Genomic DNA, 57,671 nt, shown 5'->3' on the forward strand with positions numbered 1-57,671 from the left:
TGGGCGATACCGCCGTGGCTGTGCATCCTGATGACGAACGTTACCAGGCCTTTATTGGCAAGGACATTCGTCTGCCACTATCTGGCCGCTTGATCAAAATCATCGCTGATGACTATGTCGACCCGGAATTTGGCACCGGCTGCGTAAAGATTACCCCAGCCCACGACTTCAATGACTATGAGATTGGCAAGCGCCATAACCTGGAGATGATTAACATCTTCACCAGCGACGCCAAGGTCAATAACAATGCACCAGAAGCCTATCAGGGACTGGACCGCTTCGCGGCCCGTGAAAAAGTGGTACAGGATTTAGATGCGTTAGGTCTGCTGGTCAAGATTGAAGATCATAAGCTTAAAGTACCTCGCGGCGATCGCACCGGCGCGGTTATCGAACCCTATCTGACCGACCAATGGTATGTAGCGGTAGAATCACTGGCAAAACCTGCCATTGATGCGGTGGAGTCGGGTGAAATTCGCTTTATCCCGGAGAACTGGAACAAAACCTACTACCAGTGGATGTACAACATTCAGGATTGGTGTATCTCCCGTCAATTGTGGTGGGGACACCGTATTCCAGCCTGGTATGACGACAAGGAGAATGTCTACGTAGGTCGCAGTGAAGCCGAAGTGCGCGCCAAGCATGGCCTGGCTGACGATGTGGTACTGCGCCAGGACGAAGACGTACTGGATACCTGGTTCTCCTCTGCCCTGTGGCCTTTCGCTACTATGGGTTGGCCAGAAAAGACCCCGGAGCTGGATACCTTTGTGCCCTCTTCCGTGTTGGTTACCGGTTTTGACATCATCTTCTTCTGGGTAGCCAGAATGATCATGATGACCAAGAAATTCACCGGTCGCATTCCGTTTAAGGAAATCTATATTACCGGCCTTATCCGCGACGAGCAGGGCAATAAAATGTCCAAGTCCAAGGGTAACGTGCTGGATCCTATCGACCTGATTGACGGTATCGATCTGGAATCTCTGGTGGCCAAACGCACAGCCGGCATGATGCAGCCACAACTGGCCGAGAAGATTGCCAAACGCACCCGTGCCCAATTCCCGGACGGTATTGCCGCTTACGGTACCGATGCACTGCGTTTCACCTTCACCGCCATGGCGTCCACCAGCCGTGATATCAACTTCGATATGGGCCGGGTAGAAGGCTATCGTAACTTCTGCAACAAGCTTTGGAACGCCTCACGTTTTGTGCTGATGAATACCGAAGAGCAGGATACCGGTGTTAAGGGTGGCGAGCTGGAACTGAGCCTGGCCGATAAGTGGATATGGGCGCGCTTCCAGCAAACCCTGACGGCTTTCGAAGCAGCACTTAAAGATTACCGCTTTGACCTGGCCTCACAGGCTATTTATGAGTTTACCTGGAACCAGTTCTGCGACTGGTATCTGGAGCTGTCCAAGCCTGTACTGAATGCCGACACCAGTAGCGAAGCGCAAAAACGTGGCACCCGCCATACGCTGGTAAACGTGCTGGAAAGCCTACTGCGTTTGATGCACCCCATCATGCCTTTTATTACTGAAGAAATTTGGCAGCGCGTAGCACCACTTTGCAAGGCTGATTATCAGGACAGTGACAGCATTATGCTGCAAGCCTTCCCAGTACAGGACAACAGCCTGATTGATGAGCAAGTACTGAGCGACATCGAATGGGTAAAACAAGTGATTGTTGGTGTACGTAATATCCGTGGTGAAATGGATATCAGCCCCAGTAAGCCACTGTCGGTGTTGTTACGTAACGCAGGTAGCGAAGACAAACGCCGTCTGGCCGATACCGAGCTGCTGCTGAGCAAAATGGCGCGCCTGGAAGACATCACCGTATTACCCGAGGGTGAAAAAGGCCCAGCTTCCGCCACCGCGATAGTGGGTGACATGGAAGTGATGATCCCCATGGCCGGCCTGATTGACAAAGATGCTGAGCTTGCGCGTATAGGTAAAGCGCTTGAAAAACTTCAGGCTGATATGGCCCGTACCCAAGGCAAACTAAGCAATGAGAGCTTTGTCAGTAAGGCACCACCAGCGGTGATTGAAAAAGAGCAGGCCAAATTGGCCGAGTTCCAGACCCAGGTAGATAAACTGCTGGAACAAAAGCAAACCATCGAAAGCCTGTAAACAGCCTAAACAAAACCCTGCCTTGTGCAGGGTTTTTTGTCTTAAGACAAAAAAGAGCATCGCATAGTCGTGCCGATTTCTATCCCATCGTAGTTTCCACCCATCGAAATTCCTCGTCCTGAAAGAATAGAATTGCGCTACTATCGAAGCGGAGAAATACCAATTATAAAAAGGATCAACAGTGAGACTATTACTTTGTATTCTGCTGGCTATCCCTTATAGCCTGCAGGCCTTTGCCGAACAAGATGAGGGCTACCGCAGCCCACCATCCATTATCGCTGACCTGGTGGATGCACCGCGTTCTCCTGGCGTAGCCATTTCCGATGACAGAAAATGGATAGCCTTCCTGAAAAGACCAAGCACACAAACCCTGGCTGAATTAGCCCAGCCGGAAGAAAAACTGGCCGGTTTGAAAATCAACCCAACTATCTTTGCACCAAGCCGGGCCTTGGGCTACCAGGGCATCCAGCTTAAAAGCCTGGATGGCAGTGTAGCTTTAACCCTCAATAACTTACCTCAGGGTAAGATCATGGATGTCAGTTTTGCACCGGACTCGCAAAAACTGGCTTTTGTGCTGGAAGGCGAACAAGGTCTGAACCTGTGGATTTATCACTTAGCCAGCCAACGTCTGCACAAGGCCAGCGAGCGCTTTATCAGTGCCTCACTGCGCGGAGAAAAGTACTTGTGGTTGGATGACTCGTCTGGCGTATATACCAGACTGACGGTTGCCAGTGCCGACCAGCGGCCAAAACAAAGCTTGTCAGCCACCAAGCCAGTAATCCAGACCACCGATGGCAAGAAAGCCGCGGTGCGTACCTATTCTGACTTGCTAAAGTCTCCCTATGACGAAGCCTTATTTGAGTTCTTAACTCGCTCTCAGCTGGCCAGGATTGATCTGGCTGGCAAGGTAACCCTGCTGGGTAAACCGGGCATGATCAGTGAGTTTTCCCCCTCGCCAGATGGCCAGTACCTCTTGGTATCGCAGTTACAAAAACCCTTCTCTTACATGGTGCCCTACAGCCGTTTCCCTAAGCTGATTGAGGTCTGGAATACCAGCGGAGAGATAGTCAAGTCACTGGCCAAGCTGCCATCCGGTGAAACCATCCCCAAAGGTTTTGACTCTGTTCGTGAAGGCCCCCGTGATGTGCACTGGCGTGCCGATGTTGCTGCCACTCTGGTATGGGCAGAAGCCCAGGATGGCGGCAATATGAGTGTCGATGTTCCCCACCATGACGCGCTTTTTAGTCTGGCCGCCCCCTTTAAGGCAGCACCAAGCGAAATGCTGCGCCTGGAACGTCGCTATAGCGGTATTCAATGGGGTAATCAGGGACTAGCCGTGGTTAGCGAATGGCGTTTTGCCGATCGCACCTTGCGCAGTTGGAAATTCCAGCCTGCCAATCCACAAGCCGACTGGGTCTTGTTCCAGGAGCGCTCCTATAACGACAGATACAAAGATCCCGGTAACTTTGTTCGCCAGCGCAACCAGTATGGCGAGTCAGTGATCAAAATAGACAATGGCAGTCAGGTCTATTTAACCGGTCGGGGCGCCTCCCCCAAGGGCAATATCCCCTTCCTGGAACGCTATGACTTCAGCAACAACAGTAAAGAGCGCCTCTGGCAATCAGAAGCTCCCTACTACGAGCAAGTGATGCTGGTACTGGACGATAAGGTCACAAAATTACTGACCTTGCGTGAATCTCAAACCGAACAACCCAACTTCTTTGTTCGGGATCTCAGCGCCGATAAGTTAACTCAGTTTAGTGATTTTCCACATCCCAGCCCCGGTTTTGTTGGCATCAGCAAAGAACGCATCCAATACCAACGCGCCGATGGTGTCGCATTAAACGGTACCTTGTATTTGCCACCGGGTTACGACAAGTCACAGGGGCCTTTGCCTGTTTTGCTATGGGCTTACCCCAGGGAATTCAAAGATAAAGAGGTAGCCAGCCAAGTAAAAGACTCCCCCTATGAGTTTGTGCGGGTCAGTTACTGGGGCCCCATGCCACACCTGGCACAGGGCTTTGCGGTATTTGACGACCCGACCATGGCCATAGTCGGTGACGGCGATGCCCAGCCCAACGATAACTTCCGTACCCAGCTGGTACAAAGCGCCGAGGCCGCGGTAAAAACCCTGGTAGACAAAGGTATTGCCGACCCAGAGCGCATTGCCATAGGTGGGCACTCATACGGTGCCTTTATGGTGGCAAACCTGCTAGCGCATAGCGACTTGTTTAAGGCCGGTATTGCCAGAAGCGGTGCTTATAATCGAAGCTTGACGCCTTTTGGCTTCCAAGGTGAAGAGCGAAGCTTCTGGGAAGCACAGGATGTCTACGCCACTATGTCGCCATTCTTCCATGCAGAAAAAATCAACGAACCCATGTTAATGTTGCATGGTGAAGATGACCCTAATTCCGGCACCTACCCTATGCAATCTGAACGCATGTTCGCGGCAATGAAAGGCTTGGGCGGACAAGCGCGACTGGTTATGCTGCCCCATGAACAACATGGTTACCGGGCCCGCGAGTCATTGCTACATATGCTGTGGGAGCAATATCAGTGGCTTGAAACCCACGTCAAAGCAGCTAAGTAGTATTAAGGAGGGCAACAGCCCTCCTTTCCCATGCGTTGGATTTTTTTGAGTGCAAACTCAGGCCTGGGATACAATGTACCACGCTGATATTTATAGAATTTTGAGGTATCTGTGAAGATCAGTCACATATTCTGCGCCAACCTGGCGTTTGTCTGTTTGTTTTTGGTGTACTTTGAACTGGAAATACCTTTCCTCTTCAGCGCCATGATGTTGTTGCTTATCCCACTGCGCTATTTTCGGATGGGACGCAATGGCTTCACTAACGCTATCTGGTTTTTGTTTTACAGTGCCACACCGGCCTTTATTGACTTTACCATGCTAGCCGTCAGTCCCATGCAGGAACTGGCCGCCATTGCGTTAGTTATATTGTCCATTACCTATTTGTATTTTTTCTTTGGCCGCTTTGGTGTGCACAGAATCAGAATGGAGCCCAGTAAATGACTGTTCAACGAATTAATCCCGGCAAACGAATGTCAGATATTTGTATTCACAATCAAACCGCTTATTGGGCCGAAGTACCGGAAAACCTGCAGGCGGATATCGAAGCACAAACCCAGAACCTGCTAAGCCTGGCAGAAGGCACACTGGCCGATGCAGGCAGCAATAAGGCGGCGCTTATCAGCGCCACTATCTATTTAAAAGACCGAAGTTTGTTTGATGGTTTCAACAAAATCTGGGATGCCTGGCTACTCGAAGGTCAGGCACCGGTTCGTGCCTGTATTATTGCTGAACTGGTTAATCCGGATATGCTGGTTGAGATTGTTTTTACCGCTGCCGTAGCATGACTCTCGGCAGTGGATAGTTAACGCACCTATCCACTGCTTACTGCGGCATTTTTACAGGGCCTTTTTGGTTGGCATCACCACGTTGGCAAAGATCAATCCCGCCACCAAAGACATAAAGATTAGAAAGGTTTCTTGTCCTATGTGCTCAGCAGAGACAAAGTCTTGTCCGGATACAAAGGAGTTCAAACCTATATAGGTTTTTGAGCCAGGTACCAGTACGATCAGCCCCTGCATAACGACAATACTGGCTGGCGCATTCGCCAGTCGGGTAAAGAGATTGGAATACACCCCCACGGCAAAGGCGCCAACAAAGGTGGCCAAACCATGCTCAAGGTAAGGTGCACTAAAAATACTGGCGCCATAAGCAATAAAACCTGACAGCAAAGCCCAGGGAGCATGCTTAAGGCGAATGCGAAAAATCACAATCAAGGCAGTGCAAAGCAGTAAAATAGCAAGCCAGGCCATCCAGCGCGGTAGTTGCGGGGCAGGCACAAACTCGGCCTGACCAAACAAACTGAAGCCAAAAGCAATCCCCAGAAAAGCACCAAAATACAGTTTAAATAACAGCATAATGGCATCCATTACCCTGGCGGTGCCAGAAACCAGATGCCGGGAAGACAACTCCGCAAGCCCAAGCGCCAGCGCCAGACCAGGTATAAACACAATTATCGAGGACAGCACCACCAGGCGGATATTAATACTGGCATCCAGATAGCTACTGATGGCACAGGCCAGTAAGCCTGCAGTCATCGCCACCATAGGTTCCAGCATATGGGTGACCCGGCGTGATTGGCCAGCCCATAACACCCAGCCGTACACCACCAGGCCAACCAGGCTGGACCACAGAACATCATGCCAACCAGAGCCAAGCAACATAGCAAATGCACCACTGGAGAGGCAAAATGCTCCGCCGGTAGCCAGCAGATTATAAGGGTTGGGTAAGGCATCAATCTCATCCAGCCGCTGATCGGCTTCGGTCAGCGTCAACTTGCCTTCAAGCAGCTGCGTGACTAGCTCATCGGTGCGTGACAGCGAGCCCAAATCCAGTTCACCCGGTTGCACTCTGGCAGCATGAGTATACTCATCCTCGTGCTTATCGCTCCAGATCACAAAAGTCAGTGACGTAGGGGTGGCGATAAATGATGCATGCACCCCCAGATAAGTCGCGACCTCAGTCAGGTGAGCCTCTTGACGAAAAGCAGGTGTACCGTACTTGTGCAACATCTTGCCAAGCTTAACGATAAAGCGTCTTATCTGAATAAAATCGGCCTTGTGCACCTTACCTGTTCCTCAATAACTCACTGCCCTGCAATTTAGGGATCAGCTTAGACGGCTGATATCCAAAGAGAAGGCGACCAAATCGGGCGCGGATTGTAATGTCAGTCAGCGCGAGATACAAAGCATATTTTTTATACAATTCGCATTAGCGAAACTAATTTTACGCTTTGCTAATACCAAACGGCTGTTCGATATCAGTATTCCCCTATATTCATCTGGATTCCACTCTCTATTTTGACTATTACTCCAAAGAATAGTCCTTGTAATCAAGGTGTTGGCTATCAGCGAAATTGTTTAATATAAGTACGTCTTTACTGAATGACTCAGACGCTTGCTGCAAGCCTTAAATATTGCACTCCCTATTCATAAAATCAGCAACGACAGCACCTAGCGCCAACGTTGTGTTCTTAGCTGCGGGTAGTGCTATCGGGGCTTGCTACATAATTCCATGGCTCTTCAACCCTATACGGTTGAAAATCAGTCCTGTACCTGTGCTTAAATTGACCGGTTACATGAATACTGATTCAATCCAATCAGCTCACTACATATTCAACCGCTGCAATAATGCCTATATCAATGGAAGAAGGAGTAAGCGAATGGGAATTTCAGCACAGCCAGTTTGGACCGCTGAGCCGCAAGCGGGCTATCAGATCAATTCCACTGCCATTAGTAACAATGGGCAAGTGTGCGTACTTGGCACCTCCGAGGAATACGGTAATGGCGATTTCTCGGTATGTTGCTATGACCAGAGTGGTACGCTGCTATGGCAAGACAAAATTGGCGAAGATATTTACCAAGGTGTCTATTGGGTTACGGTAAGCGGTAACGGCCGTTATGCAGCAGCTGGCGGCACTCTTAGCCATCAGGACACCAATAGCGGCTTTTTATATGCCTACGACAGCACCACAGGTAAACGTTTGCTGGATTTGCCAACCCAAAGTCGCGTCAATCAGGTCGCCTTGTCAGATACAGGCGAGACCCTGATTGCGGTTGCTGGCAATAAATTATTGCTCTGTATACTTAAAAATGGCCAGTATCAGCTGGCAGACCAATATAGCTACACAGATCAATATTGCCAAAGCTGCCAGTTGAGTGCGGATGGCCGCACTGCTGTTGTAGCGACCACCCGCAGTTATGAGGTGACACAGGGAGCGGCAGGCACTGTCGGTCACTTCCCTATCAGGGCCGACAAACTGCAGTGCCCTGAGTTATACCAGGCCGATGCTGGCTTACAACGGGTAGCCATCACTTATGATGGCACCTGGTGGGCAGCGGCCAGCCACAATGGACAGGCGCTGGCATTTAGTCTTGAGCGTCCGGCTCAACCGGCCTGGCAATATCAACCAAAGGATTTGATGCTCTCGGTTGCTTACGCCATCGCCATTCAAAAAGGCAATGATGGCTCAGTGTACCTGGTATGTGGGGCTAACCTTGCCGAGCAAAGCCACGGCTGCCTGTTTTGTGTAAAGTCGGGGGCCCGTCTACCTTGCGTGCCAGCACCGCTATGGCAAAAAAACACCCAGTACGATCCTAACCCTGGCGTAAATATGGATAGTCAGGCAATCTATGTAACGGCAACGGACGGTCAGCCTGAAGCATCAGGACAGGAAACACCAGGAAACTTCTACCTGATCGACGTGCTAAGTGGTAAAACCTGCTGGCAGGTTCCTACGTCCCTGATGAATTGGCCCATGGCCATCGGTGCTGACGCCAGCGCCATATTTGGTGCCAGCGACAATGGCACCGCTTATTATTGGTCGGCATCCTAAGGGTAAGCTATTGCGTGAATCTCCTGCCTCGGGCAAATTCCCATTGAAAACCGTCCCCCGCAAGCACTTGCTGGACAGCAGAGAAATGCTTCGCAGCCTGGTATTAGGCGGGGCCTGGTTACTATTGTGGCGCCTTGCGGTCTTAATGGAGTATGCCCCACACGCTAGTATCTGGTTTCCTCCTGCAGGACTCAGCTTTGCCGCGTTCCTGATTATGGGACTGCGTGCGGTCCCTATCATCATGCTATGCAGTCTGATCGCGACATTTTGGGTGGATGATCTATACCGGATGCAACAATCCTGGGAACAACTCGCCTACACAGGCGTATTGTTTGGCGCCGCCCATAGCCTGTCTTACTATTGTGGTGCGGCATTACTGAAGCAGTTGATACGCAGCTCCTTTAGCGATGCCCTGCCAAAAATCATTCTTAGCTTTTTGATCCTTGGCACTCTTGCGTCTCTGCTGGGCGCCCTAGCTGGCACCCAAGTACTGGCGGGAAGCGGTTTAATTAGCTCGCAGGAAGCTTCGGCTATTTGGCTGCCTTGGTGGATTGGCGATATGGCCGGTACGCTAGTGCTCACCCCACTGTTTATTGGTTTACTTAGCTGGCGTTACCCTCTGATTGAAGGTTGGCTGGGGGGGCTGGACTTTAAGCAAAGCGATCAAAGTTGGTACGGCTTCCTAAGTAAACTGCTGCTCAGCACCTCATTGCTGACATTAACCATGCTGCTGGCAGCTAATTTTCGCTATTCGGAAGTGTCCTTTGCGATGTTCTTTCTGATTATTCCACAAATGTGGATTGTCTATACGGAGTCGCCTTTTCGGGCGGCACTGAGCCTCGCTATATTCAGTACACTGACGGCTGTGTGGGTATCGGCCCTGTCACTGATGGACTTTGCATTGGTGTATCAGTTTGCTATTTGTGTCATTGCCGCTAGCGCATACTTCGGCCTGGCGGTACCGGTACTGGTGGCACATAACAAGCAATTACGGGAGCTGGCCTTGAGTGACAGCCTGACGAAAGTCGCCAGCCGCCAGCACTTTTTTGAGCAGGCCGAGCAGGAAGTAGCCCGAGCCAAACGCTATCAACAGCCGATTTCTCTGCTGGTCTTCGACATAGACCGTTTCAAACAAATTAATGACCAATTCGGCCATACCGCGGGCGACAATGCCTTGGTTTTGGTTGCTGAAGCCATAGGGAAAGGCTTACGCCAATCAGATTTGCTCGGTCGCTTTGGCGGCGATGAGTTTTTATTGTTGTTACCAGCTACCTCACTTGAGAAAGCCTGTGAAACAGCTGAACGACTGCGCCAGGCTTTACATGCAGTGAAGGTAGAAAACACCCGCCACTTCCTTTCCGGCAGCTTTGGGGTAGTACAGCTCGAAGCTGACGAAGATTTTCAGCATGCCTTTGAGCGCGCAGATGCTTACCTACTGAAAGCGAAAAAAGCCGGTCGCGATCAGATTTACAGCAACCGGCCACAAGCTCAGAATTAATTTAACGCATCATCCTGCCAGTATTTGGTACCTTTGATGGTGGCTTGTAAGGCTAATCCCGCCTCAGTCAACTGATAGATTTCCACGTCATCGGCCACAATTTCCGCTGCCGCCGCAGCACCTTTATCGTCGGCCTTAGCCGCTGCGTCGGCATGTGCACCCACCATCCATCCACTTTCCACAAAGCGATCAAAAGCGGCGCGGGTTTTAAAGATAAACACCGCGCGAAAATCTTTCACGCCCAGCCCAAGGCCAATTCCCGCTTCGCCCATCTTCATATAGGTGTCCTTGCCATTGGCATTATTGTGCGCCACCCCGTACCCGCCGGAAAAACTGGCAAAGATGAGATTTACATTGGCATTACTAAACACCGCATAACCTGGGGCGGCCGCCATCTTCTGACGAATATTGGACTGGTGCTTTTGCACCGACGAGACGGTTTCCTGCACCATCTTCTGCACATCGGCCCGGCGCTGTTCTACGGTTTTTTGTCCACTACTTGCACAAGCTACCAACAGCAGAGCAATAACCATGACACTGATATGTTTAATCATCTTTAAAGTTCTCTTTTTGGTTGAATGAACAATAAACAGCATAAGCAGCAGAAAAAAACTTGCAAGCAGACTCCATACAAACTAAATTGATATCACTTTGATATCACACTTACTTGGTTATGATGAAAGAAAAAACCGGATTTTCCATTAATGGCTACCTGGTGTTAGCCGTTTTACTTGTGGTGGCGGCTATCACTGTGGTTCCTCTTGGTCAGTTGACCGATACTCTGCCCATTCTCAGTCTGGTATTTCTGGGCTTAGAAGCTGGCGCGTTAGCAGGCTTTATGAAGGTACAACCCAATCAGGCGAAGGTTATGACCTTATTCGGTGCTTACGTAGGTACAGTCAAAAAGAATGGTCTGCGCTGGACCATTCCATTTTTTAACCGCCGCACTGTGTCACTGCGTATCCGCAACTTCGAAAGCGGTAAGATTAAGGTGAACGATAATCAGGGTAACCCTATCGAGATTGCCACTATCGTGGTGTGGTCTGTCAGCGACAGTGCCGAAGCCGTATTTGAAGTTGATGATTACGAGAGCTTTGTCAATATTCAGAGCGAATCGGCCCTGCGTAATATGGCGAGCTCCTACCCTTACGATCCGCAGGAGGAAGATGCTATTGCCCTGCGCAGCCATCCACAAACCATTTCAGAGACCCTTAAACAAGAGATTCAGGATCGTCTGGATAGAGCCGGGGTGACGGTACACGAAGCGAGAATTAGCCACCTGGCCTATGCGCCGGAAATCGCCAGCGCCATGCTGCAACGTCAACAGGCCAGTGCCATTGTCGCAGCACGCACTCGTATTGTTGAAGGCGCGGTCGGTATGGTCGAAATGGCGCTGGATAAACTGCAGGAAAAAGACGTCGTAGAGCTGGATGAAGAGCGTAAAGCAGCGATGGTCAGCAATCTGTTGGTCGTGCTATGTGGCGATAAACATACGCAACCGGTGATCAATGCTGGCAGCCTTTACTAGCCTGAGTGTGCTGACGGTGGTAACCACACTTACCACCGTCGAATCAGTGCACATAAAGCCAGATTTAACGATATCCGACGCTATAATGACTCCTTTGGCGTTGCATCAGTTTGAAAATAACGACAGCATACAGCCCCCTGCGCCTGTATCGCTTGGTGCAGCCTCAGTAACGACTCGATGAGTAAGGTATAAGTTTGTCCAAGAAAGCCTACCCACTTCGCATTAATGCCGACGTCCTTGCCGCGATGCAGCGCTGGGCTGACGATGAACTGCGTAGCCTGAATGCCCAAATTGAGTATGTGCTTCGCGATGCGCTGGTACGTCAGGGCAGGGTAAAAATCGTGCAAAAGGTTATTACGCAGGTGGAAGCAACCTCAGCGGATGACCCACAAGATAAATAGTCACGCCCCTTACTTGGCACGGCTCTTGAATCATCAACGGCATTCAACGTCTTACAACAGAATTTTGACGGAGTCTGCCATGACCACTAAAACCCTGATCAATAACATTGAAACCTTATCTGTTACCTTGAATGAAGGTCAGCTGATTCAATTCCTGGATATTATGGATGCCATGGCCGCTTTGTTGGCGCAGGCCCAAGGACAGGACGTTGCCAAGCAGGTACAGAATTACGCAGAGTTTTCAGCGATACAAGCCGCGGGAATTCACTGAAAGTGACTTCTCAACGCGGCCCGGGGCGATTATTCTACGAAGTAGGTTCCCCAGCCGTCGTAGTGCACCTGATGCTTATCGGCAATCGCCAGCAGTGTGTCGGTGTCTTTGTTGATCACCTCTAGTGTCAAAGGACGTTCAATCACAGCGTCAAAACAAAACAAGGTGCCACCATCATCCAGCACCAGCTCTTCGGCATCACCCACTTCAAAGCCGGCCTTAAATGCATCTACAGCGGCCTTTTCCAGGCGGTCAAAGTTGTCGCTGGCAAAATGATACTCAATGGAATGCGGTAATTCTGCATTACTGCCATCATTTAGCAGCGCTTCAATGGTTTCCTGATTGAATTCATACCATTCGTTAAGTTCAGCACTCATTATTTTGTCCCATCAGTCGTAAATTGCCCGCAGTCTAGCCTGCTTTTGCATCAACGCCAATCATCATCAGGATTTAGCTTCCAGCTCTGCCACTTCTTTGTTCAGCTGGTCAATCTTGTCTTGCATTTGCTGATGAAAATACTGCGTCCATCCTTTCAAATCCCGGCTGTCATCCAATGCAACGGGGGCGGTAACATCCACCAGCACCACACCGTTGTTCCAGCGATTCCATTTGATTTTGTTGTGCAATTCACTGGCGCAGATCATACGAACCGGCTCGTTGGTTTCCCGCGCAATACGAAAAGCACCTGTCTTAAAGGGCAGTAACCCGCGCCCATTGCTTCGCGTACCTTCAGGGAATATCCATACGGAAATCCGTCGCTCTTTTATCTTACGAATAGTTTGTTTGAGGGTACTGCTGGCTTTACTGCTGTTCAGTCGGTCAATCAGAATGTTGCCGGATAGCCAATACATCTGTCCCATCAACGGTACCCATACCAGGCTTTTCTTACCCACAGTTACCGTGCCCGGTTGAGTGGCGGCACAAATGGTAATGAGATCATAGCTATTCTGGTGATTGCCAATATACACATAGGGACCGGCACTTTTTGTGTCTTCGGCCACCCGCACTACCACCTTTACCCCGAGCAATCTGGAAATACCGGCGTACAAACGGGCACCATGGTGCACATTGTCACGATGAAAGGGTCTGACCAGGCAGATCAACAACAAAAGCAGATTAACAACGACAAAATAAAGCAGAGCCAGCGGGATGCGAATCAGAGCAAGCACAGCAACATCCAAGAATCAATCAGGTCGCAGAGTATACCTTTTTTCATCCATGAGGATATCTGATCAGTCATATCTACACCTATAACGGGACTGATATACCTCGCCAGGCGGCGAAAGCCGCCTTAAAGGTGATGAAACTCTCTCACAGTCAGATTACACTCTGTCACTCAAAATAGTTTCGCCGGCGAAGCGAAGAGTAAGGCAGCAGAATGCAGACATTCCGACATGACGACCTGGACACCGATATCCTCAATGACCTGCTAGAGGAGATCAATGAACTCTACGAGGCCAGCGAACAGACCTTAATAGAGCTGGAAATTAAACCCCAGGATAATGAACTGCAACGTGCGCTGTTTCGCTCAATTCACACCATTAAAGGTGACTTGGGTCTAGTTAACTTCACACCGATGATTCCCCTTCTTCAACATGTGGAAGACCTGCTGGATTATTTACGCAAGGGACAAATTCGCTACACCAGTACCATGAGTGACTTGGTTCTGCTGACCATGGACAGGGTAAAACTGTTCGTACAAAGCTGTATCCAGTCAGGCAGCGCTCAGTATGACGAAGGGCTCTATCAATTACTGGTTAAACAAATTGCCCGTATCACCCCTGAAAACCTGGCCGAACACGAAAAACTGCTCGCCGAGTCTGTGCTGCTATTAGATCCTACTTTGGATGCCCAGCCTGCCATTGAAGCGTCCTTGCCGGCAGCAAAAGAAGAAAACAGCGGTCATGCACTGGATAATATTGGCTTACACGGTGATCATGATGACGATGAGCACCGGGATATCATCTTCTTCAGAGAATTAATGGAACCGGTGGAGCGCCGCTCCAAATACTGGCAGGGCCGTGGAGACCGCATCGCCCGCCTGGCCTTGTACCTGAATAAACTCAAAGGCAATCCGGTGGAGCCAAACCAATTGGCCGTGGCCTGTTATGTACACGATTTTGGTATGGCCTTTATGCCATTAAAAGTGTTGCATAAAACCACGCCACTGGAACAGACAGAGTTCAATCTGATGCGCTCTCATGTATATAAGAGTGCCCGTTTGCTGGAGCACTTGGACCAATGGAATGAGGCCCGTAAGATCGTTATCCAGCACCATGAACGCCTGGATGGCTCGGGCTACCCGCTGGGTTTAAAAGATGCTGACATCTGTGAAGGGGCTAAGTTGCTGGCCATTATCGACACCTTCGACGCATTAACCCATGCCCGTGCACACGACACGCACACCAAACGCCCCAAAAAACGTGCGGTGATGGAAATTAACCGAGTCGCTCCTGGTCAATTTTGTCCAGAATGGTTAAAAGTGTTTAATCAGGCAATGGCCAGTTTGTTACTCAGGCAGGAATAATCCCTTACGGGCAATATTGTCCTGAACAAGGATGTTATGGCACAAGTAATTGGCGAAACTGTGCCGCCAACGGAGATAAGGGCCGTTGCTTGAGTTGTAACAAAAACAGTGGACGATGCAGGTTCCGACTCCAGGACATATCAAGCACTTGTAAGCGCCCCAATGTCAGTAATTCCTCACATACCTTTAACGGCAATATGGATAAACCCAGTCCTGCAGCTACCGCCCGGGCGATGCCTTCATTATTGCCAATTTCGAGACTCGCTTTAGGTATGATGCCAGCGTCCTGCAAATGCCTTTCCATCCAGCTTCGGGTTCCCGAACCTGGCTCCCGCCAAAGCCAGCGGTGCTGATTCAGACTATCTTCGTTTACTTGCCAATCGGCGGGGCACACCAACTTAAGGGGCTCATCGCACCAATGACGGGTGGCAATGCGAGGGTCATTCACCTGCCCTTCAACCAGGGCCAGATCCAATCTGCAATCCAACAGGGCCTGACAAATTTCCTCGGTATTAGCCGAGGCTAAACTCAACTGTGCATCTGGGTAAGTGGCACAGAATGTTGTCATAACATCGGTTAGCCAATATCCGGCAATAGTGCTGCTGGCTCCCAGGTGCAGATGGCCGCGCTGACAATCTAGGCGGGCTTGCAAGTCATCCAGCGCCGCGCGCTCCAGGGCAAAAATTCCCCGCGCATGCTCAAGCAATGCCTGACCATGTTCAGTCAATTGCCACTGACGTCGTCCTCGCAAGGAAGATCTGGTGCGTTCCAATAACGCCAGATCGAGCTGATGCTCTAACTCGGTTACCGCTTTGGATACCGCAGGCTGGGTGATGGCTAGTCGCTCTGCGGCACGGGAGAAGCTCCCCAACTCCGCCACATGCATAAAGACCCTGAGTAAATGCAGATTCAGATGCATAACTAAAACTCATATTTTTATAAATTCAATACATTATTATTATATAAGATTAAGTTCTAAGATATACCCATATTCCCCATAGGAGATGTTGTATGTGGTTATCTCTGCCTTTTTCACGCCCGAGTCACTTTGCCGCCCTGTTATTGCTGGGGCTGGCAAGTTGGGGGTGTATCAGCCTGAATCAGCATGGCTGGGTTGCGGTCTCGCCATTGATGTTGGCTATCCTGCTGGGCATCATTATCGGGCACAGTGGTTATCAGCGCGTAGAAGATAAGTTTGCAATAACAGTGCAGTGGGCAAAAGGGCCGCTGCTACGGCTTGCCATCGCCTTATATGGGTTTCGTCTCAGCCTGGAGCAGATCCAGCAGGTCGGCATCAATGGCGTGCTGCTAGCAGCCCTGGTTCTGAGCCTCACGATAGGCACCGCGCTCTGGATGGGAAAACGATTAGGGCTGGACAGGCAAACCAGCCTATTGGTGGGTGCCGGTAGCGCCATTTGCGGTGCGGCTGCCGTGCTGGCTTGCCAGTCACAACTCAAAGCCAGTGACGAGAAAGTGTCGGTCGCTATCGGCTGCGTGGTGTTGTTTGGCAGCTTGGCGATGCTGTTTTACCCCTTAACTTATACCTTCCTGTCTCTGACCGACCACCAGTTGGGCTTGCTGATTGGTGCCACAGTACATGAAGTGGCGCAGGTAGCTGCCGCGTCAGGGGCCATCAGCGAACCCGTTCAGCAGGTGGCCGTGATCGAAAAAATGCTGCGGGTGATGCTGCTCGCTCCCTTCCTGTTGTGGTTAAGCTGGTCTCAGAAGACTGACGAAAATGCACCAGGCTCACGGCTGCATATTCCTTGGTTTGCCTTAGGGTTTCTGCTGTGTAGCCTGATTAGCTCAATGGACTGGTTATCCAATGAAAGCCTCGCGGCGATCAGATTTGTCGATGAGCTGATTCTAACTATGGCAATGTTGGCACTGGGCTTAAATACTCGTATCGCCGATGTGCTTAAAGCGGGGCGCCGCCCCTTAGTGATGGCGGCGGCGCTGTTTGTTTTGTTGATTGGTGGAGGATTAACACTAACCCTGGCGTTAACTTAATCCTGTGCTGGGGTCTCGGTGCCAGGCTCCGCGCTTTCCGCGACCTGCGCACTGGCCTTATCAGGCAGGATCACTTCAATGCCATCCACACGCTGCAAACCCCGGGGCAGCTTATGCCCCCTACGGCCTCTTTCGCCCTGGAAGTGGCTAAGATCCTCGGCACTTAATGTCATGCCCCTTTTCCCAGCCAGGATCTTAACCTGAGCACCCTCAGGCACTACGGCCAGCACCTTAACGTATTCTTCTCTGGCCTGTGCCTTAGTAGAAGGAATACTGATGATCTTATTCCCTTTTCCTTTGCCCAGTTCCGGCAAGTCCTTAAGGGGGAACATCAACATGCGTCCCTCGTTGGAAATCGCCAAGCAACAATCGCTTTGCAGATTACGAACATGCTGAGGCGGAAGCACTTTCGCCGCCATAGGTAAACTCAGATAGGCCTTACCGGCTTTGTTTTTGCTGACCATGTCAGCAAATTTACCGATAAAGCCATAGCCGGCATCGGAGGCTAACAGGTATTGCTCATCATCGTTGCCCATCACCACATGCTCGAAGCTTTCTCCACCGACAATATTAAAGCGGCCGGTTAAAGGCTCGCCCTGACTGCGGGCAGAAGGCAAGGTATGGGCATCGCAGGCAAAGGTACGTCCTGAAGAATCCAGGAATACCGCTTGTTGATTACTCCGCCCTTTAGCCGACGCCAGGTACTGGTCACCGGCTTTATAGCTAAGGCCAGGCGCATCAACATCATGCCCCTTGGCACAACGTGCCCAGCCTTTTTCAGACAAGACGATGGTCACGGCTTCCGATGGCACCAGTTCTTTCTCAGAAAGCGCCTTGGCTTCAACCCGCTCAATGATAGGTGAACGGCGGTCGTCGCCATAATGCTCAGCATCAGCGAGAATCTCTTTCTTAATCAGATTTTTGAGCTTGGTGTTGGAACCCAGAATAGCTTGCAGCTTGTCACGCTCGACAGCCAGTTCATCCTGCTCACCACGGATCTTCATCTCTTCCAGTTTGGCCAGGTGGCGCAACTTAAGCTCAAGAATGGCTTCGGCTTGCTTATCACTCAGTCCGAATCTGGCCATCAGCACGGCTTTAGGTTCATCCTCGGTACGAATGATGTGAATCACCTCGTCAATATTCAAAAAGGCAATCAGTAAACCTTCCAGAATATGTAATCTGGCCAACACTTTTTCCAGACGATACTGCAGACGGCGGGTAACAGTGCCTCGTCTAAACTCCAACCACTCACTGAGTATGCTACTGAGGTCCTTCACTTTAGGACGGTTATCCAGGCCAATCATATTGAGGTTAACCCGGTAACTTTTCTCCAGATCCGTGGTGGCAAACAAATGTTGCATCAGTTGTTCAACATCAACCCGGTTAGAACGCGGCGTAATGACCAAACGGGTGGGGTTCTCATGATCGGACTCATCACGTAAGTCGCTGACCATGGGCAATTTTTTCGCCTGCATCTGGGCAGCGATCTGCTCCAGAATCTTGCCGCCGGAGGCCTGGTGAGGCAAGGCGGTTATCACCACTTCGCCATTTTCTTCACCGAAAACGGCGCGCGCTTTAATAGAGCCGCGGCCGGTTTCATAGATCTTTTGAATCTCATCCCTGGGGGTAATAATTTCAGCTTCGGTGGGATAATCCGGCCCCTGTACAAACTGCATCAGTTCCTCAACCTGTGCTTTGCCATTATCCAGCAAATGCGCACAGGCCTGGGCCAGTTCACGCAGGTTATGAGGCGGGATATCGGTGGCCATACCCACCGCAATGCCCGTTACGCCATTCATCAGAATATGTGGCAGACGCGCGGGCAGCACCTTTGGCTCTTTGAGGGTGCCATCAAAGTTTGGCACCCAATCAACCGTGCCTTGTCCTAACTCGCTAAGCAATAATTCACTGTAGCGGGAGAGTCGCGCTTCGGTATAACGCATGGCGGCAAAAGACTTGGGATCGTCCGGTGCCCCCCAGTTCCCCTGCCCATCCACCAGCGGATAGCGATAGGAAAAAGGCTGGGCCATCAGCACCATGGCCTCATAACAAGCCGAATCACCATGGGGGTGGAACTTACCTAACACATCACCCACGGTACGAGCTGACTTCTTATACTTGGCGGTTGCACTGAGCCCCAAATCAGACATGGCATAAACAATGCGACGTTGCACGGGTTTCAGACCGTCACCAATATGCGGCAGCGCCCGATCCATAATGACGTACATTGAATAGTTCAGGTAGGCATCTTCGGTAAAACGCCTTAGAGGCAACTGCTCTATACCGTCGGCACTGATACTGATTTCTTGGCTCATAGAATTTTTTGCTTTACGAGATTAACTTCGGGAAATGGGACGTAGCGTTGCGTTGCGCTGTTGTCAGTAATTTAACCAAACGGAATTGACCGCAGTACTGCACACACCAATATAATGGCAACTTAACATTGGTATCCCCTTGTGGACAATGCTTAAATAAGCCTCTTGAACTCTTAACTCACTGTACAACTGCATAAATCATGGGATTGGCCAAATATTTGTTGCTGTGTTTTTGTCTGCTGCTCAGCTTGTCTGCTGCTGGCCAGGCCAGCTTGCAACTGATTGATGCAGAGAAAACGCACAGCCTGACCGATCAAATGCGAGTTCTGGTCGATCAGGAGGGAGGTTTAACCATTGAGCAAGTCATGGCCCAGCGAAATGATTTTCAGTGGCCGGCTCAGCACAACCCCAATTACGGTTTTGCCGATAACGCGCTGTGGTTCACCACCAGCTTCAGCAATGTCAGCCAGCAGCCAGTTTGGTTGGTCGACATCAAGTACGCACAAAATGACCATGTTGATATCTACCTGGTTGCGCAGGGCAAGATTATCGCCCAGAGCAAACAAGGCAAACACCAAGCCGGTCAGACTTTTCGTTACCCCTCTTTAGAGGCAACGCTACCCTACGCTACCCGATTGGATTTGTACATCCGCGTTCAGAGTGATGGGGAGGCTCGTGTGGTGCCTGTGACCTTGTCGGCCGAGTCGCTGCATCGAAAACTACAGGCACTGGAGAATATCCTATGGGGGGTATTCTACGGTGGCTTAATCGTCTTGCTGTTTTACAATCTGACCTTGTTTATCAGCCTGCGTGATACCAGTTTACTGGCCTATTGTGTCTACATCAGCACCGTATTGATATGGCAGTTTGTGTGGGGAGGACACATTCAGGTTTACTGGCAATCGCCAGTTGCAGAATGGCTTAACCAGCACACCGACCTGTTGTTTTTAGTTATCGCGATAACCGCAGGCATTTTCACTTACAGCTTTCTTGATGCCAGGCAAAACGCACCAAAAGCCGGGCGGATCATTATTGTCTTAATAGTAATAGAAATACTGCTAGGGCTGGCGTCGCTGGGTAATTTCCTGGATGCCGATCTTGAAAACACTGTTGTTTATCTGGTGAGCATGGTGGCGGTCAGCAGCTATCTGTACGCCGGTTATGAAAGTTACGCCAATCAATTCAAACCTGCCCGTTACTTTGTGTTTGCCTGGAGTATTCTGCTTACTACGGCGCTGGCGGGATTATTAGGGCTGATAGGTTGGCTGCCCAGTAACTTCCTTACCACCTATTGTTTTCAAATGGGCGTCTTCTTGGAAACCGTGCTGTTCTCATTGGCATTAATGGAAAAAAGTCAGACCCAACTCAGCCACTCGGTGGATTTAGTTACCAATGACCTGCGCAATAATATGGAAATTATTGAAGAGCAAAACGCCAGACTGGATATTGCCCGCAAGCAAGCCATTCAAGCCAGCAAGATAAAATCACAGTTTCTGGCCAATATGAGCCACGAGATCCGCACCCCACTCAATGCCATATTGGGTTTTAGCCAGGAATTGGCCAATACGCCACTACCCACGGAAAAACAAGAACACGTAAGAATCATCAACGCCTCGGCCAATAACCTGCTGAATATCATCAATGATGTGCTGGACTTCTCCAAGATTGAAGCGGGCAAGCTGCAAATAAACAACGAGCCTTTCTGTCCCACCGAACTGCTGGAAGAATTGGCGGGCTTAATGGCTCGCTCAGCCCATTCAAAAGGACTCGAACTCATCTGCGATCTTAGCCCTTTGCCGAAAAAACTGATTGGCGATGCCGCCCGAATCCGGCAGGTGCTCACGAATCTGGTAGGCAATGCCATCAAGTTCACCCGGCAGGGGCACGTGCGTTTGGCCGTTAAAGGCGAAGATAAGGAAAACGGCTTATACGAATTGGTCTTTACCATTGAAGACACTGGCATTGGCATCAGTCGCGAAGACCGACATAAGCTGTTCTCGGCCTTCTCCCAACTGGACGGTGCCATTAATCGCGAATACCAAGGCACCGGCCTGGGCCTGGCCATCTGTCAGGAGTTGGTGAAACTGATGCGCGGCAGCATTGAGCTGTTTAGTGAACAAGGCGCCGGAACGGAATTTACTGTTAAGCTTAGAGTCAATAAACTCAGCCAAAAAATGTCGTTGTCTCCCTACAGTCGCTGGAAAGGCAAGCAGGTACTTATTTTTGATGCTTACCCACCTGCTCGTCAGGCCATGGCTCGCATGTTTAAGGCCCTGGGGGCCGTTGTTACCAGTTGTGATAGCTTCACATTTCTGGCCGCCCAAACCGATACTTTTGATTATTTGTTTTTATCCTGCCCGGAGCCGCAATGTCACACTTATCAAGCCAAACTGGCTTCCCTGGAGTCTTTGCGCGCCAAACATAAAGTATTGCTGGACAGTGCCCCTCGTCCCAGCCAGCAAGACATGACCTTAGCGATGTTTGAGCGACGTATTGCGCGCCCCCTCACCCTGGGCAAACTGGATAATTTATTGCAGCCGCCCACGCCGATACAGAACGATAATTTTACCCGTCAGCTCAAAAGCCTGCCCAAGGCCAGCGTATTGGCGGTGGATGATATGGAGATTAACCTGCGATTGCTGGCCACCTGGCTGCGGGACTCCCCAGTTGAACTGTCACTGAGTTTTAATGGCCAGGATGCTGCTGATCGCTGTGAGAAAGAAGCCTTTGACCTTATCCTGATGGACGTTCAAATGCCGGGCATCGACGGCCTGGCCGCCAGCCGAATGATTCGCAAAACTCACTTAAACAGCGGCACGCCCATTATTGCGGTAACGGCGCACGCGTTTCGCGAGGAGAAGGAAAAACTGCTTAATTCCGGCATGGATGACTATCTGCCTAAGCCAATCAATTTTGACGACCTGATTAAGTTGATTAAACGCTGGTGCCAACCCATATCACAAGAAAGTCTGGACTGGGGTCAGGCCATGCAATTGGCCAATGACAATCCTCATCATGCCAGACAAATGCTGGATGCCTTTATCCAGCAGTTACCGGCTATGCATAGCCAGATAAAGGCGGCAGCACAGTCAGAAAACCAGCCACAGTTGCAGTATTTGGTGCATAAGCTGCATGGTGCTTGCTGTTATACCGGTGTTCCCAAACTCAAAGCCCTGTGTCAGGAACTGGAAGAGCATCTGAAAACTGATCACATTATCGAAGCTCAGACCTTAATGGACAGATTCAACCAGGAATGCCTGCAAGTAGAAGAACAGGGGTTGGCATTCCTGCAAGGTGAAAGCCAAGGCCAATCCAATACGCCGGCCCACTAAGTGTTACTGATTAACTGCTTGCTGCTGGCAGGCATTAAGCAGAGCGACAAATTCCTCTTGTGATCTGTCCAATTCGGAGGCGAACACAAACAAGTCATATCCCAAGACCTCACGGATACGGATCATACGGTTGGCAAACATCGCTACTATCCCCCGGTATTCTTTGCCACTAGCGCCTTTAAAACGGTCTTTCTCCAGCAGGGTTTCGCTGTAGCACTGACCAGTCTGACAGTCTTCGCCCTGCAACAACAGTGGCCGCTGCTGCATCAAAATATTACTGGCCAGGCGCGGCGATATCACCGCTAGCAATGGCTCATAATCCTTTAACCTAATCCCCACCAACTCCATATCCTGATGGGTTAAGCCCCGTCTGACACGCGGTATACCAACCCGTTGAATATTGCTCCATTCCAGCCGCCAACTGCCAAACCGATGCAGATACTTCAGCTCCTTACGGGTGAGTTCAAAACTAAACACGGGCTCACGTACTTTCAGCCAACCAATCAAAATAGTCACCAAAGAGGCACTGGTCAGAAAAATCCCGGCCAGCTTCAACCAATCCGGCAACCACATCAGCCATAAGGCTGACAAAAACAATCCGGCGATACCAAATAAGCACAGACTAAAACCATTACGCTTAGCCCCCGCCCGAATCTGTATTATTTCCATCACTAGTGCCACCACCACATCAACAATAAGTACATAAGCACTCCCCAAATCAACGCGGCACGTATCTGCCGACACCTTACACAATCAGTGTTCCAAAGTGACCGCCAGCCGCCGGGCTTTCTTTTTGTCATAGCACAAATTCCTGACCCAAGACCATGATTACGTTATACTCCGACAATTTTCCGGGTGGCATATTCAACGCGAGGATCCAAAGTGACGTTCTGCGCGTATTAAGGCCATCAATAGTAACGAGATAAATTGATGTCAGACCAATTGAACAGCCACTACCAGCAGATCATCACACTTCTCGGTGAAGATGTCAGCCGTGAAGGATTAGTGGACACCCCCAAGCGTGCGGCCAAGGCCATGCAGTTTCTCACTGATGGTTACCACAAAACACTGGATGAAGTCGTTAATGGCGCCATTTTCGAATCCAATACCGACGAAATGGTCGTAGTGCAAGACATCGAGTTTTACTCCTTGTGTGAACATCATATGCTGCCATTTATTGGTCGTTGCCATATCGCTTATCTGCCGGAAGGCAAGGTATTGGGGTTATCCAAGTTTGCCCGTATCGTAGATATGTTTGCCCGTCGCCTGCAAATCCAGGAAGGCCTGACCAAACAGATCGCTGAAGCGGTTCAGGAAGTAACAGGGGCCAAAGGTGTGGGCGTCATTATGGAAGGCAAACACATGTGCATGATGATGCGTGGCGTGCAAAAGCAAAACTCCTCCATGGTCACCTCGGTAATGCTGGGCAGCCTGCGTAAGTCTCAGGCCACCCGTGATGAATTCCTGCGCTTGATAGGAAAGTAACGCCAGAATACTGAGCTCTCAACAGTCGACGGTCTGAGAGCTCAAGTTGCTGATTTTGATGCATCTTTGTCTTAACGGCTCGCGCTTGAGATACCAACAGAGCGGGTTGCAAAGCATTCCCCGCTCAATACTCAAAGAAACACCTCACTTACTAAAAACCTCAGCAACTTAATTTGCTGGCAGGTTTAATGGTCAGGATTCGGCCGGCGGCGTCATAAGCAATTTCCACCTCATCGCCTTTTTTCAGCTGCTGCTCCAGCCTACGGCTGTTAAGTAACTGTTCCACCAGCTGAGCGGTTAACAGCACTAATTCCTGATCACAGGTTTGCAGCCCCCAACCGTCCTCGGTATTAACTAATCTGGCCAATCTTTTGTGATGCGCCGTCACTATTTGCTGACCTTGTAGATAGCGCGCGTAATTATCGGCATGTTCAATTCGGGCCTTCTCAGCCAACACGGCTGCCAACTCTTCAGTTTGACTTTCTTCGTGCCAACGATGCACCTGGATAACCTCATATGTAGGTTGCCATTGTTGATGAAACAAACCGACATATTGAAATAGCACCAATAACGCGGCACATAAGCTCACGCCCAACGTCCAATTCCACAAGTTGTAGCTGGGCTTAACTTGTTCAGCCCTTGCTTTAGCCAACAGAAGCTGACGCGTTGAGTGAGGGGGCTTCGTCTGGGATTTACGTTGCTGATAAAGCGCTTTTAATTGCTCATCATTGTTCACGATGCTCTCCTAATCGTTGACGAAGCTGCTGTTTGGCATAGCGAAGACGGCTTTTGATGGTTTGCTGATTTTCCCCGGTGATCTGAGCTATATCCTGTACACCGAATCCTTCTTGATACAACACAAAGGCCTCTCTTTGATAGAAAGGTAAGTTATCCAGAGCATGTGAAAAGGCTGGTAGTATGTCCCCATCGGAGCAGCTTGGAGAACCTTCATCGCAGATGTCACTCTCTTCCAACACGGGATAACGCTGAGTTCGACGATATTCATCCATTAACAGATTACGCGCCAGGGTAAATAACCAGGCTTTGAACTGACCGTTACTGTGATACAGATGACGCTTTTCCATCACCTTCAGCCAGGCTTTTTGCGCAATATCTGCGGCTAAATCTGGCTCAGACAGTGTTAACAAAAAGTGATACAAATCCCTGGCACAGTTGTCATAAAGCCTGGCCAGCAAAGCCGCCTCACCACTTAGCACGTAGCGGCTCATTAATTCTTCGTTACTGAGCTCTATATGCAATAAGGATTTGATTGCGATTGTTAGCGTCATATCTCTCCTTGCCGACAAATGTACGTCCTACACCGGACGCACATGATTTACAGCCGTTACACTAAGCTTATTGGTTCAGATTGAAACTTAACAGCACAACCTGATTGGGCTGCGTCATAGCCTGACCATTTTGAATCTGTGGCTTGTATTTCCAGCGTAACAACGCCCGCCTGGCTTCGCGGTCAAATATTCTGGCCGGGCTGGACTCCAGTACTCTCACATTCTCCACTTTACCACTGGGGTCAATATCAAAGGCCAGCTTAACCCAGCCTTCAATGCCATCACGCAGCGCATCCATGGGATAGTTAGGGTCGAACCTCACCATAGGGGTCGCTTGCCCTTCTGATGCATTAAATATAGGTATTTCCCCCAGTTCACTCCCCAAATTCACATCGGGCACAAAGTCACCAATCCCCAGCTGTGTATCGTCATTCATAGGTGCCAAGGTAGTCAGTTTAGGCATGGCTTTATGCTCTGGAGGGGGTGGCAGTGGCTTTTTCTCCTGGGTGATTTGTGGCTCAGGCTCAAAAATCGCATCTATCAAAACCCCAGGGGAAGCTTCTGTAACATCCTGATGCTCTACGCGAGTCAACAGATCCATTACTACGAACAGAGCAAGTGTGATAACACTGGCCAGTAATGTGACACTCAGCGCCCTAAGCGCAACTTGAAGGGGATGAATAAAAACAACGTGGCTTTGCATGGCGTTCCTCCAATGTGATGACATAGATAAAACGCTCTGCAAAGCCAAAAGGGGTTAAATCATCTGAAAATTATTGCAGCGCCAGACTAACCCGACCTTCAGCACTAACCACCAATAAGTAACTGCGACCAAATGAGGCATCACACAGATTGATAGCAGTCCCATTCACTTGCAGGCCGCCATTGCATTGATCCACTGAGATAAACTCCGAGGCTTTGCCTATGGTCAGGGCCATAGTTTGTCCGCTGTTGTTGGCCTGCAAAGCGGTATCCGTCGCAAATAGCCTGACCCTGATATAGCCCTCTCGGTTTGACTCATACCTGTCAAACAGACTGTGGGACAAGGCCTCGCCTGACATCCAAGCCAACCACAAATAGTGCCTGTCCCGCTTTACTTTATGAGTCTCCCGGTATCCGGTCTTATCTGCATAAGGGGCATGCACATAGAAACTGACTTTGCGCCCGGCATTATGTTCATGACTGATCTGTTGACTGGCTTGCTCCTGAGTAATATGCGCTACCTTGTACTTGTCTTTAAAGGGCTCCCGCTCATCACCATCTAAGGCAGCATTGGCCATATAAAAGTCCAGCTCAAGGTGGGTTGCATTCACCAGTTGATAGTCACTCTTGTAGTAGTCACTGCCAAAGTTAGCGGTCTCCACGTCCTCACTGGAACAAGCAGACAATATGATTGCCAGCAATATTGCGATTATTCTATCCATCACATTTTCCTGTAGGTGAAAAACACCATCACCTTGCCTGTAGCGGATTTATCCACCAACGGGCTGTTCTCGATAGTTTTATCCAGCCATTCATAGCTGGCCCGGGCGCTGACACTCCACTGCCGGCTAAAGGGATAGATAAATTGCATAGACAACTGGTAATTGGTGGCCGCTTCGGCCTGATAGGCAAGTCGGCCGTATTGTGGGTCTATGTTGCTGCCAGAGATACCATACAAATAGTCGCTGTACTTCTCGCTCAGCCAACGCACCCCGCCGCCAACTAGCAACTGCACACCACGTTCGCCCTGATAAAGGGGGTGCATGTAAGACAGGTCAACGGCTGCACCTGAGGAGTTGCCTGTGACATCCTGACTAACCGACGCGGATAGGTGTTGCCAGGCAACATTTACCTGCGCGGTCACTTCACCATCCGGTGATTTATAACCAGTGAATATGGGATCCTCTGATAACTCATCATTGAAGCTAAACACACTGTCATAGGTCTCATCCCGGTAATTGAGCCCAGCAGACAGCGTAACTGGCCAGTTATCGCCACTCAGACTGTACTGGAATAAGCCATGCTTCACACCAAGCTGCCAGCGCCCGTATTCAGCGTTAATGTAAGGTAAGGTGATGTATTGAATGGGCATATCCACCCAGGGGGTATCATAAACCGCCAGCCCGCCACCAAATTCCAACGTCCAGCCCTCATCGGCCTGCACCCAACCTGAATAGATCAGCAGCAACAGCAGATTGCACCAATAATAAAAGCTCCTCATCGCGTTACACTCCTTGATTAAACTATGCGCAGCTTAGCGAGAGCATAGAAGGGCTTCATGTGACAAATGTCATGGCCGCAAGTCTCGCTGGCAAGATCGTGACATTTGCCCTATTCGAGGCATACTGGAGCTATGCGATACTGGTGTTATGAAGTTATCTCGTCGTTTGAACAGCAAATTTTTTGAACTTGGCCTGGGTTTTTTAACCTGGGGATTTATCTGCTTTTTTACCCTGCATTTCTGGCAACTGAACGATCCCAATATTCAGCATCGTCTGCCTCCGACGCCGGGTACCATTGTGCTGGTTTGCAGTTTGTTACTGCTGTTTCTGGCCGGCTATCTGTGGCGCATGTTGAGAAATGAGCTTATCTGGCTTGGGCCGCTGGTACAGTCATTATGCCTACTGTCGCTAATGTGGCTGTTTCCCAATGGGATGATTCTTATCCTGGGTATTATGTTGGTTGCACACCTTAGTGAGCTGTTTAAGCCCCTGATCTGTGTGCTTATCTGCCTGCTACTTCCCCTACTGAATTTTTTGTTGTCCCCTGCTGAGTATGGCTTGGTCAACGCCATGTTGTTCTCCACGCTGAACCTCTTTGCCCTTTTCATCGCCACCCGTTTACAAGCCGAAAGACAGGCAAAGGAAGCCAATGCCCATCTGTTAAGGGAACTCAGGGCTACCCAAAGCTTACTTTACACTACCACCCGACGTGATGAACGACTTCGTATAGCAAGGGATTTACACGATGTACTGGGACATCATTTGACGGCCCTGAGCATTCAATTGGAAGTTGCTAACCAGTTAAGCCAGGACAATGCCAGCCAACCCATCAAACGAGCACAGGAGTTAGCCAAGTTGTTGCTTGCCGATGTACGTGAAGCCGTGGCAGATATTCGTCGTGCCAACCAGCTAGATATCCAATCAGCACTACAAGCATTGATTCAGGATCTGGACGGCCTGAACATCATACTGGATGTGGCCGAGGACGTGGTAATTACCGACGCACGCGCCGCAGAAGCCTTGTTCCGCTGTGCCCAGGAAGCACTAACCAATGTGCTCAAGCATGCCAGAGCAACGCAATGTCGACTGCATTTGTATAAACGCCAGGAAATACTGTATCTGCAGATAGAGGACAACGGTCGCCATACCAGGCAAGTGGTGCCGGGCCACGGTCTGACCGGCATGCAGGAAAGACTGAATAAGCTGGACGGTGAATTAAAAATCACTGCAGACGCAGCCGGCTTCCGTTTGCTGGTCAGTCTGCCGGATAGCGCCGCATGAAAGTCAGGATCCTGTTAATAGACGACCAGAATCTGGTACGTGAAGGCATCAAGAGTTTACTGCAGTTAAAGCCTGGCCTGGATGTTGTTGCCGAAGCTGATGATGGCACAGAGGCTGTGGCCCTGACCTTGGCCCATAGGCCAGATGTGATATTACTGGATATTCGTATGCCCAAAGTGACGGGACTGGATGTGCTGAAGCAATTCAGCCAAGCGGATATTCAGGTACCTGTGTTGATCCTGACCACTTTTGATGACCACGAACTGGTGCTGGAATGCATTAAACTGGGCGCCAAAGGCTACCTGCGCAAGGATGTTAGTTTCGATGCGCTAACCAATGCCATTCTCACTCTTGCACAAGGCAAAAGCTGGCTGCAGCCCGCCGTTACCTGCCGGGTGGAAAAAGCCAGGGACAATAACGACTCCCCTACCGCCCTGATAGAGCAGTTGACGGATATCGAAGTGCAGGTATTGAGGTTAGTGGCGGCCGGTTATTCTAACCACGAAATTGCCGACGCGCTGCACAGGTCAGTGGGTACTATCCGCAATCAAGTATCCGCAATTTTGGCCAAGCTGTGCGTGCGCGACAGAACCCGGGCGGTGCTTAAGGCGCTGGATCTTGGCCTGATATAAAGGTTTCAAACTGATGTGGAAGGTAAGCGGCCAGCATACCGGACAGCGCGACATACTGGCCTAATGCCCGTGGCAGGGTTTCGGCAATAGCGTCGAGTTGCGCATTAAGCTGGGTGTTACCTTTGGCAGTCGCCTGCTCCAGGGCTAAAGGTACATTGGCAAAGGTACTGAACAGGCGCAGTAAATGACTCAGTTCCTTGGCCGCTGACACAGAGCGCTCCGCTTCCTGCTGCTGCATTTGCGTCCAGGCCTGCTGCCATACATTTTGCAAATGCTGATGCCCAAGCAGACAACCACTCATCCACTGGCTGAGGGGGTCTTCCAGGGTCATTCCCGCATGATAACAACAAGATGTCGGCAACAACCTTTGCTCATCACGCATACTCAACAGTTGGGCCTTGAAACAAGCCATCAGCGTTTCGGTAAGCTTGTCAGCCACCTCAGATGACATCTCATCACTGATTAACACCCAGGGCATCCATTGCTGTGGCGGCGGAATCTGCGGCGCGGCAGAGACCGCAAACACTAATCCCAGCACTTCATCATAACTGCGTAGCAGCTGCGGATAATCCTCACACAGCTGCTGCAGGGTTTGATAGGTCGGTTCAAATTTGCCAGTCATGTGCTGCTCGTCCTGTAACGGTTTGTACCCGCCTGCGGCTATCCAGTTGAAAAATCCTGGTGGCCGCCACTGGTGGATTCTCCAGTTGATGGCAGGTCAGGCGCTGATAATGCAGCATAAATCTAGCCAGTTGCTGTGCATCCATCCCCTTGCCACGCGTTTGTCTCAGTTTCTGCTCCTGCTCGGCACGCCAATGCAGTACGCTCTGCCAGTCGGGGGCTTGCAATACCCACAATTCATCGAGGGCGGTAAAAAAACGCTGATAATCCGTGGCCAAACAATTATTCACATAGCTTCGCCATACCCCATCAGTATCTTCACGTTCTTCCAATTCATTGATAGGCAGCACCAATTCTGCCTCTGTCTGCGACTCGGCGCCCAGGCACCAGCCCTCAACAATCAGGATATCTGCCGGACCTTCCAGCCATTCTCCTTCGGTGGCTCTGCCATCCTTACTTTTATCAAATCTCGGCAGGCTAAGTTCTTGTCCAGTGCGAAAACGACGGAGCAGCTCCAAGCCCAAACTGATATCGTGGGTGCCGGGTACACCGCGGGTGGCCAATAAAGGATGAACTTGCGTCGCCAGCCAACGCCGGTGTGACTGCGGATAATAGAGATCATCAAGGGACAGCACCGCCACCTGCAGGCCAAAGGTTTGCCCCAGTTCAGCTTGCAGATACCTGGCCAGTGTAGACTTTCCACTGCCCTGCGCGCCGTTTATTCCCAGGACATAAGGGGTCTTTAAACCGGTTAACTGCCGGGCCAGAGGCCTCCATTGCTGCCGAAATATAGCGAGCTCTGGTGTTAACCGTTCCAGACCAAGGGTTGAATCAGATAGGTCCAAGACATGCCTTCCAACAAATACTTATATCTATTACAGCAGAAATTAGCCTAATAAGTAATAACGGATTGTTTGTCGCAAAAGCACTCCTTTCTATCGGTCTAACCTTGACCTGCCAATAAGCGGAAATGTTATACTATTACCAGTTCACGATTATAGCGGTAACCCCATGAAAGTACGCTTATCCCCTATTCTGCTTGCACTGCTACCAGCATTGGGCTGGGCTAATGACAAGCCTGTCCAGAAAGACGAACATGATATTGAAACATTGGTGATCAGTGCTTCACCCTTGAAGCGTACGGTTCTGGAATCGGCTACGCCGGTATCCATTCTCAGTGGTGAAGAGCTTGCACAGAATCAGGCTGCGACGCTGGGCGAGACGTTGAAAAACACCCCAGGGGTAAACAGCTCGTACTTCGGCCCTGTCTCCAGCAGCCCGATTATTCGCGGTCTGGACGGCCCCAGAATTAAGATTGTGCAAAATGGCTTGGACGCTTCCGATGCGTCGCGAGTTGGACCAGACCATAGTGTTGCAACTGAAGTATCTACCGCTACGCAGATAGAAGTTCTGCGAGGCCCTGCCACATTACTGTATGGCAGCGGGGCAATTGGTGGGGTGGTAAATGTGGTGGATAACCGCCTCCCGCAGCAAACTCAGGATAGTTTGAGCGGCCAGGTTATGGGTTTTTATGACACAGTCGCCAACGAGAAAACCGTTTCCACCGATTTAAACGGCGGTGCTGGCAGCTTTGCCTGGCACTTGGACGCCTTCAGCCGTAAAACCGATAATTTTGAGATCCCAGGCGAAGCCGAGTTAACGCATGACGAAGACGAGCATGGCGATGAACAAAGCGGATACTTGGAAAATTCTGCTATCGACGCACAAGGTTTTACCATGGGCAGCGGCTGGATTACAGATGATTTTCGTCTGGCACTTTCTTATGGTCGGCTAGAGTCTGACTATGGTGTTCCCGGCCATGCCCATGAAGAGCATGAAACCGACGAACACAGTGCAGAAACCGAAGAAGGCGTATACGCCCGTCTTGAGCAAGACAGGTTTCAGGCCATTATTGACTGGAATAACCTAACCGGTCCCTTCTCTGCAGTGCACTGGCATAACGGCTATACCGATTATCAGCACAGCGAAATTGAAGAGGGACACGTTGGCACCACCTTCAAGAATCAAACGCTGGAATCCCGCCTATGGGCCGAACACAAGCCGCTATTCGGCTGGGAAGGGGTGATAGGCCTGCACTTCAATGACGTTGAATTCTCCGCCATTGGTGAAGAGGCTTTTACTCCTCCCACGGACAGCCAGAGTCTGGCCATGTTCGTGCTGGAAGAAAAACGCACCGGTGACTTGCTGTGGCAATTGGGGCTACGTGTAGAGAAAGTTCGCCATCAGCCGGACAATGCTTTTTTTGAAGCACTGGCCCACGAGCACGAAGCCCATGACGCTGCTGAGGAAGAAGAGGAGCACGAAATCCACTTTGACGAACAGCGTTACAACAGCGTGAGTGCCTCCGCAGGCGTGGTGTGGAGCTTGGATGAGCACCAGTCATTGGCCTTTAACTATGCTTACTCGCAACGCGCGCCTTCCGCTTCAGAAACTTTTGCTTTTGGTCCACATATTGGCACCGGCACCTATGAAATTGGTGGTGGCTTCGCCATTCACCAACACGAGGATGAATATCTGCTGGAGCAGGCCGAAAGCAAGATGGACAAGGAGGTCTCCAATAACCTTGACCTCACTTACCGTTATCACACCGATCAATGGCACGCATCGGTTAGCTTGTTCTACAACCAGGTAGATAATTATGTGTTTCAGCAGGACACCGGACTGGTGATCAGTGACGGACATCTGCACGCTCATGATGAAATAGAAGACAGCGGAGAGTCGGAAGACGGACACGCGCACGGCGAGGATCTGCCGGTATTCCTGTTTGCTCAGCAAGATGCCAAGCTATACGGATTTGAGGCCGAGATGGACTGGCACTTCGCTGAAAACTGGCGCATTGATGCCTTTACTGATTACACCCGTGCCAAGCTGGATGATGGCAGTAATGTGCCGCGCATTCCGCCACTGCGGATAGGCTCCTCGCTGCACTTTGAATACGACAGATGGCATGCTGAGGCAGGCTTTACCCATTACAGTAAGCAGGACAAATACGCTGAGTATGAGACCGAAACAAAGGGCTATACTCTGGTATCCGCCAGCGTTAACTACTACCTGCCAACCGATTTAGCAGATCTGACTCTATTCATTAAGGGAGACAACCTGACCGACGAAGAAGCCAGAGTACATTCGTCTTTCCTTAAAGATGTCGCACCGCTGCCGGGACGGGCGATCCGATTCGGTATCAAGGGCCGCTTTTAAGGCCACCCGACGATCCAAACAGGAGGATCCAACACGCGATCCTCCTTACCTTTGCAAGCCAATTTTGCCAGAGGATCTCTGCAGGATCCCCGCAATTAAGCGCATTTCTTCCAACAACATCCAAATTTAAGACACAGCTTTTTCCACAGCTTTTTCAGCCAACAGTGGATAAGTTAAGTGGCTGTACCAATTCCGGCTTGCAACTTCTCTTCGCGATAAAACATTACAAAATCAGGCCTCATCAATATGAGCTGTTCAGCAAACTTTTAACGCAAGCAATCAGCAACCGCAACCCAAGCACTCCATTGCCACATCGACGAAGAAGTAATCCACAATGTATTTATTTCAATCAGTTGGCAGCAATTACGCGATTCTTAATACAGCGATCCCGGATCCGCAGCAATACAACGATCTTAGATCGGGTTCAACACGCTAATGAATGCCGCTAAGGTGTTTCAACTTTCAGTTAGTTCCGCCGCCACCAGCCTAAGATCCTCTACAAGACAAGCGGCCGCGGGTGTCAGGCCCCCTTCAGTACGCATAGTGATACCCACCGGCCCTTTGCGGGCCAAGGCTGGTACCGGAAGTCGGCATAACTCCCCAAGTTGTTCATAGGTACGAAAGATCTGATAGGGCATGGCCGCGATCATATCGGTTTCTCGCAGTAGTGTGCGGTTGGTCAGCACGGAAACCGACTCCACTACAGGCGCAGGAGACGGTAACCCCTGATCGCGGAAATTCTGATCCAACTCGCGACGCAGATAGGTCTGCGGAGAAGGCAGGATCCAGTCTTCCTGCAATAAATCTTCCAGGCTTAATACACCACGGTTACTCAGCGGATGACCGGCTCTCGCCACTATCATAGTGGGTTCCTGGTAGAGCTCGATTGAGGTTAAACCGTCATAATCCTGATGTTCAGGGATTCTGCCGACCACCATATCCAAATCCCCCTGCACCAAATTTGGGAGCAACACATCCTGTGTCCCTTCAACTACGGTAACTGAGATATTTGGTCGTTCCGCACGCAACCGCACCAAGGCTTTAGGTAACAGGGTCAAACTGGCGGTAATTAGCGTGCCCACAGTAACATGGCCAGATAAACCGCCCTGCAAAGAAGTCAGCTCCTCACTGACATGTTTTATTTGTGAGAGTACCAACTTGGCATGTTTGATTAGTACCTCACCATACAAGGTGGGCACCACACCGCGGGATGAGCGTTCAAATAAAATTAACTCATAAGCCGATTCAATGTCTCGGATGATCTTGGTGGCCGCAGGCTGAGCCATGTTCATCAGTTGCGCTGCTTTGAAGATATTGCACTGCTCACCCACAGTCACTAGTAGTTTCAAGTGCTTTAGCTTCATGCGGGCAACCATATCGCGCTGCAATTTTTCTGGAGTCATGTTCAAAGCCTCTGTGATTTTTTATTATTCGCTGGGCGGGCACAGTTATCAGTTAAAAGCTATAGCAACATGAATTTACCAACCCTTTTATTATGTCTTACCACAGTTTCCTTTGGATAAGAAATACTCAATTTCAATTCTGGTTAATTGCCACCCTATACCCCCCACCGTGAATGAGCCTAGCGCCAGATATAACTTTTATCTTATAACCAAGTCGGTAAATTCTATTTTTGTATTATGTTAACGGTCTGTAAAGTCAATCCAAGCCTCAGCGCTGTCCTATGCAGCAATAAGAGAATCGGGAATGACATTGAGTATTTTGCATCACTACATCGACGGGAAATTTGTCGACAGCACCAAGCGTTTCGACAATATCAATCCGGTTAACGGCGTACCAATCTGCCAGGTCGCAGAAGCCGATAAAAAACAAGTTAATCAGGCGGTTATGGCCGCTAAAGAAGCGTTGCGCGGCCCCTGGGGCAGCATGTCGGTGCAACAGCGCGCTGCTTTGTTACATAAAGTCGCCGATGGGATTGAGGCCAGGTTTGATGAGTTTGTCGCTGCTGAGATGCGCGATACCGGAAAATCCCTGCAGCAGGCTTCCAGCATTGATATTCCCCGTGGTGCCGCCAATTTCCGGGTATTTGCCGATATGGTAAAAACCGCTGGCAGTGAGTGTTTTCATACTGACACGCCAGATGGCAAAGGCGCACTGAACTACAGTTTGCCCAAACCCCTTGGCGTTGTTGCTGTCATCGCTCCCTGGAATCTGCCGTTATTGCTGCTAACCTGGAAGCTGGCACCTGCACTAGCGGCGGGCAATTGTATCGTCGCCAAACCCTCGGAAGAGACACCGTCCAGCGCCACCTTACTGGCCGAGGTGATGCATGAAGCGGGGATTCCGCCAGGGGTGTTCAACCTTATTCATGGCTTTGGCCCAAATTCAGCCGGCGAATATCTCACCAGCCATGCACATATTGATGCCATCACCTTTACCGGCGAGTCCCGCACCGGCAGTGCCATTATGCGCGCCGCCGCAGAGCACGTAAAACCCCTGTCCTTTGAACTTGGCGGTAAGAACGCCGCAATTATCTTTGACGATGCTGACTTTGATGCGGCCGTCGAAGGTACTGCGCGGTCCGTCTTCACTAACGGTGGTCAGGTGTGCCTCTGTACCGAGCGGGTGTATGTGCATAGTTCCCTCTTTGACCGCTTTGTGGCGGCGTTAAAACAAAAGGCCGAGGCCATGAAAATTGGCTGGCCCACGGACGCAGACACCGACATGGGGCCACTGATCTCCTTTGAGCATCGCAACAAGGTGCTGTCTTACTACAAACTGGCCGCCGAAGAAGGCGCCACTTTTGTCACCGGCGGCAGCGTGCCCGAATTTGGTGATGAACGCGACCAAGGCGCTTGGGTGCAACCCACCTTAATTACCGGCCTGAGCGAAGACGCCCGCTGCGTTAAAGAAGAAATCTTTGGCCCTATCGCCCATATCAGCTCGTTTGACAGTGAAGAACAAGCTGTGGCGCTGGCCAACAATAGTAAGTACGGCCTAGCTGCCGCTATCTGGACTCGGGATATCAGCCGTGGTCATCGGGTGGCCAGGCAAATGGAAGCCGGCATGGTTTGGGTAAATACCTGGTATCTGCGCGACCTGCGAACGCCTTTTGGCGGGGTGAAAATGTCTGGTATCGGCCGTGAGGGTGGCCAGCATTCCCTGAATTTTTATGCTGAACCCAGCAATATTTGCATCAAGCTGTAAGAGGAAACTATGCAATCACAAGCCACTGACGCTGAACTTCGCGCCGCTATGCAATTGCGCCAAGCCCAGGAGTGCGGCCAACCCTGCGCTCCCGTGCGCACGCTGTTGGCAGACAACGATCTTGATAGTGCCTATCGGGTGCAACAGCTCAACACAGAATATTGGCAACAGCAGGGCCGCCGGTTAGTCGGTCGAAAAATCGGCCTGACATCCAAAGAGGTACAAACCCAGTTGGGTGTTAACCAACCCGATTTTGGCGCCCTGTTTGCCGACATGGCCATTGCCGAAGGCGACGAGATTCCGTTTTCCGCGGTACTGCAACCTAAAATTGAAGCCGAAGTGGCTCTGGTGCTGGAGCAGGATCTGGACATGCAGCAGCCTACCCTCGCAGATATTTTGCGCGCCACCGCCTTTGCACTCCCAGCCCTTGAGATAGTTGGCAGCCGGGTGGAAAACTGGGATATCCGCATTGTAGATACTGTGGCAGACAACGCCTCCAGTGGCCTGTATGTACTGGGTGGCAAACCAACCCCCCTTAGCCAAATAGATCTCAAACTATGCGGTATGAGCTTAAGTTGTCGCGGAGAACCGGTTTCCACCGGTGCTGGGGTAGCTTGCCTGGGTCACCCTTTGAGTGCGGCGCTGTGGCTGGCCAAAACCATGGCACAGTTAGGGCAACCTTTGCGTGCCGGCGACACCATTCTGACTGGTGCCCTTGGCCCTATGGTAACAGTCCAGCCGGGTGATGTGTTTGATTGTGAAATCAGTGGACTTGGCTCAGTGCGTGCCAGTTTCAGTGCGAAATAAGGAAGGCCCATGGACAGTAAACGACATCAGACCCTGCAAATGGCAGATATTCTGGATAAGGCCATGCTAAATAGCCAGGCAACACCCCAACTCAGCTTGGATTACCCCGAGATCGGCCTTAAGCAAGCCTATCAAGTTCAGGCAGCTGGTATAGAAAAGCGCATGAATCGCAGTGAAAAGCTGCTGGGCATTAAAATGGGCTTTACCAGCCGGGCCAAGATGCTGCAGATGGGCGTAGATGATCTTATATGGGGCCGCTTAACCAGCACCATGCAACTGGTGGAAGGTGACAGGGTAAGTATGCAGCGTTTTATTCACCCCAGGATAGAACCGGAAATAGCCTTCCGTCTGAATAAAACCCTGAAAGGCAAGGTCAGCCTGTTGGAAGCCATGGACGCGGTGGAAGCCATCGCACCGGCGCTGGAAATTATTGACTCACGTTACGCCAATTTTAAATTTTCGCTGGCCGATGTGGTGGCGGATAACTCCTCGTCGTCGGGCTTTGTTTTGGGACAGTGGTGCTCCCCCAAACAGGACATCAGCAATCAGGCCATGGTGATGGAAATCAACGGTAAGCCGGTACAGATAGGTTCATCCTCGGCCATTCTTGGCAATCCCTGGCGCTCATTGGTGGAAGCAGCGCGCCTGGCAGCAGAGTCCGATATTTGTCTGGAAGCCGGTTGGATAGTGCTGGCCGGCGCGGCCACAGCAGCACATCCGCTTTGTACTGGCGACCATGTTTGCTTGCATACCAGCAGTATGGGTCAGGTCCATCTGCATGCCGGAGAATAATATGACTAACCGTTCAACCCTGGTCAGTGGTAAAGCCACACCAAGAGGCAAGTTTCCCCACATTAAGCGCGCCGGTGATTTTTTATTTGTCTCGGGCACCAGCTCGCGCCTGCCGGATAACAGCATAGTGGGCGCAGAAGTGGACGCTATGGGCACCACCAATCTGGATATCCGCGCCCAGACCCGTGCGGTGATTGACAACATCAGCGACATTCTGGCCGCCGAAGGGGCAACCCTGGCTGACTTAGTAGAAATCAGTACCTTTCTGGTCAATATGAATGATTTTGGTTCTTACAATCAGGTATATAGCGAGTACTTCGATGCCAACGGACCAACCCGTACCACAGTAGCCGTACATCAGTTGCCACATCCGCACCTGCTGATTGAAATCAAGGCGGTGGCCTATAAGCCGCAGCCCCGTGCGGTCAAGGAGAGCTAACATGACACAACTCAAAGCCTTTAACTTCCAGAAATGGCTGGATGACCATAAAGATAAGCTGCAACCGCCGGTCAACAACGCGTTGATTTGGGAAGATGCAGACTTGATGTGTACGGTAGTGGGTGGCCCCAATCAGCGCTTTGACTACCATGTGGACCCGGTGGAAGAGTTCTTCTACCAAATGAAAGGGAATGCATACCTCAACATCATGGGGGAAAACGGCCCATACAAACTGGAGCTCAAGGAGGGTGACGTATTTTTGTTACCACCCTATGTGCCCCATTCTCCACAACGCCCGGAGCCTGGTAGCCTGTGTCTGGTTATTGAGCCCAAACGCCCAGAGGGCAAGCATGACGCATTTCGTTGGTACTGCCTGAGCTGCAACCACCTGCTGCATGAAGTGCAGGTGGAACTGAAATCCATAGTCAAAGACCTGCCCCCGCTGTTTAAAGCCTTTCAGGAAAATGAGCAATTACGCACCTGCAGTGCCTGTGGCGAATTGCACCCCGGCAAATAGGAGTTGGCCATGAAGTTAATCGACATGCATGCGCATTTTTTTCCAGCTAGTTTGCCGGACTTCGCTGCGCGTTTTAACAGCCAGGGCTGGCCACAAGTGGTGCATAAGAATGCCGAACACGCCGATATTCTGATTGACGGCAAACTATTCCGGCCTATTACCCATGCCTGCTGGGACAGCCAAAAACGCCTGGCAGATATGGATAAGCTTGGTATCGACATCCAGATTATGTGCGCCACACCGGTACTTTTTGCCTACCACCGCCCCGTGGAACAGGCGTTAGCACTCGCTGCCTGGCTGAATGACCAGGCACTGGAACTTTGCACTCCGGATAGCCAACGCCTCAAAGCCCTGTGTCAGGTCCCCATGCAGGATATCGACGCGGCCTGCGCTGAGGTTTCCCGCTGTATGGCCAATGGCCATGTGGGGGTGCAAATTGGCAACCATGTGGGTCTGAAGAATCTGGATGACGAAGGTATTGTGACCTTCTTGCACCACTGCGCCGATATTGGCGCACCTGTGCTTATCCATCCCTGGGATATGATGGCCCCCGAGCGCATGCCCAAGTATATGTTGCCTTGGTTGGTCGCCATGCCAGCCGAAACACAACTGTCGATTTTATCCCTGATCTTATCTGGCGCCTTTGAGCGTTTGCCTCGCAGCCTGAAAGTCTGTTTTGCCCATGGTGGTGGCAGCTTTCCTTATTTGATTGGCCGCGTGGATAACGCCTGGAAACACAGAGATATAGTGCGCGAAGACTGCCCTAACCTCCCCTCCAGCTATATGGACAGGTTCTATGTGGACTCTGCGGTATTTCACCCCGATGCCCTCGCGCTGTTGGTCAAAACCATGGGCGAAGAGCGGGTGATGCTGGGCTCCGACTATCCCTTCCCACTGGGTGAGCAGGTTATTGGTGAACTGGTAAAAAGCCACGATGGACTGGGCGCACAGACCAAGCAACGCATCTTGGCAGACAATGCCGCTGAATTTTTTAACCTTAATCAATAACGGAGACCGACATGCAGAACGAAAAATGGCTCCCACTGAGTGTCATAGCCGCTGCGCTAGTTGTCAGCACGGGTTTAATCGCCAGTCCTTGGGACATCAGTAAAGATACCCCGATTAACATCAAGGACCCTATGGTTAAGCGCCAGGCTGAATTGGGTGGTGACCGCACGCCGGCCAACCCAGTGCCAGGTAGTTATGGTATGCAGGCAGATGGCAGCTTTGTGCATCCCAAGGCGACCCCGGAGTCTCATGATGCCTTTCCTTTTGAAGGACAACTGGATTACTGGGATCCCAACAGCTACATCAAGAATATGAAGGTGGAAGCTTACTACCCTATTACGGTAGAGCCTTTTCATACCTGGCAGAATATTGTTGATTTCAATGGTCGCCGCTATCTCTACCAATATGTGCGCCGTGATCTGAAGATATTTGATATTACGGACCCCAAGAAAGTTGAACTGCTTCTGACCCGCGGCCACACCTGGGGTGCTAACGGCCCTGATGCGGAAGCGCAAAATCCGTATGCAGAAAACGACATGATGGGCGCCGCCAGTATCCAGTGGAGCAAAAAGCTGGGTAAATATGTGATGGTGCAGTCTTTTGAGATTCGCCGTTTCGGTTTGCTACGTGATAAATACCGCCAACCAGAAAAAGTAGAAGCTATTCGCAATGCCAATCATCTTAAAGGCTTTAAAGTTTACGAGATGAATGGCCCGCTCCCCAAAGACTGGAAACTGATTGCCGAGCGGACCACAGACATCTTGCATGCGGATGCCCCTGTTGGGCAGCAGCAAGGTTCAGGGGTAAGGGATATTCCCGCATATTTTGGCGACGATATCATGTATGTCTCCGCAGCCCCGGATAAGCGCTGGGGTCTGACCGAATACCCCAACGACCTTTACAGTGCAGGCTATCAGGCCTGGGATATGTCTGACCCGACTAATCCCAGATTCCTGGATATGCTCGGTTTGCCCGGGCAAATCGTCGGCAACCCGGAGCATGAGGCGGTATTTAAAACCGATCCACGCGCAGGTAACCGTACCTCCTGGATGGGCTCTCGTATGCCACTGTTTATTCCCAAGCCGGCTTCCCAGGGTGGTAAGTATGGTTATGGTGCCATGGGCGGGTTAGGTTTTGTAGTAGTGGATATCAGCGACCCGTCCAATATGCAGGTGATCAGTAATCTGAAGTTCCCGGCCAATATTGCCGGTACCGAAGGGGATTTTGTCGACGTGTCTCAGGTCGAAGAAACCGGTCTGGTGTATTTCAGCGGCTATCCACTCAACGAAGACTGTTACGAGCCTTATAAAGATATCCATATTATTGATGTGTCTGACCCGGCTAATCCCAAGGTCAAAGGTGTGATGCCACGCCCTAAACCGCCAGCCGATGCAGCCTTTACGGATTTTTGTCAGCGTCGTGGCAGCTTTGGTCCAAAACGCACTGGTGCCTATCATCAACCAGGTAGTCACAAAGCCGGTATTCTGCCGTTTAACTTCTACAATGCCGGCTTGCAGGTGTTTGACCTGAGCAACCCGGATAAACCGCAAATTGCGGCCTACTTTGTGCCCCCCTTTAAGGAAGATCAGGTCGCCAGCTATGCCATGGGCAATTTATCCCATTCGGTCTATGTAGAGTACGACCGCAACCTGTTCTGGTTGTTTACCAACCACGGCTTCTATGCCCTGTCCAGCCCGCTTTTGGGTGAACCCAGCTTTGCCCCCCCCAAACAGGCCTGGCCGCCAAAATCGTGAGACAAAAAGGAGCCTTATGGCTCCTTTTTAATTGAGTGGCGTGTTTTTCAGCAAAAGTGGCGAATTGTGCCAAATTTTAGCAATGCTAATTTTCCCACCCCACAAAGAAAACTATAACCATATGATTTATATAAGTTTTAACATGTGGCCTGGGGATTGCTTTTAAATATAAAAAAGCAACATCAACGGAATTATCATGAAAAAACATACACTTGCTCTGCTTGTACCTCTGTTCAGCGTCACTTTGTTATCTGGCTGTATTATTCACGTGGGTGGTGATGCCGATGCACATGGCAATTCAAGCACTGTGTTTGGTGGCATTGATATTCAAAGCGACCGTCAGGTAGGCGATCTAAGTACAGTGAATGGCGGTATTGATATTGGTCATCGCAGCCATGCTGGCGACGTCAGCACAGTCAACGGCGGCATCGAACTGGGCGACAACGTATCAGTGGAAGAAGCCGAAACGGTCAATGGCAGTATTACTGCAGGCAAAAACTTACAGGTAAATGACGACCTGGAAACAGTGAACGGCCGTATTGAGTTACAAAAAGGAGCCCGGGTGGGCGGCGATATCAGCACGGTCAATGGCGACATCCTACTGACAGATGCGGTTGTGAATGAAGATTTGCAAACCCTGAACGGTGATATCAAGTTACGTGGTAACACACAAATAAAGGGCGATGTGGTGTTTGAACACCGCAAGGATGATGGTTGGGACTGGAGCAAAGAGGATGAGCCAGCATTAGTAGTGGAAAAAGACGTGCGCATTGATGGACGCATTATTCTGGAAAAACCGGTACGCCTTAAACTGGAAGACCCAGCACTGCTTAACAAGGTGGAACGTCGTTACAGCGCGGAGTAAAAGTCCTGACGCCTTTGTTAGACTGATTGATTAAAAAGGCGGGCTTAGCCCGCCTTGGTTACAAAGCAGACTTCAGTTAAAAAGCTTGTTTTATATTGACATACACCATGCGACCACGGGGATCGTGCACTGTGGCATCGTATCCCAGAGAGTTACGCACGGTAGGGGCGGCGCGGTCAAACAGGTTCTGCGCCCCCACCATTAACCTTGGGCCCTCACCCGTGCTTAGCAAGGGATCCATCTGGTAGCTGTACTGCATATCTATCTTGGTCCAACTGGCAACTTTGGCGTTGTCTTCATTATCATTCTGGTAGTCACCAATATGGCGAACATAAAGATTGCCACTGTGCTTACCGTTACTCCACAGCAAGCCCAGATTAGCGCGCAGCTCAACGGTGGATACGCCAAAGTTTTCATCGTTGACATTGCCCAAACCATCGATTGGGCCGAGTAGCGGATCGTCCAGATCATAGCTCAGCACATAGGTACCATCCAGCATCGGGCGCAGGTTACCCCACTCACCCATGTCCAGATCCGTGAACAAGCTGAAATCTATACCATCGGTTTGTACCGAGCCGGCGTTGCGGTAGTAAGTGGTGATTTTCACCGCTTCCCCACCCGGGCCGCGCTCAATCTGACTGCTGGTCGGGTCGACAGCCAGCAATGCCGCTGCAGACTCAGGTGTAATAAAGTTCTTATAGTCAAAACGCCAGTAATCCAGATTCAAGGTAACATCTTCGGCGAAAGTCCAGCTCATCCCCAGGTTCATAGCCTCAGACTCCTGTGGCTTTAATGGGCGCTCTGGATCACCGGTCAGCAATGAAATAAAACTCACTTCATCACCACCGACCAGCGGATCATTGGCGGTTTGCGGCGTAATAAACTGGGAATCATTCTGGAACACGGTAGCCACTCTGAACGAGGTGCCGTAACTGGCTCTTAGGCTAAAATCCTGACTTGGGGTCCACAGCAGGGCCACTTTAGGGTCAGTGGTACTGGCTAGGTCAAAATCCTCGTAACGTATCGCGGTCTGCATTGTCAGATCGTAAGTCAGCGGGATGGAAAACTCGGCGAATGCCGCCCACACTTTCTGCTCGCCGGTAAAATCTTCACCGCCACCAAAAAAGTTAAACACCAAGTCGTTAGATAACTCGTTAAAATCGTATTCCAGCTTATCGGTACGATGTTGCACACCAAAAGCGGCGCCTACCGCACCGGCTGGCAGTTCAAATAAATCACCAGTGACATGGGCATCAAATACGCTTTGGCTGGATTTAGCCTGATAGCCAAACTCGCCGAAGATAAAGTCATACATCTCAGGGGTATTTTTATCCTGGCTGCTCGACAGCCAATAATAAAATGCATCGCCATTTGGCCCGCCCTGACCATTCAAGGCCGCTTGCAAATTGTGGGTAATCACATCTTTGCGGGCGTTTTCTGCTTCATTGACACTGGTTGTCCAGGTGGCTTTCCAACTCCAGTCGTTGGTCAAATCGCCTTTCAGGCCGAGTTGATAACGCCAGCTTTGGTAAACTTTGTCATCTTTGTTGGACTCAGAACCAGCCCCCAATGGTCGGATAAACAGCACGCCACTGTTAGAGGCACTGCCGGGAAAAGGATCAAGGCCTCCTACTTCGATAGCGTCCGGGTGATACGCAGGCACCCGCACTTCGTCTAACTGAGGTTGGCTTGGCACCGAATTAATCGTGGTCTTGTTACGGGCCACCACCAATTCACTGAACAACTGCGTGCTGTCGGTTAAATCAAAGGTCGCTTGCGCCATGGCCTGTGTTTGTTCGGCGGCAGCAATGATGTCGCCGTAATAACCGTAGTTCAGCTCGCAAGCACCGTCGCTGGGGAACTCACCATCAGGCTTGCGGCGCACCAGACCCGGATATTTTTCAAAAGCACTGCCATCCAGACAGCTAGGGTCAATCAGTTTTATTGGCGGTCCTGGTGGTCCGTCAAACGCAATCACTTTGCCGGGGAAACCATAGCCACTCCAGGAGTCTTGGTTGTCAGCATAGTCATCGCGCCGCGCAGAATTGGGCACATTAGTGCGCTTCAAGTAGTTCACGGCAAACATCAGATTGCTGCGTTCGCCTGCTGCCCCCACAATCGCCCCTAGGCTGATTTCGTCCGAGCCATATTTATTGTGCTGGTAGTTGGCATCCAGCTCGAATCCTTCAAAGGTGGAACGGGTGATAAAATTCACCACCCCAGCCACCGCATCTGAACCATACAAAGACGACGCGCCATCTTTGAGTATTTCCACCCGCTCCACGGCGATGGCGGGCACCAGTGTGCTGAGGTCAACAAACTGATCACCAGCTTCGGTAACCGCCGGTGACAGGGTGTGCCGCTGACCGTTTAGCAAAACCAGCGTAGAGGTGACGCCCAAACCACGCAGGTTGATATTAGTCGTACCGGCTGAACGGGCTTGTTCGAAACTGTCCGAATAAACCTGCGCTCCGGTATTGATGGTCAAGGTATTGACCAGATCGGAAACACTGGTGGCCCCGATATTATTCAGGTCATCTTCGCCAATTACGGCAATAGGCGAAGCGCTGTTGCCCTGCTCTTTGCCTTTGATAAACGACCCCGTGACGACGATTTGCTCGACATTCCTGTCCTGGTTGGCTGGCGCATCTTGCGCCATCAGGCTGTGACTGGTTGCCAAACCGGATAGTAGGCAACTGGTGCATAAGCCCAGATTGGTTAGGTTGGTGTGTCGTGTCATACCCGTCTCCTCTTTCGTTCTTGTTGCTGTGCGGTTGATTGAGGTTGTTTATTTTGCACTCACTTTTTTTACATATAATTCAATGTTAAATATTTGTATATATTTTTAACCAATTTAAATACATTTATATTTTAATGTATACACCAAAAGGAGGTGATGAAATGCTCTGGCTTTATCAGGATTGGGATTCTTTGATGTCTTTTAAGGTGCGCGCCTGCTTGGCCGCAAAGGCCCTGAGTTGGCAAAGCCGGCGCGTGGTGCTGCGGGACTTTGAACATCTGCATCCCGATTACCTGGCGCTTAATCCGGCCGGCGTGGTGCCGACGCTCGTGCATAACGGCCAGGTTATCCGCGAGTCCAGCATCATCAACGAATATCTGGACGAAACTTTTATGCCCAGCTTGGTCCCCTCACAACCAACGGCCCGGGCCAGCATGCGTATGTGGTGTAAGTATTTTGATGATGTGATCCACCCCACGCTGCGAGTGGCATCTTTTCAGCTTATGATTCGCCAGCGCTTTACCAATATGCCCCCTGAAGCGCTAGAAACGCTGATCGCCTCGCACCCTCAGCCAGCACGAGCGGCCGCCTTTCGTAATCTGCTGGGGACTTGTGTGGATTACCAGGCGGTGCAGGCAAGTATTCAACAGCTTATTGCGATTGCGGAGCTGATGGAGCAACGACTTACTCAGCATGCCTGGCTGGCCGCTGAAACCTTTACCCTGGCGGATATCAGTACGATGGCATTGGCTGACAGGGTAAGTCGTTTAAAGTTTGATTTTATCTGGCAGGGCAAGCCACAGGTACAAGACTGGCTGTCCCGCATACGCGTACACCCAGCCTATCAGCAGGCCATGTGTCCACCAGAATACAGGATGCCCAGTCCCAAAGCCGAAGATCTGGAGCAACTGGGCAGATTACTGAAACAACAAGGGCTGCAAGAGCAACCAGCCTCTAACTAATCTGGCAGGCTTCATCAAAATCCAAACGCGGCAGGCGCTGAAACAGTTTTGTGGTGTCGCCGTAACCAAGGCAGCACAAAAAGTTGCTGCGAATACGAGTACCGGCAAAGAAAGCGTCATCACAGGCCTGATTATTAAAACCCGACATTGGGCCTACATCCAAACCCAGGGCGCGCGCCGCAATCATCAGGTAAGCGCCCTGTAGTGTGCCATTTCTAAAAGCCGTGATTTCAGCAGCCTTGGCATTGTCGGCCATCATCTGACGAGCCCCCGGATTGTGCGCAAACAGCTTGTCCATCTTCTCGTAAAACGCCAGGTCATGGGCAACGATCACGGTAACAGGTGCGCTCAGTACCTTGTTCACATTCAGCGGGGCCAGGCAGGCTTTGAGCTTCTGCTTGGCCTGTTCACTTTGTATAAACACGAAGCGGGCCGGGCAACTGTTCATACTGGTGGAGCCCATTTTCACAATCTCGTAAAGCTGCCTGAGGGTTTGCTTAGCAACAGGTTTATCCAGCCAACCGTTATGGCTGCGTGCTTCACACAGAATCTGATCCAGCATCTTCGGGCTTAAGGGTTCAAATTCCTCTCGAAGCTTGGTGGCAGCGGCCTGTGCCATATCAATAGCCTGCTGTTGTGCATGACTAATAGCCGGTGAATTCATCTTGGCGTCCTCCCAATAGACATGGTTGAGTTAAAAAAAACACTAGATCTGAATGCAATCTAGATTTAATGTATACAATAACATTACCAAAGTATACCTAGATAGGTTTAGAGATCTGAGACTATGGAGTTTATCGACGCTGTTTTGCCATTGGCCGCCATGATGCTGGCCACAGGAATCGTCGCCGGTCTGCTGGCTGGTTTGCTGGGTGTAGGTGGCGGCATTGTGATAGTGCCGGTGCTGGACACGGCCTTGGGTTTGTACGGTATAGAGCCGGCCATTCGCATGCATGTAGCCGTTGCCACGTCGCTGACCTGCATTATCTTTACCTCGATTTCATCCACCCGGGCACATCACGCCAAAGGGGCAGTGGACTTGGGTTTGGTAAAAATCTGGGGCCCGGCGGTGCTGATGGGCTCACTTTTAGGCGCCATCGGCGCAGCCTTTGTGGACAGCCAGGTTTTATCCGCGGTGTTTGGCGTGGTGGCACTGCTGGTCGCCCTAAAAATGCTATTGCCACTGGACAATCTGATCCTCAGCCGAGATGTGCCACGTGGGCTGGCAGCACCTTTTCCCCCACTGGCCATAGGCGGCTTGTCGAGCATGATGGGTATAGGCGGCGGCACCCTGAGCGTGCCGGTGCTGACCTTGATGAATCAGCCCATCCATCGCGCGGTGGGCACAGCTGCGCTGTTTGGATTATTGATCAGCTTGCCAGGCGCTTTTGGTTTTGCCTACTCAGGCTGGGGGGACTCGCGTCTTCCACCAGGCAGCCTAGGTTACATCAATCTGATCGGTGTAGCACTGATCGCACCGGTCACTGTGGTAATGGCCCCCTTTGGCGCCAAACTCGCTCATCGCTTGGATAAACGCAGGCTCAGCATGCTATTCGGCTTTTTCCTGCTGTTGGTCGCGGGGCGTATGTTGTACCGCACCTTACTGGCTTGAATATGTAAAAACAGATAGCAAGGCTCACTGATATTCAATTTTAGATATATCAAGCAGCCATTTAATTAGTCGAATTTCATCGGTAAGACCCGCAAAGTGGGCTTGATGAATTGCAAAAGTTAAGCCCCTACGGGGCACAAAATAAGAGAATTCTGTATGACAAAATTCGCATTAGCGACTTACCAGACGCAAGGCCATGAACGCACGGCTATGCAGATCCAAGGCAAGTTTTTCGACCTGGAGAGCTGTTTTGAAGCCGTTCACCCAGCACAGCACAGCAAACCACGCTGGGTATTCAGCAGTACCGATGCTATTTGCCAATGGGAGCAAACCTCGGCTGAATTGCAGGACCTGGCTGAACAGGTGATTCTGTTAGTCGAGCAAGGCAAGTTAGCGCCACTGGCTGAGGATTTGCAGTTGCTGGCCCCCTTCCGCCCCACCACCATTTTTGGCACGGCATCCAATTATCATGAACATGCAGCCGAGATGAATACCATTCTGGCCGCCAAGCCAGATAGCTCTCCTTATGTGTTTATGAAAGCCACCACCTCAGTGACCGCTACCCAGACAGATGTGATTCTGCCACCGGAAACTCAGCAATTGGACTGGGAAGTGGAACTGGGCGTAGTCATAGGTAAGGCCGCCCGCCGGGTCAAGGCCGCAGATGCCCTTAACTACATTGCTGGCTACACCGTGGTGAATGATATTTCTGCCCGGGATTTGAATCGTCGCAGTGACTACCCCTTTAAACACGACTGGTTTCGCGGCAAAAGCTGGGACACCTTCTGCCCCATGGGGCCGGTCTTCGTACCCAAGCAAACTATCGCCGACCCGCATCAAATCAAGCTGTCGTTGTTTCTAAACGGTAAACAAATGCAAGACGGCAATACCAGCGAACTGATTTGGAATGTATTTGAACAAATCGAGTACCTGTCCAGCATTTTGACCCTGCGTCCTGGGGATTTGATTATGACCGGTACCCCCGCCGGGGTCGGCAAAGGTATCGGCTTATATCTAAAGCCGGGCGATGTACTGGAAGCCAGCGCCGAGGGCGTGGGCAGCATTAAAAATACCGTCAGGGCCGAAGTGCTCTGAACCAGAGGAGAGCAACATGTACCAACCCAAGCCAACCAAACTGGGCCATCTGGTGCTCAAGGTGCAGGACATACAACGTTCGGTGCAGTTTTATCAGGAGGTGGTCGGTCTGACCGTGTCTGACTGGATAGATGATCGCATGGTTTTTTTGCGTGCCGGTCAGGACCATCATGATCTGGCCTTATTGCAGCTGCCTGCTGATCAACTAGGCAAGCAGGACCCGGCCCAGTCACGCATCGAGCACTTCTCCTATCACGTCGACAGCATCGAAGACATCAAGCAGATCACCAAGATGTTGCTGGCGCGCGGGATTGAAATTGACCGCGGCATTGGTCGCCATGGCCCAGGCGACAATACCTTTATCGTGTTTAAAGACCCGGATGGCAATAACGTGGAGTTTTACTCCGACATGCTGCAAATCACCGAACAAGCCCCCTATGCCGCTTCAGTCTGGCCTGGTACCGAAATGGGCACCTTTGATCAGTGGAATTTGGAAAGCTTTGTGGTTGAACCGCCAGCGCGGATCAAAGCCATTATTAAGAATGACAAGTAAGGGAGAATCCTGATGCCCTTTATACAAATTAACCAAGACAGCTTTTATTACGAAGTGCATGGCCAGGGCAAGCCGGTGGTGTTGGCCCATGGTTTGGGCGGCAATCATGCCAGTTGGTACAAACAAGTGGCGGTACTGGCCAGTGCTTATCAGGTGATCACCTTTGACCATCGTGGTTTTGGCAATTCCACCGACCAGGCAGGCCTGGGGCGTAGCGGTTTTGTTAGCGACTTGCTGGCTTTGCTTGATCACTTGCAACTGCCCAAAGTCGCACTGGTGGGTCAGTCCATGGGCGGCGGCACCGCCATTCAATTTGCCAGTCAATACCCTGAGCGAGTCGCCGGGTTGGTAATTGCCGACTCTCTGCATGGCTTACAAGAAAGTTCTGAAGTCGCGGCCATTATGGACAAGGCGCGGGCCGACACCGCCCACCTCGACCAATTGCAACGGGTGCTGGGCGAGGCATTTCGCCAGGCAAATCCCGAGCAGGGTCTGTTATACCGCCAGTTCAACAGCTTTAACCGCACCGATCGCAGCAATCTTAGCGGTGAATATGCCGCCACAAAAGTGGATCCGGCCACTTTAGGTAAGCTTGGTTTTGCCGTGATGTTTCTGGCCGGTCAGGACGATATTTTGTTCCCCATTGAGGCGATTCGCCTGGTGCAGGAGCAGGTGGACGGTTCCTTTATCGTGGAATTTGACGCCTGCGGTCATTCGGCCTTTTTTGAAAAGCCGGTGGAATTCAACGACAGCCTGCTGAGCTTTCTGCAGATGGCCGGGCTTGCGCCCAGCGCCGCCGCACACAGCAACAGTGCGGGTTACATTCATCCATAATCAGATTTAACGGGTACCCTATCATGACTAATAAAACCGTAGCTCAACAGGTCGTCGATACGCTCAAGGAGCTGGGCGTCAAACATGTGTTCGGCGTACCCAGCGGCGGCTGGGTGGATTATATGGAAGCCCTGCGCACCACAGACGGCATCGAATTTGTTCTCGCCACCCACGAAGGCGGCGCGGCCTTTATGGCTGACGTTTGTGGCCGTATTACCGGTGTGCCCGGCGTGTGTTTCGGCACCTTTGGCCCCGGCGCCACTAACCTGGCCACCGGTGTGGGCAGTGCCTATCTGGATCGCTCGCCAATGATTGCCCTGACCGACGAAATGCCTGCTGCCAAGCGTGGCCGCATCGTGCAGATGGCCATTGACCATCAGGCGCTGTTCGCCCCTATCACCAAGAAAACCACCCGCCTGGAAGCCGAGCGGGTGCGCGAAATCATCTTTGATGCCGCCCATGTAGCCACTTCCGGCGTACCAGGCCCTGTACATATCGGCCTGCCGGTGGGCATGAGTGCCCTGCCAGCGGCGCAAGAAAGTGCCAAGCCCATTGCGCCGAAAATTGCCGAACCAGCCGCTCAGGTGCTGTTGGACAAAATGCGAGAGCTGTTTGTACAAGCCGATAAACCCGTGATTGCGCTGGGTATGCGTGCTATTACGAGCGGCGTGCAGGAGCAGGTGATTGCCCTGGCCGAAAAATTCCAGGTACCTGTGGTGTTAAACCCCATGGCCAAGGGCATGCTGGCCGAGTCGCATCCTAACTATGCCGGCGTGTTGTTCCATGCCTTGAGCGATGTGGTAGGGCAAACCCATCAACAGGCCGATTTGGTGGTCAGCATCGGCTATGACGAAGTGGAATTTAACTACGAAGACTGGATCCCCAATGCACCACTGGTCAGCCTGGATATCGCTGCCACCGATCTGGATACCAGCAAATATACCTTAGCCTGTGATGTGCTGGGCAATATCAAGCATTCGGTGGAATACCTGCTGGCCAGCGACTGCGCTGTGAAGAACTGGGATTTAGATGCGCTGGCTCAGCGTAAAGCCGAGATGTTTGCCCGTATGTCCCCCAACAATGACGCCTTCGGTCCTTGTGCGGCGCTGGATATTTTGCGCGACAAGTTTCCACAACACGGCATTATGACCTGTGATGTAGGTGCCCACATTCACCTGATTGGACAAAAGTGGCCCACCCCTAAACCGGGCCTGCAAATTATGACCAACGGCTGGTCGGCCATGGGCTTTGCCATTCCTTCGGCTATTGCCGCCAAGCTGTGTAAACCGGATACGCCAGTCTGTTCGGTGGTGGGTGACGGCGGTTTCTTGATGACTGCCGGTGAACTGGCCGTGGCCGTCAGGGAAAAGCTGAATATCGTGTATGTGCTGTTTACCGACAATGACCTGGCGCTAATCCGTATCAAGCAAGAGAAAAAGCACAACCCTATTTACGGCACCCCGATTCGTGAGCGCGGCACTATTGGCGGCGACAACATCTTCGGCGTACCTGTACTGAAGGCTTACGATAAGCAGGAGTACGCACAGACACTGGAAAAAGCCTTTGCCATGCAGGGGCCGGTGATTGTCGAGGCGATTCTAAACTCGCGCGAGTATGACAGCCTGGTACTGCGTAAGGACAAACCCTGATATGCAGGCCGCTATTTTGTATCCAAATGCAGCGGCCAGCTTACTGATCAATGGTCAGTGGCTGGCCAGTGGCGCCAGCATGCAGATCCACAATCCGTTTAATAATGAAGCTGTAAGTGAAGTCTCCTGCGCCGATGACCGCCATGTATTGCAAGCGGTGAAAAGCGCCAGACAGGCGTTTGAGAAACATCGTTTTTTACCCAGCGCTGAGCGCGCCGCTTGGTTAAAAGGTGCGGCCAATCTGGTTCAGCAGCGGCTGGAAGATTTTGCCCGCACTATCGCGCTGGAAACCGGCAAGCCCATTCAGGCTGCGCGTAAGGAAGTACGGCGCTGTATCAATACGCTAAACCTGTCCGCCGAAGAAGCCACCCGATTGTGCGGTGAAACCCTGCGTTTCGACAGTTTTGCCGGGGGTGAAGAGCGCATCGGCTACTACGAACAGGTGCCGCTGGGGGTGATCGCCGCGATTACACCTTTTAATGACCCGTTAAACCTGGCAGCACACAAATTGGGACCGGCCCTGGCCGCTGGCAATGCGGTGGTGCTGAAGCCCTCGCAGCAAGCGCCCTTATCGGCGTTAATGCTGGTGCAGGCCCTGCTAGAAAACGGCCTGCCACCAGGCCAGGTGAATGTGCTGACCGGCTATGCCCGGGAGTTCGCTCAGGCGCTAGTAAGCCATAAGGATGTGGCGATGGTAACTTACACCGGCGGCGAAGCCTCGGGAGAAATCATCGCCAAAAACGCCGGGATTAAAAAGCTGGCCATGGAACTGGGGGCTAACAGCCCGGTACTGGTGATGGACGACTGCAATCTGCCAAAAGCTGTGGCTGCTTGCGTGTCTGGCGCTTACTGGGCGGTAGGGCAAAATTGTATCGGGGTGCAGCGAATTTATATTCAGCGCAGCCTGTACAGCGCCTTTAAGCAGGCCTTTATCGAACAGACGGCCAAGCTGAAGGTAGGCAGCCAGCTTTTGGATGACACAGATATTGGCCCCATGATCAACGAACGTGAAGCCATGCGTATTGAACAATGGGTTGAACAAGCAGTCGCCAACGGCGCTAATTTGCTGGTAGGCGGCAAGCGCGAAGGTGCCTGCTACTATCCCACCGCCCTGGACAACCTCAAAGACAGCGATCGGCTGGTCTGCCAGGAAGCCTTTGGCCCGGTAGTCAGCCTGTTTGCCTTTGATGATTTGGACGACGCCCTGGCCCAGGCAAATAGTGCCGAGTTCTCTATTCACGGCGCAGTATTTACCAGTAACCTGAATACCGCCATGAAGGTGAGTCGGGAACTGGACGTGGCCGGTGTGATGGTCAACGATTCCACCGACTATCGCCTCGATGCAATGCCCTTTGGCGGCGCCAAACGCGGCAGTCTGGGACGCGAAGGGGTGAAATTTGCGATACGGGAAATGAGCCAGACCAAAGTGATGTGTATGCAGCTCGACCTCGACTGATTGGTGCTAGTAAAGCGCTCTCTTCGTGTCCTTCTGTTCTTCGTGGTGATATAGGCAGTTTAAGTATTTGTTTACTGCGAAGGTCACGAAGAACACGAAGGGGCTAATAACCCCGTGCTTAAGAGAGTCATCTTTCGGTAATCTACGTATCTAGCGTCACTGCAAGACACCTTTTTGTATTCAAGAACTTAGAGATTTGTACACAATAAAAAGCCGGTGTATATATCGCTTGAAAGTTAAGGGATATCTTTTAAACTGACCCGAGTTTGGCTGCGTTTGAAGCAATAGGAATGTCCACTCTGACTATCTCTGACAAAATTTATAACCAACTGTCTGCGCAAATTATCTCCGGTGAGATTAAACCCGGACAAAAGTTGGAAGAGCAGGAAATTGCCAATCAATTCGGCGTATCCCGCACTCCTATTCGCGAGGCCTTTCGCCTTCTGCACACCAGCGGTTTAGTCGAAAGCAAGGCTCATAAAGGGGTAACGGTGATTGAGCTGGATATTGATCAGCTCAGCGATATGTATGAAGCCCTGCAAGAGCTGGAAGCCCTGTGCGCGCGCTTAAGTGCCGAGCGCATGACCGCCGTTGAACGTAAGCAAATTCAGCGTATGCATCAGTTGTCGGAAGAGGCGGTTCACAGCGAAGATGTAGAGCGTTTTGCCGAACTGAATAACCAAATTCATACCGCCATTCATCAAGGCTCGCGGAATAAAACCCTGCAGGAAACCATTGCAAAGCTGCGAAAGCGTCTGAGCTTGTATCGTCAACCCTGGCTGTTTGAAAAACGCAATCGTCTGGAAGCCTCATACCGTGAACACGCTGAGTTGGTTGAGGCAATTATCGCCGGCGACCGAGATCAGGCCTTTGACGCCATGCGTAACCATATTTCCAATACCAGCCTGGGCACTATTGATTATCTGATTAGTCAGAAGCCACTGTAGTAGCTCTAGCGCAATTTACACTAATGGTCGGTCTTAAAAATCTACCAACCATTAGTTAAATACGAGGCGATATCCATCAGTTTGTCCACTTTGTCGCTACGACGTATCCAAGCATCACGGATATGTGGATGCCCCTCAATCTTTGACGGCTGGCATTCTTCCATTAGCTGAGCACGAAGCAGCGCTCGTTCTTTTTCGTTAAGCATAAGCGACTGCAGCTTGGCTAATTCACCGGTATCCAGCCATATTCCACCGCAACCTGGGCATTCATCAATCTCAACAACATGCAATGGACTGTAAAATCTGCGTAGCATCACTGTATCGACGCATAGCGGACAGAAGACTTTCGCGTTGAGTCCTTGTAATTCATTGTGAAACTTAGCCAAATGGGCGGACAACGCCTTACCACGCTCTCCTGAACGGCACTCAAATAGTTTCAGTGTTTGATTTTCAAGAAAGACTCCACCACAGGATTCACTGACGTAAACGGCAATTCCGCCAACTTTTACTTTCCTAAGGTCGGTATATGTTCTTGGGCAATACATTGATGATCACATCCTAATAAGCTTGTATCGCAATTTTCGAGTAAAGAGCAAATGTGCTTTGATATAAGAACTCTCATTGATATAGCTAATGCAGATAGGTATTCAACCAGCCAACCACTTCGCTGATCATTTCCTGCCGATGCTTGGTTAGCCCATGATTGTCGCCTGGATAAATCACCAATTTATGCGGATGTTCAAGGGACTCAAGAATGCCAGCAAGACGCGTGGAATGCGCTACATTGACCCGTTCATCTTTATCACCATGCAACAATAAAATAGGCATATTCGCAGGCAACTCATGGGCCCATTTAGCCACAGAGCGTTTGTCCAATTCCTGTTGCTTATTATTTTCATAATCAGGAATTCGTTTTTTATAAACCTTTTCCATAACTGGCCGCTCTGCCATGCCTTGGTGAACATCAGAAACCCCTGCCACGGCAATCAAGGTTTTGATATTCGGTAGTCTTTTTACCGCCAAATAAGACTGCATACTGCCGCGGCTCCAGCCCATCATGGCAATATTTTCACTATCTACGTCGGGTATCTGTTTAATGATATCCATCAAGGCGACCACATCGTTCACATCGGCCCCGCCAAACTCATCAAAACCGTTGTTGTCGATATGCTTGCTGGCGCCTCGGTATTGGCTGCCAATCACAATAAAGCCCTGCGCGGCTAATTCAGCCTGGAAGGTTAACTTTCTAGTGAAAGTAACATAGCCTCCCCTCCCATTACCGCCTCGATTAAACATAACCACGGGCAGTTTTTTATCAACGGCTAACTTTGGTTTCAGGTAATAACCCTCGACATTAAAGCCATCAACTTGATATACAAAGTCGACACAATCCAGGGTTTGCTGAACTTGCTGGAATTTACTTTCCGGAAAATAGGCAGAGAACACTTCCTGATCAAATTTCTTCAGCGTGGATGCCATCCTCATCACCCACCCTTGATAGGTTTCAAAAGGCCCTTTAAAGCAGGAATGTTGAGATTGAATGGCTTGTTCAGCCAGGGCAAAAAAGGGGGTAAGCGTAAGCAACAGTGCAAAGGCAGCCTTAGTTAACATGTGTTAATTCCATTTAAAACATTTAGTTAACATAGTGCGCGCTGTTGAAGCTAAGTCAAGAATTTTGCATCAGTAAACTATCGACTAATCGCCGCACTAAGGGCGTTAGCATTAACACGGTCGGAAAGGCCACCAAAAAGCTAAAACGCCAGGCACTAAGCCAGATTGACAAGATATGCTCGTCCCATCCGAGATTATGCAAGCTGACCACCAACGACATAATCCCCGACATACTCAGGGACATAAAAAGGGAGTACAAATAGGGTCTGAATTTAGTCGCCAGCATGTTTGCCCGGCCGGCTTTTACCGAGCAGCGTAATTTGCCCGCCCGCAAGTGTGCTACTGACCATCACCTGGCAGGCCAATCTGTTTTTTTCCCCGGCGCTAAGTTTAGCCAGAATCTGCTGCTCCCCAGGGTAGCAGGGCGACAGATCCTGTTCGCTTACCTGGTCAATACGCACCAAGCAGGTACCGCAACTGCAACAGCCGTTACAAACGCCCGGCAGCGCATCAATGCCCGCATCCTGCACCGCCACCAGCAAACTGAAACCCGGCTCGGCTTGCACCTCTCGCACATCGCCATTGGGCAATATCAGCGCCAATCTCAGCATGGTGTTATCACTCCCATAACAGGCTCTTCAATAAGGTTGTCAGGGCCATCAGGGTAAGCAGCCATTTCAGCTGCAGCATAAAGGCCTGCGGCGCAATACGGCGGCGCAGCAAGCTGCCAAGCAGCGAGCCCAAACAGGCACCAACCACAGTCAAGACCAGCGGCCACCAATAGTCGGCAAAATGAAAACCAAGCCACAGAAAGGTCCCGATCTTAAACAGGTTGCCGCATAACATCATCAGCGAGGCCGTCGCCACTATGTTTTCGCGGTTTTCCAGACGGCGGCTTAGCATAGTCAGGGCAATCGGGCCTGGCGCACCTACCACCAGTCCCAGCCCGGTTTGCAGAAATCCAGCCAGAAAAAAGCTTTCCAGGCGTCGCAACACCTGAGCAAAAGGGGCGCACCACAGGCTTAACAGCAGATAAATGGCAATAAATGGCGGGATAAGTTCGAGAGGCAAAGACAGCAGCAAGGCAGCAAATAAGCTGGTGCCTACCACTGAGCCCAGCAGATAAGGGCCGATGGCCGGCCAATAAATATGCTCCAGCGCAAAGACGAGTCTGGAACTGTTACTGGCCAGTTGCGTAACCGCATGCACAGGGACCACCGCAATGGCAGGCACAAACCAGGGCAACACCAGCACCATCAGCATGCCGCCGCCCATCACAAATACCCCAGCCAGGGTAGAAGCCAAGGTAGCAAGCAAGAACAGGCTGATATCACCAAGCATGGGCTAAATCTACGCGCTTAATCCAGGGTTTTATAAGTACTGGTACCCACCCAGCCACGCTCGGAGATATCAATCATAATATTCTCCGGACCAGACATCTTATACTCGGCGTTATCCTTTGCCGGGTTCATGCCCAGCCCCTGAGCCAGATTCACATCATGGCGTGGCTCATAGCCGTTGGCCTTGAAGCTGTTGACCATGTCCTGAATATCTTCACATTGAAAGCCTACGTGGTGCAGGCCGACATACCCCTGCGGAAATTCTTTCCCGGCTGCCGGGCCATTACGAAACTTCAGTATGGCCAGGTTGATATTGCCATCGGTCATATAAAAGCCGTTTGCATTACGACTGGCCACCACCCCTGCC

General features: G+C 51.0%; 55 protein-coding genes (2 of these 55 running past the window's edge). 32 read left to right on the forward strand and 23 right to left on the reverse strand.

The window, feature by feature from the left end; translation table 11 throughout:
- The 4 genes from IEX02_RS03600 to IEX02_RS03615 form a co-directional block, all read left to right on the forward strand.
- Positions 1-2,120: the 3' portion of a valine--tRNA ligase gene (locus tag IEX02_RS03600; RefSeq protein WP_188690377.1), read on the forward strand. Its footprint begins 655 nt before the window's first position; the window shows 2,120 of its 2,775 coding nt (coding positions 656-2,775); its start codon lies off the left edge, out of view; the stop codon is at positions 2,118-2,120.
- A gap of 181 nt (positions 2,121-2,301) precedes the next feature.
- A complete protein-coding gene (locus tag IEX02_RS03605; RefSeq protein WP_188690380.1) occupies positions 2,302-4,710 on the forward strand; it encodes an alpha/beta hydrolase family protein in 2,409 nt (802 codons plus the stop codon).
- A gap of 111 nt (positions 4,711-4,821) precedes the next feature.
- Positions 4,822-5,151 carry a hypothetical protein gene (locus IEX02_RS03610; RefSeq protein WP_188690381.1) on the forward strand — a complete coding sequence of 110 codons (330 nt, stop codon included), beginning with the start codon at positions 4,822-4,824 and terminating at the stop codon, positions 5,149-5,151.
- A complete protein-coding gene (locus IEX02_RS03615) occupies positions 5,148-5,495 on the forward strand; it encodes a RidA family protein (protein WP_188690383.1) in 348 nt (115 codons plus the stop codon). The genes IEX02_RS03610 and IEX02_RS03615 overlap by 4 nt, the downstream gene beginning before the upstream one ends.
- A 51-nt stretch (positions 5,496-5,546) precedes the next feature.
- Here IEX02_RS03615 and IEX02_RS03620 read toward each other — a convergent pair whose 3' ends face one another.
- Entirely contained in the window at positions 5,547-6,773 is a 1,227-nt protein-coding gene (locus IEX02_RS03620) for a threonine/serine exporter family protein (RefSeq protein WP_188690385.1), read from the reverse strand.
- 596 nt (positions 6,774-7,369) lie between these two features.
- Here IEX02_RS03620 and IEX02_RS03625 point away from each other — a divergent pair.
- Both IEX02_RS03625 and IEX02_RS03630 read left to right on the forward strand, forming a co-directional pair.
- On the forward strand, positions 7,370-8,542 hold the full coding sequence (locus tag IEX02_RS03625) for a WD40 repeat domain-containing protein (RefSeq protein ID WP_188690388.1): 1,173 nt from the start codon (positions 7,370-7,372) through the stop codon (positions 8,540-8,542).
- Complete coding sequence (locus IEX02_RS03630; protein WP_188690390.1) at positions 8,511-10,040, forward strand: sensor domain-containing diguanylate cyclase; 1,530 nt, start codon at positions 8,511-8,513, stop codon at positions 10,038-10,040. The genes IEX02_RS03625 and IEX02_RS03630 overlap by 32 nt, the downstream gene beginning before the upstream one ends.
- On the opposite strand, the gene IEX02_RS03635 is transcribed toward IEX02_RS03630, so the two are convergent.
- Entirely contained in the window at positions 10,037-10,594 is a 558-nt protein-coding gene (locus IEX02_RS03635) for a lipid-binding SYLF domain-containing protein (protein ID WP_188690393.1), read from the reverse strand. The genes IEX02_RS03630 and IEX02_RS03635 overlap by 4 nt on opposite strands.
- A gap of 119 nt (positions 10,595-10,713) precedes the next feature.
- Here IEX02_RS03635 and IEX02_RS03640 point away from each other — a divergent pair, with 119 nt between their 5' ends.
- From IEX02_RS03640 to IEX02_RS03650, 3 genes are all read left to right on the forward strand, one after another.
- Positions 10,714-11,568, forward strand: coding sequence for an SPFH domain-containing protein (locus IEX02_RS03640; RefSeq protein WP_229702029.1), 855 nt, complete (start codon positions 10,714-10,716; stop codon positions 11,566-11,568).
- A gap of 245 nt (positions 11,569-11,813) precedes the next feature.
- Entirely contained in the window at positions 11,814-11,969 is a 156-nt protein-coding gene (locus IEX02_RS03645; RefSeq protein ID WP_505625237.1) for a type II toxin-antitoxin system antitoxin, read from the forward strand.
- 79 nt (positions 11,970-12,048) lie between these two features.
- Entirely contained in the window at positions 12,049-12,240 is a 192-nt protein-coding gene (locus IEX02_RS03650; protein ID WP_188690395.1) for a hypothetical protein, read from the forward strand.
- Positions 12,241-12,269: 29 nt separating this feature from the next.
- Here IEX02_RS03650 and rraB read toward each other — a convergent pair whose 3' ends face one another.
- Positions 12,270-12,617 (reverse strand): ribonuclease E inhibitor RraB, encoded by a 348-nt coding sequence (gene rraB, locus IEX02_RS03655; protein ID WP_188690400.1) that lies wholly within the window; start codon positions 12,615-12,617, stop codon positions 12,270-12,272.
- Positions 12,618-12,683: 66 nt separating this feature from the next.
- A complete protein-coding gene (locus IEX02_RS03660; protein WP_188690402.1) occupies positions 12,684-13,409 on the reverse strand; it encodes a 1-acylglycerol-3-phosphate O-acyltransferase in 726 nt (241 codons plus the stop codon).
- A 209-nt stretch (positions 13,410-13,618) separates the two neighbouring features.
- On the opposite strand from IEX02_RS03660, the gene IEX02_RS03665 reads away from it, so the two are divergent.
- The gene (locus IEX02_RS03665; protein WP_188690405.1) at positions 13,619-14,767 is read left to right on the forward strand and encodes an HD domain-containing phosphohydrolase; all 1,149 of its coding nucleotides are present in this window, start codon (positions 13,619-13,621) and stop codon (positions 14,765-14,767) included.
- Between the two features lie 34 nt (positions 14,768-14,801).
- Here the strand turns inward: IEX02_RS03665 and IEX02_RS03670 are convergent, their stop codons facing one another.
- A complete protein-coding gene (locus IEX02_RS03670; RefSeq protein ID WP_188690408.1) occupies positions 14,802-15,686 on the reverse strand; it encodes a LysR family transcriptional regulator in 885 nt (294 codons plus the stop codon).
- 92 nt (positions 15,687-15,778) lie between these two features.
- Here IEX02_RS03670 and IEX02_RS03675 point away from each other — a divergent pair, with 92 nt between their 5' ends.
- Complete coding sequence (locus tag IEX02_RS03675) at positions 15,779-16,777, forward strand: YeiH family protein (protein WP_188690411.1); 999 nt, start codon at positions 15,779-15,781, stop codon at positions 16,775-16,777.
- Here the strand turns inward: IEX02_RS03675 and parC are convergent.
- Entirely contained in the window at positions 16,774-19,092 is a 2,319-nt protein-coding gene (gene parC, locus IEX02_RS03680; RefSeq protein WP_188690414.1) for a DNA topoisomerase IV subunit A, read from the reverse strand. The two genes, IEX02_RS03675 and parC, sit on opposite strands and share 4 nt — an antisense overlap.
- A 200-nt stretch (positions 19,093-19,292) precedes the next feature.
- Between parC and IEX02_RS03685 the strand changes: the two genes are divergently transcribed.
- Entirely contained in the window at positions 19,293-22,424 is a 3,132-nt protein-coding gene (locus tag IEX02_RS03685) for a hybrid sensor histidine kinase/response regulator (RefSeq protein ID WP_188690419.1), read from the forward strand.
- A 3-nt stretch (positions 22,425-22,427) separates the two neighbouring features.
- Here IEX02_RS03685 and IEX02_RS03690 read toward each other — a convergent pair whose 3' ends face one another.
- The gene (locus tag IEX02_RS03690; protein ID WP_308422481.1) at positions 22,428-23,168 is read right to left on the reverse strand and encodes a DUF2982 domain-containing protein; all 741 of its coding nucleotides are present in this window, start codon (positions 23,166-23,168) and stop codon (positions 22,428-22,430) included.
- A 186-nt stretch (positions 23,169-23,354) separates the two neighbouring features.
- On the opposite strand from IEX02_RS03690, the gene folE reads away from it, so the two are divergent.
- Positions 23,355-23,909 (forward strand): GTP cyclohydrolase I FolE, encoded by a 555-nt coding sequence (folE, locus tag IEX02_RS03695; RefSeq protein WP_188690422.1) that lies wholly within the window; start codon positions 23,355-23,357, stop codon positions 23,907-23,909.
- A gap of 160 nt (positions 23,910-24,069) precedes the next feature.
- Here the strand turns inward: folE and IEX02_RS03700 are convergent, their stop codons facing one another.
- The 5 genes from IEX02_RS03700 to IEX02_RS03720 all read right to left on the reverse strand — a co-directional run bounded on the left by IEX02_RS03700 (position 24,070) and on the right by IEX02_RS03720 (position 27,401).
- Entirely contained in the window at positions 24,070-24,645 is a 576-nt protein-coding gene (locus IEX02_RS03700; protein ID WP_188690424.1) for a hypothetical protein, read from the reverse strand.
- Entirely contained in the window at positions 24,635-25,198 is a 564-nt protein-coding gene (locus IEX02_RS03705; protein WP_229702032.1) for an RNA polymerase sigma factor, read from the reverse strand. The genes IEX02_RS03700 and IEX02_RS03705 overlap by 11 nt, the downstream gene beginning before the upstream one ends.
- A gap of 67 nt (positions 25,199-25,265) precedes the next feature.
- Complete coding sequence (locus IEX02_RS03710; protein WP_188690428.1) at positions 25,266-25,901, reverse strand: energy transducer TonB; 636 nt, start codon at positions 25,899-25,901, stop codon at positions 25,266-25,268.
- A gap of 70 nt (positions 25,902-25,971) precedes the next feature.
- Positions 25,972-26,622 carry a hypothetical protein gene (locus IEX02_RS03715; RefSeq protein ID WP_188690431.1) on the reverse strand — a complete coding sequence of 217 codons (651 nt, stop codon included), beginning with the start codon at positions 26,620-26,622 and terminating at the stop codon, positions 25,972-25,974.
- Positions 26,622-27,401 (reverse strand): MipA/OmpV family protein, encoded by a 780-nt coding sequence (locus IEX02_RS03720; protein WP_188690434.1) that lies wholly within the window; start codon positions 27,399-27,401, stop codon positions 26,622-26,624. The genes IEX02_RS03715 and IEX02_RS03720 overlap by 1 nt, the downstream gene beginning before the upstream one ends.
- Positions 27,402-27,549: 148 nt before the next feature.
- On the opposite strand from IEX02_RS03720, the gene IEX02_RS03725 reads away from it, so the two are divergent.
- Together IEX02_RS03725 and IEX02_RS03730 are read left to right on the forward strand one after the other, a co-directional pair.
- A complete protein-coding gene (locus IEX02_RS03725) occupies positions 27,550-28,683 on the forward strand; it encodes a sensor histidine kinase (RefSeq protein ID WP_188690437.1) in 1,134 nt (377 codons plus the stop codon).
- Complete coding sequence (locus IEX02_RS03730) at positions 28,680-29,315, forward strand: response regulator transcription factor (RefSeq protein WP_188690440.1); 636 nt, start codon at positions 28,680-28,682, stop codon at positions 29,313-29,315. Before IEX02_RS03725 ends, IEX02_RS03730 begins: the two co-directional genes overlap by 4 nt.
- Here IEX02_RS03730 and IEX02_RS03735 read toward each other — a convergent pair.
- Together IEX02_RS03735 and IEX02_RS03740 are read right to left on the reverse strand one after the other, a co-directional pair.
- Entirely contained in the window at positions 29,287-29,937 is a 651-nt protein-coding gene (locus IEX02_RS03735) for a UPF0149 family protein (RefSeq protein ID WP_188690443.1), read from the reverse strand. The genes IEX02_RS03730 and IEX02_RS03735 overlap by 29 nt on opposite strands.
- Positions 29,921-30,781, reverse strand: a complete 861-nt coding sequence (locus tag IEX02_RS03740) for a hypothetical protein (RefSeq protein WP_188690447.1) — start codon at positions 30,779-30,781, stop codon at positions 29,921-29,923. Before IEX02_RS03740 ends, IEX02_RS03735 begins: the two co-directional genes overlap by 17 nt.
- A 166-nt stretch (positions 30,782-30,947) precedes the next feature.
- Between IEX02_RS03740 and IEX02_RS03745 the strand changes: the two genes are divergently transcribed.
- Positions 30,948-33,155, forward strand: coding sequence for a TonB-dependent receptor domain-containing protein (locus tag IEX02_RS03745; RefSeq protein ID WP_188690450.1), 2,208 nt, complete (start codon positions 30,948-30,950; stop codon positions 33,153-33,155).
- Positions 33,156-33,610: 455 nt separating this feature from the next.
- Here IEX02_RS03745 and IEX02_RS03750 read toward each other — a convergent pair whose 3' ends face one another.
- On the reverse strand, positions 33,611-34,558 hold the full coding sequence (locus IEX02_RS03750) for a LysR family transcriptional regulator (RefSeq protein ID WP_188690453.1): 948 nt from the start codon (positions 34,556-34,558) through the stop codon (positions 33,611-33,613).
- 304 nt (positions 34,559-34,862) lie between these two features.
- Here IEX02_RS03750 and IEX02_RS03755 point away from each other — a divergent pair, with 304 nt between their 5' ends.
- The 8 genes from IEX02_RS03755 (at position 34,863) to IEX02_RS03790 (ending at position 42,505) form a co-directional block, all read left to right on the forward strand.
- On the forward strand, positions 34,863-36,323 hold the full coding sequence (locus IEX02_RS03755) for a 2-hydroxymuconic semialdehyde dehydrogenase (RefSeq protein ID WP_188690456.1): 1,461 nt from the start codon (positions 34,863-34,865) through the stop codon (positions 36,321-36,323).
- Between the two features lie 9 nt (positions 36,324-36,332).
- Positions 36,333-37,130 (forward strand): 2-keto-4-pentenoate hydratase, encoded by a 798-nt coding sequence (gene mhpD / locus IEX02_RS03760; protein WP_188690459.1) that lies wholly within the window; start codon positions 36,333-36,335, stop codon positions 37,128-37,130.
- Positions 37,131-37,139: 9 nt separating this feature from the next.
- Positions 37,140-37,922 (forward strand): 2-keto-4-pentenoate hydratase, encoded by a 783-nt coding sequence (locus tag IEX02_RS03765; protein ID WP_188690477.1) that lies wholly within the window; start codon positions 37,140-37,142, stop codon positions 37,920-37,922.
- Position 37,923: 1 nt separating this feature from the next.
- On the forward strand, positions 37,924-38,361 hold the full coding sequence (locus tag IEX02_RS03770) for a RidA family protein (RefSeq protein WP_229702033.1): 438 nt from the start codon (positions 37,924-37,926) through the stop codon (positions 38,359-38,361).
- A 1-nt stretch (position 38,362) separates the two neighbouring features.
- Positions 38,363-38,878 (forward strand): 3-hydroxyanthranilate 3,4-dioxygenase, encoded by a 516-nt coding sequence (locus tag IEX02_RS03775; protein WP_188690484.1) that lies wholly within the window; start codon positions 38,363-38,365, stop codon positions 38,876-38,878.
- A gap of 9 nt (positions 38,879-38,887) precedes the next feature.
- On the forward strand, positions 38,888-39,886 hold the full coding sequence (locus tag IEX02_RS03780; RefSeq protein WP_188690486.1) for an amidohydrolase family protein: 999 nt from the start codon (positions 38,888-38,890) through the stop codon (positions 39,884-39,886).
- A gap of 11 nt (positions 39,887-39,897) precedes the next feature.
- Positions 39,898-41,640, forward strand: coding sequence for an LVIVD repeat-containing protein (locus IEX02_RS03785; protein ID WP_188690488.1), 1,743 nt, complete (start codon positions 39,898-39,900; stop codon positions 41,638-41,640).
- 196 nt (positions 41,641-41,836) lie between these two features.
- Positions 41,837-42,505, forward strand: coding sequence for a DUF4097 family beta strand repeat-containing protein (locus IEX02_RS03790; RefSeq protein ID WP_188690490.1), 669 nt, complete (start codon positions 41,837-41,839; stop codon positions 42,503-42,505).
- Between the two features lie 76 nt (positions 42,506-42,581).
- Here the strand turns inward: IEX02_RS03790 and IEX02_RS03795 are convergent, their stop codons facing one another.
- On the reverse strand, positions 42,582-45,245 hold the full coding sequence (locus IEX02_RS03795) for a TonB-dependent receptor (protein ID WP_188690493.1): 2,664 nt from the start codon (positions 45,243-45,245) through the stop codon (positions 42,582-42,584).
- A gap of 161 nt (positions 45,246-45,406) precedes the next feature.
- On the opposite strand from IEX02_RS03795, the gene IEX02_RS03800 reads away from it, so the two are divergent.
- A complete protein-coding gene (locus IEX02_RS03800; protein ID WP_188690496.1) occupies positions 45,407-46,207 on the forward strand; it encodes a glutathione S-transferase family protein in 801 nt (266 codons plus the stop codon).
- On the opposite strand, the gene IEX02_RS03805 is transcribed toward IEX02_RS03800, so the two are convergent.
- Positions 46,200-46,871 (reverse strand): malonic semialdehyde reductase, encoded by a 672-nt coding sequence (locus IEX02_RS03805; RefSeq protein WP_229702035.1) that lies wholly within the window; start codon positions 46,869-46,871, stop codon positions 46,200-46,202. The genes IEX02_RS03800 and IEX02_RS03805 overlap by 8 nt on opposite strands.
- 123 nt (positions 46,872-46,994) lie before the next feature.
- Between IEX02_RS03805 and IEX02_RS03810 the strand changes: the two genes are divergently transcribed.
- From IEX02_RS03810 to IEX02_RS03840, 7 genes are all read left to right on the forward strand, one after another.
- The gene (locus tag IEX02_RS03810; RefSeq protein WP_188690499.1) at positions 46,995-47,819 is read left to right on the forward strand and encodes a sulfite exporter TauE/SafE family protein; all 825 of its coding nucleotides are present in this window, start codon (positions 46,995-46,997) and stop codon (positions 47,817-47,819) included.
- Positions 47,820-47,975: 156 nt separating this feature from the next.
- The gene (locus IEX02_RS03815; RefSeq protein WP_188690502.1) at positions 47,976-48,914 is read left to right on the forward strand and encodes a fumarylacetoacetate hydrolase family protein; all 939 of its coding nucleotides are present in this window, start codon (positions 47,976-47,978) and stop codon (positions 48,912-48,914) included.
- 16 nt (positions 48,915-48,930) lie between these two features.
- Entirely contained in the window at positions 48,931-49,467 is a 537-nt protein-coding gene (locus IEX02_RS03820) for a VOC family protein (RefSeq protein WP_188690505.1), read from the forward strand.
- A 12-nt stretch (positions 49,468-49,479) separates the two neighbouring features.
- Positions 49,480-50,301, forward strand: a complete 822-nt coding sequence (locus tag IEX02_RS03825) for an alpha/beta fold hydrolase (protein WP_188690509.1) — start codon at positions 49,480-49,482, stop codon at positions 50,299-50,301.
- Positions 50,302-50,324: 23 nt separating this feature from the next.
- A complete protein-coding gene (locus IEX02_RS03830) occupies positions 50,325-51,950 on the forward strand; it encodes a thiamine pyrophosphate-binding protein (protein ID WP_188690511.1) in 1,626 nt (541 codons plus the stop codon).
- Position 51,951: 1 nt separating this feature from the next.
- Entirely contained in the window at positions 51,952-53,406 is a 1,455-nt protein-coding gene (locus IEX02_RS03835; protein ID WP_188690515.1) for an aldehyde dehydrogenase family protein, read from the forward strand.
- A gap of 290 nt (positions 53,407-53,696) precedes the next feature.
- Positions 53,697-54,353, forward strand: coding sequence for a GntR family transcriptional regulator (locus IEX02_RS03840; protein WP_188690517.1), 657 nt, complete (start codon positions 53,697-53,699; stop codon positions 54,351-54,353).
- A gap of 41 nt (positions 54,354-54,394) precedes the next feature.
- Here the strand turns inward: IEX02_RS03840 and IEX02_RS03845 are convergent, their stop codons facing one another.
- The 6 genes from IEX02_RS03845 to IEX02_RS03870 all read right to left on the reverse strand — a co-directional run.
- Complete coding sequence (locus IEX02_RS03845) at positions 54,395-54,898, reverse strand: TFIIB-type zinc ribbon-containing protein (RefSeq protein WP_188690520.1); 504 nt, start codon at positions 54,896-54,898, stop codon at positions 54,395-54,397.
- 85 nt (positions 54,899-54,983) lie between these two features.
- The gene (locus IEX02_RS03850; RefSeq protein ID WP_188690523.1) at positions 54,984-55,964 is read right to left on the reverse strand and encodes an alpha/beta hydrolase family protein; all 981 of its coding nucleotides are present in this window, start codon (positions 55,962-55,964) and stop codon (positions 54,984-54,986) included.
- A gap of 55 nt (positions 55,965-56,019) precedes the next feature.
- Positions 56,020-56,250 (reverse strand): DUF2798 domain-containing protein, encoded by a 231-nt coding sequence (locus IEX02_RS03855; RefSeq protein ID WP_188690525.1) that lies wholly within the window; start codon positions 56,248-56,250, stop codon positions 56,020-56,022.
- Complete coding sequence (locus IEX02_RS03860) at positions 56,237-56,575, reverse strand: 2Fe-2S iron-sulfur cluster-binding protein (protein WP_188690527.1); 339 nt, start codon at positions 56,573-56,575, stop codon at positions 56,237-56,239. Before IEX02_RS03860 ends, IEX02_RS03855 begins: the two co-directional genes overlap by 14 nt.
- 7 nt (positions 56,576-56,582) lie before the next feature.
- Positions 56,583-57,305: a sulfite exporter TauE/SafE family protein gene (locus tag IEX02_RS03865; protein ID WP_188690531.1), complete on the reverse strand. Its 723-nt coding sequence runs from the start codon at positions 57,303-57,305 to the stop codon at positions 56,583-56,585.
- A gap of 17 nt (positions 57,306-57,322) precedes the next feature.
- Positions 57,323-57,671, reverse strand: the 3' portion of a protein-coding gene (locus IEX02_RS03870) for a VOC family protein (protein WP_188690534.1). It continues 104 nt past the right edge of the window; only the last 349 of its 453 coding nucleotides appear in the window; the start codon falls outside the window, past its right edge; the stop codon is at positions 57,323-57,325.

This window comes from Bowmanella pacifica (genome assembly GCF_014645355.1).
In the GTDB taxonomy this organism is placed as follows: domain Bacteria; phylum Pseudomonadota; class Gammaproteobacteria; order Enterobacterales; family Alteromonadaceae; genus Bowmanella; species Bowmanella pacifica.

Coding starts and splice junctions, on each gene's coding strand:
- IEX02_RS03615 (WP_188690383.1), top strand. CDS start 5,148: ATGACTGTTCAACGAATTAATCCCGGCAAACGAATGTCAGATATTTGT.
- IEX02_RS03625 (WP_188690388.1), top strand. CDS start 7,370: ATGGGAATTTCAGCACAGCCAGTTTGGACCGCTGAGCCGCAAGCGGGC.
- IEX02_RS03630 (WP_188690390.1), top strand. CDS start 8,511: ATGGCACCGCTTATTATTGGTCGGCATCCTAAGGGTAAGCTATTGCGT.
- IEX02_RS03635 (WP_188690393.1), bottom strand. CDS start 10,594: ATGATTAAACATATCAGTGTCATGGTTATTGCTCTGCTGTTGGTAGCT.
- IEX02_RS03640 (WP_229702029.1), top strand. CDS start 10,714: ATGATGAAAGAAAAAACCGGATTTTCCATTAATGGCTACCTGGTGTTA.
- IEX02_RS03645 (WP_505625237.1), top strand. CDS start 11,814: ATGCAGCGCTGGGCTGACGATGAACTGCGTAGCCTGAATGCCCAAATT.
- IEX02_RS03650 (WP_188690395.1), top strand. CDS start 12,049: ATGACCACTAAAACCCTGATCAATAACATTGAAACCTTATCTGTTACC.
- rraB (WP_188690400.1), bottom strand. CDS start 12,617: ATGAGTGCTGAACTTAACGAATGGTATGAATTCAATCAGGAAACCATT.
- IEX02_RS03665 (WP_188690405.1), top strand. CDS start 13,619: ATGCAGACATTCCGACATGACGACCTGGACACCGATATCCTCAATGAC.
- IEX02_RS03670 (WP_188690408.1), bottom strand. CDS start 15,686: ATGCATCTGAATCTGCATTTACTCAGGGTCTTTATGCATGTGGCGGAG.
- IEX02_RS03675 (WP_188690411.1), top strand. CDS start 15,779: ATGTGGTTATCTCTGCCTTTTTCACGCCCGAGTCACTTTGCCGCCCTG.
- parC (WP_188690414.1), bottom strand. CDS start 19,092: ATGAGCCAAGAAATCAGTATCAGTGCCGACGGTATAGAGCAGTTGCCT.
- IEX02_RS03685 (WP_188690419.1), top strand. CDS start 19,293: ATGGGATTGGCCAAATATTTGTTGCTGTGTTTTTGTCTGCTGCTCAGC.
- folE (WP_188690422.1), top strand. CDS start 23,355: ATGTCAGACCAATTGAACAGCCACTACCAGCAGATCATCACACTTCTC.
- IEX02_RS03705 (WP_229702032.1), bottom strand. CDS start 25,198: ATGACGCTAACAATCGCAATCAAATCCTTATTGCATATAGAGCTCAGT.
- IEX02_RS03710 (WP_188690428.1), bottom strand. CDS start 25,901: ATGCAAAGCCACGTTGTTTTTATTCATCCCCTTCAAGTTGCGCTTAGG.
- IEX02_RS03715 (WP_188690431.1), bottom strand. CDS start 26,622: ATGGATAGAATAATCGCAATATTGCTGGCAATCATATTGTCTGCTTGT.
- IEX02_RS03720 (WP_188690434.1), bottom strand. CDS start 27,401: ATGAGGAGCTTTTATTATTGGTGCAATCTGCTGTTGCTGCTGATCTAT.
- IEX02_RS03725 (WP_188690437.1), top strand. CDS start 27,550: ATGAAGTTATCTCGTCGTTTGAACAGCAAATTTTTTGAACTTGGCCTG.
- IEX02_RS03730 (WP_188690440.1), top strand. CDS start 28,680: ATGAAAGTCAGGATCCTGTTAATAGACGACCAGAATCTGGTACGTGAA.
- IEX02_RS03735 (WP_188690443.1), bottom strand. CDS start 29,937: ATGACTGGCAAATTTGAACCGACCTATCAAACCCTGCAGCAGCTGTGT.
- IEX02_RS03745 (WP_188690450.1), top strand. CDS start 30,948: ATGAAAGTACGCTTATCCCCTATTCTGCTTGCACTGCTACCAGCATTG.
- IEX02_RS03750 (WP_188690453.1), bottom strand. CDS start 34,558: ATGACTCCAGAAAAATTGCAGCGCGATATGGTTGCCCGCATGAAGCTA.
- IEX02_RS03755 (WP_188690456.1), top strand. CDS start 34,863: ATGACATTGAGTATTTTGCATCACTACATCGACGGGAAATTTGTCGAC.
- mhpD (WP_188690459.1), top strand. CDS start 36,333: ATGCAATCACAAGCCACTGACGCTGAACTTCGCGCCGCTATGCAATTG.
- IEX02_RS03765 (WP_188690477.1), top strand. CDS start 37,140: ATGGACAGTAAACGACATCAGACCCTGCAAATGGCAGATATTCTGGAT.
- IEX02_RS03770 (WP_229702033.1), top strand. CDS start 37,924: ATGACTAACCGTTCAACCCTGGTCAGTGGTAAAGCCACACCAAGAGGC.
- IEX02_RS03775 (WP_188690484.1), top strand. CDS start 38,363: ATGACACAACTCAAAGCCTTTAACTTCCAGAAATGGCTGGATGACCAT.
- IEX02_RS03780 (WP_188690486.1), top strand. CDS start 38,888: ATGAAGTTAATCGACATGCATGCGCATTTTTTTCCAGCTAGTTTGCCG.
- IEX02_RS03785 (WP_188690488.1), top strand. CDS start 39,898: ATGCAGAACGAAAAATGGCTCCCACTGAGTGTCATAGCCGCTGCGCTA.
- IEX02_RS03790 (WP_188690490.1), top strand. CDS start 41,837: ATGAAAAAACATACACTTGCTCTGCTTGTACCTCTGTTCAGCGTCACT.
- IEX02_RS03795 (WP_188690493.1), bottom strand. CDS start 45,245: ATGACACGACACACCAACCTAACCAATCTGGGCTTATGCACCAGTTGC.
- IEX02_RS03800 (WP_188690496.1), top strand. CDS start 45,407: ATGCTCTGGCTTTATCAGGATTGGGATTCTTTGATGTCTTTTAAGGTG.
- IEX02_RS03805 (WP_229702035.1), bottom strand. CDS start 46,871: ATGAATTCACCGGCTATTAGTCATGCACAACAGCAGGCTATTGATATG.
- IEX02_RS03810 (WP_188690499.1), top strand. CDS start 46,995: ATGGAGTTTATCGACGCTGTTTTGCCATTGGCCGCCATGATGCTGGCC.
- IEX02_RS03815 (WP_188690502.1), top strand. CDS start 47,976: ATGACAAAATTCGCATTAGCGACTTACCAGACGCAAGGCCATGAACGC.
- IEX02_RS03820 (WP_188690505.1), top strand. CDS start 48,931: ATGTACCAACCCAAGCCAACCAAACTGGGCCATCTGGTGCTCAAGGTG.
- IEX02_RS03825 (WP_188690509.1), top strand. CDS start 49,480: ATGCCCTTTATACAAATTAACCAAGACAGCTTTTATTACGAAGTGCAT.
- IEX02_RS03830 (WP_188690511.1), top strand. CDS start 50,325: ATGACTAATAAAACCGTAGCTCAACAGGTCGTCGATACGCTCAAGGAG.
- IEX02_RS03835 (WP_188690515.1), top strand. CDS start 51,952: ATGCAGGCCGCTATTTTGTATCCAAATGCAGCGGCCAGCTTACTGATC.
- IEX02_RS03840 (WP_188690517.1), top strand. CDS start 53,697: ATGTCCACTCTGACTATCTCTGACAAAATTTATAACCAACTGTCTGCG.
- IEX02_RS03845 (WP_188690520.1), bottom strand. CDS start 54,898: ATGTATTGCCCAAGAACATATACCGACCTTAGGAAAGTAAAAGTTGGC.
- IEX02_RS03850 (WP_188690523.1), bottom strand. CDS start 55,964: ATGTTAACTAAGGCTGCCTTTGCACTGTTGCTTACGCTTACCCCCTTT.
- IEX02_RS03855 (WP_188690525.1), bottom strand. CDS start 56,250: ATGCTGGCGACTAAATTCAGACCCTATTTGTACTCCCTTTTTATGTCC.
- IEX02_RS03860 (WP_188690527.1), bottom strand. CDS start 56,575: ATGCTGAGATTGGCGCTGATATTGCCCAATGGCGATGTGCGAGAGGTG.
- IEX02_RS03865 (WP_188690531.1), bottom strand. CDS start 57,305: ATGCTTGGTGATATCAGCCTGTTCTTGCTTGCTACCTTGGCTTCTACC.